At 32.6% G+C, this 57671-nt stretch carries 45 protein-coding genes (2 of these 45 cut by a window edge); 8 read left to right on the forward strand and 37 right to left on the reverse strand.

Annotated features, from left to right (window positions below):
* The 9 genes from flgK to BN4220_RS00360 form a co-directional block, all read right to left on the reverse strand.
* Nucleotides 1-354: the start of a flagellar hook-associated protein FlgK gene (flgK, locus tag BN4220_RS00320; protein ID WP_066711959.1), read on the reverse strand. Its footprint begins 1512 nt before the window's first position; the window shows 354 of its 1866 coding nt (coding positions 1-354); its start codon is at nt 352-354; its stop codon lies off the left edge, out of view.
* Nucleotides 355-376: 22 nt separating this feature from the next.
* Nucleotides 377-892, reverse strand: coding sequence for a flagellar protein FlgN (locus tag BN4220_RS00325; protein WP_066711962.1), 516 nt, complete (start codon nt 890-892; stop codon nt 377-379).
* A gap of 38 nt (nt 893-930) precedes the next feature.
* Complete coding sequence (flgM, locus tag BN4220_RS00330) at nt 931-1209, reverse strand: flagellar biosynthesis anti-sigma factor FlgM (protein ID WP_066711964.1); 279 nt, start codon at nt 1207-1209, stop codon at nt 931-933.
* Nucleotides 1210-1668: 459 nt separating this feature from the next.
* Complete coding sequence (locus tag BN4220_RS00335; RefSeq protein ID WP_066711966.1) at nt 1669-2925, reverse strand: diaminopimelate decarboxylase; 1257 nt, start codon at nt 2923-2925, stop codon at nt 1669-1671.
* Nucleotides 2926-3220: 295 nt separating this feature from the next.
* Complete coding sequence (locus tag BN4220_RS00340) at nt 3221-4396, reverse strand: CDP-glycerol glycerophosphotransferase family protein (protein WP_242867718.1); 1176 nt, start codon at nt 4394-4396, stop codon at nt 3221-3223.
* A gap of 30 nt (nt 4397-4426) precedes the next feature.
* Complete coding sequence (tagD, locus tag BN4220_RS00345) at nt 4427-4813, reverse strand: glycerol-3-phosphate cytidylyltransferase (RefSeq protein ID WP_066711968.1); 387 nt, start codon at nt 4811-4813, stop codon at nt 4427-4429.
* An 83-nt stretch (nt 4814-4896) separates the two neighbouring features.
* Complete coding sequence (locus BN4220_RS00350) at nt 4897-5841, reverse strand: glycosyltransferase family 2 protein (RefSeq protein WP_066711970.1); 945 nt, start codon at nt 5839-5841, stop codon at nt 4897-4899.
* Nucleotides 5842-5933: 92 nt separating this feature from the next.
* Nucleotides 5934-7037 (reverse strand): polysaccharide pyruvyl transferase family protein, encoded by a 1104-nt coding sequence (locus tag BN4220_RS00355; RefSeq protein ID WP_066711972.1) that lies wholly within the window; start codon nt 7035-7037, stop codon nt 5934-5936.
* Nucleotides 7038-9974: a bifunctional glycosyltransferase/CDP-glycerol:glycerophosphate glycerophosphotransferase gene (locus BN4220_RS00360; protein ID WP_066711974.1), complete on the reverse strand. Its 2937-nt coding sequence runs from the start codon at nt 9972-9974 to the stop codon at nt 7038-7040.
* A gap of 540 nt (nt 9975-10514) precedes the next feature.
* On the opposite strand from BN4220_RS00360, the gene BN4220_RS00365 reads away from it, so the two are divergent.
* Entirely contained in the window at nt 10515-12446 is a 1932-nt protein-coding gene (locus BN4220_RS00365; protein ID WP_066711976.1) for a DNA gyrase/topoisomerase IV subunit B, read from the forward strand.
* A gap of 24 nt (nt 12447-12470) precedes the next feature.
* Nucleotides 12471-14717 (forward strand): DNA gyrase/topoisomerase IV subunit A, encoded by a 2247-nt coding sequence (locus BN4220_RS00370; RefSeq protein WP_066711979.1) that lies wholly within the window; start codon nt 12471-12473, stop codon nt 14715-14717.
* Between the two features lie 187 nt (nt 14718-14904).
* Here BN4220_RS00370 and BN4220_RS20380 read toward each other — a convergent pair whose 3' ends face one another.
* Nucleotides 14905-16188, reverse strand: coding sequence for a response regulator transcription factor (locus BN4220_RS20380; protein WP_066711981.1), 1284 nt, complete (start codon nt 16186-16188; stop codon nt 14905-14907).
* Nucleotides 16189-16674: 486 nt separating this feature from the next.
* Between BN4220_RS20380 and BN4220_RS00380 the strand changes: the two genes are divergently transcribed.
* A complete protein-coding gene (locus BN4220_RS00380; protein WP_066711983.1) occupies nt 16675-17559 on the forward strand; it encodes a GNAT family N-acetyltransferase in 885 nt (294 codons plus the stop codon).
* Between the two features lie 76 nt (nt 17560-17635).
* On the opposite strand, the gene BN4220_RS00385 is transcribed toward BN4220_RS00380, so the two are convergent.
* From BN4220_RS00385 to BN4220_RS00440, 12 genes are all read right to left on the reverse strand, one after another.
* On the reverse strand, nt 17636-22024 hold the full coding sequence (locus BN4220_RS00385) for a DUF5057 domain-containing protein (RefSeq protein ID WP_066711985.1): 4389 nt from the start codon (nt 22022-22024) through the stop codon (nt 17636-17638).
* A 70-nt stretch (nt 22025-22094) separates the two neighbouring features.
* Complete coding sequence (locus tag BN4220_RS00390; protein WP_066711986.1) at nt 22095-22598, reverse strand: PulJ/GspJ family protein; 504 nt, start codon at nt 22596-22598, stop codon at nt 22095-22097.
* 179 nt (nt 22599-22777) lie between these two features.
* Nucleotides 22778-23275 carry a prepilin-type N-terminal cleavage/methylation domain-containing protein gene (locus BN4220_RS00395; protein ID WP_066711988.1) on the reverse strand — a complete coding sequence of 166 codons (498 nt, stop codon included), beginning with the start codon at nt 23273-23275 and terminating at the stop codon, nt 22778-22780.
* Nucleotides 23276-23297: 22 nt separating this feature from the next.
* A complete protein-coding gene (locus BN4220_RS00400; RefSeq protein WP_066711990.1) occupies nt 23298-25529 on the reverse strand; it encodes a hypothetical protein in 2232 nt (743 codons plus the stop codon).
* 3 nt (nt 25530-25532) lie between these two features.
* Entirely contained in the window at nt 25533-26609 is a 1077-nt protein-coding gene (locus BN4220_RS00405) for a type IV pilus modification PilV family protein (protein WP_066711992.1), read from the reverse strand.
* Between the two features lie 49 nt (nt 26610-26658).
* A complete protein-coding gene (locus BN4220_RS00410; RefSeq protein WP_066711994.1) occupies nt 26659-27348 on the reverse strand; it encodes a hypothetical protein in 690 nt (229 codons plus the stop codon).
* A complete protein-coding gene (gene pilM, locus BN4220_RS00415) occupies nt 27332-28981 on the reverse strand; it encodes a pilus assembly protein PilM (RefSeq protein ID WP_066711996.1) in 1650 nt (549 codons plus the stop codon). Before pilM ends, BN4220_RS00410 begins: the two co-directional genes overlap by 17 nt.
* A 46-nt stretch (nt 28982-29027) precedes the next feature.
* Entirely contained in the window at nt 29028-29687 is a 660-nt protein-coding gene (locus BN4220_RS00420) for a prepilin peptidase (RefSeq protein ID WP_148401668.1), read from the reverse strand.
* A gap of 68 nt (nt 29688-29755) precedes the next feature.
* Nucleotides 29756-30199 carry a prepilin-type N-terminal cleavage/methylation domain-containing protein gene (locus tag BN4220_RS00425; protein WP_066711998.1) on the reverse strand — a complete coding sequence of 148 codons (444 nt, stop codon included), beginning with the start codon at nt 30197-30199 and terminating at the stop codon, nt 29756-29758.
* Nucleotides 30200-30310: 111 nt separating this feature from the next.
* Entirely contained in the window at nt 30311-31525 is a 1215-nt protein-coding gene (locus BN4220_RS00430; RefSeq protein WP_066712000.1) for a type II secretion system F family protein, read from the reverse strand.
* A 69-nt stretch (nt 31526-31594) separates the two neighbouring features.
* Nucleotides 31595-32650, reverse strand: coding sequence for a type IV pilus twitching motility protein PilT (locus tag BN4220_RS00435; protein ID WP_066712777.1), 1056 nt, complete (start codon nt 32648-32650; stop codon nt 31595-31597).
* A gap of 22 nt (nt 32651-32672) precedes the next feature.
* Nucleotides 32673-34370: a GspE/PulE family protein gene (locus tag BN4220_RS00440; protein WP_066712003.1), complete on the reverse strand. Its 1698-nt coding sequence runs from the start codon at nt 34368-34370 to the stop codon at nt 32673-32675.
* Nucleotides 34371-35122: 752 nt separating this feature from the next.
* Here BN4220_RS00440 and BN4220_RS00445 point away from each other — a divergent pair.
* Entirely contained in the window at nt 35123-36856 is a 1734-nt protein-coding gene (locus BN4220_RS00445; RefSeq protein ID WP_066712005.1) for an ABC transporter ATP-binding protein, read from the forward strand.
* On the forward strand, nt 36849-38690 hold the full coding sequence (locus tag BN4220_RS00450) for an ABC transporter ATP-binding protein (protein ID WP_066712006.1): 1842 nt from the start codon (nt 36849-36851) through the stop codon (nt 38688-38690). Before BN4220_RS00445 ends, BN4220_RS00450 begins: the two co-directional genes overlap by 8 nt.
* A gap of 189 nt (nt 38691-38879) precedes the next feature.
* Here BN4220_RS00450 and BN4220_RS00455 read toward each other — a convergent pair whose 3' ends face one another.
* On the reverse strand, nt 38880-39803 hold the full coding sequence (locus BN4220_RS00455; protein WP_066712007.1) for a nucleoside hydrolase: 924 nt from the start codon (nt 39801-39803) through the stop codon (nt 38880-38882).
* Between the two features lie 143 nt (nt 39804-39946).
* Nucleotides 39947-40348: a VOC family protein gene (locus BN4220_RS00460; protein ID WP_066712008.1), complete on the reverse strand. Its 402-nt coding sequence runs from the start codon at nt 40346-40348 to the stop codon at nt 39947-39949.
* 135 nt (nt 40349-40483) lie between these two features.
* On the opposite strand from BN4220_RS00460, the gene BN4220_RS00465 reads away from it, so the two are divergent.
* Nucleotides 40484-41182, forward strand: a complete 699-nt coding sequence (locus tag BN4220_RS00465) for a helix-turn-helix domain-containing protein (protein WP_066712009.1) — start codon at nt 40484-40486, stop codon at nt 41180-41182.
* The gene (locus tag BN4220_RS00470; protein ID WP_066712010.1) at nt 41179-42144 is read left to right on the forward strand and encodes an IS3 family transposase; all 966 of its coding nucleotides are present in this window, start codon (nt 41179-41181) and stop codon (nt 42142-42144) included. Before BN4220_RS00465 ends, BN4220_RS00470 begins: the two co-directional genes overlap by 4 nt.
* Before the next feature lie 110 nt (nt 42145-42254).
* On the opposite strand, the gene BN4220_RS00475 is transcribed toward BN4220_RS00470, so the two are convergent.
* The 8 genes from BN4220_RS00475 to BN4220_RS00510 form a co-directional block, all read right to left on the reverse strand.
* The gene (locus tag BN4220_RS00475) at nt 42255-43187 is read right to left on the reverse strand and encodes a sensor histidine kinase (RefSeq protein ID WP_066712012.1); all 933 of its coding nucleotides are present in this window, start codon (nt 43185-43187) and stop codon (nt 42255-42257) included.
* Nucleotides 43188-43202: 15 nt separating this feature from the next.
* Complete coding sequence (locus BN4220_RS00480; protein ID WP_066712014.1) at nt 43203-43976, reverse strand: ABC transporter permease; 774 nt, start codon at nt 43974-43976, stop codon at nt 43203-43205.
* Nucleotides 43970-44932 carry an ABC transporter ATP-binding protein gene (locus BN4220_RS00485; RefSeq protein WP_347477040.1) on the reverse strand — a complete coding sequence of 321 codons (963 nt, stop codon included), beginning with the start codon at nt 44930-44932 and terminating at the stop codon, nt 43970-43972. Before BN4220_RS00485 ends, BN4220_RS00480 begins: the two co-directional genes overlap by 7 nt.
* A gap of 60 nt (nt 44933-44992) precedes the next feature.
* On the reverse strand, nt 44993-45679 hold the full coding sequence (locus BN4220_RS00490) for a response regulator transcription factor (protein WP_066712016.1): 687 nt from the start codon (nt 45677-45679) through the stop codon (nt 44993-44995).
* Nucleotides 45680-45822: 143 nt separating this feature from the next.
* The gene (locus BN4220_RS00495) at nt 45823-46593 is read right to left on the reverse strand and encodes a hypothetical protein (protein WP_066712018.1); all 771 of its coding nucleotides are present in this window, start codon (nt 46591-46593) and stop codon (nt 45823-45825) included.
* Nucleotides 46583-47437, reverse strand: a complete 855-nt coding sequence (locus BN4220_RS00500) for a hypothetical protein (RefSeq protein ID WP_066712020.1) — start codon at nt 47435-47437, stop codon at nt 46583-46585. The genes BN4220_RS00495 and BN4220_RS00500 overlap by 11 nt, the downstream gene beginning before the upstream one ends.
* Before the next feature lie 2 nt (nt 47438-47439).
* Complete coding sequence (locus BN4220_RS00505; protein ID WP_066712023.1) at nt 47440-49341, reverse strand: hypothetical protein; 1902 nt, start codon at nt 49339-49341, stop codon at nt 47440-47442.
* A gap of 73 nt (nt 49342-49414) precedes the next feature.
* Complete coding sequence (locus BN4220_RS00510; protein WP_066712025.1) at nt 49415-50407, reverse strand: Fic family protein; 993 nt, start codon at nt 50405-50407, stop codon at nt 49415-49417.
* 316 nt (nt 50408-50723) lie between these two features.
* On the opposite strand from BN4220_RS00510, the gene BN4220_RS00515 reads away from it, so the two are divergent.
* Complete coding sequence (locus BN4220_RS00515; RefSeq protein WP_066712027.1) at nt 50724-51038, forward strand: DUF6442 family protein; 315 nt, start codon at nt 50724-50726, stop codon at nt 51036-51038.
* A gap of 85 nt (nt 51039-51123) precedes the next feature.
* Here BN4220_RS00515 and BN4220_RS00520 read toward each other — a convergent pair whose 3' ends face one another.
* The 5 genes from BN4220_RS00520 to BN4220_RS00540 all read right to left on the reverse strand — a co-directional run.
* Nucleotides 51124-51483: a nucleotide pyrophosphohydrolase gene (locus BN4220_RS00520; protein WP_066712029.1), complete on the reverse strand. Its 360-nt coding sequence runs from the start codon at nt 51481-51483 to the stop codon at nt 51124-51126.
* The gene (locus tag BN4220_RS00525; RefSeq protein ID WP_066712031.1) at nt 51476-53350 is read right to left on the reverse strand and encodes a DUF2075 domain-containing protein; all 1875 of its coding nucleotides are present in this window, start codon (nt 53348-53350) and stop codon (nt 51476-51478) included. The genes BN4220_RS00520 and BN4220_RS00525 overlap by 8 nt, the downstream gene beginning before the upstream one ends.
* Before the next feature lie 169 nt (nt 53351-53519).
* Complete coding sequence (locus BN4220_RS00530) at nt 53520-54893, reverse strand: hypothetical protein (protein WP_066712033.1); 1374 nt, start codon at nt 54891-54893, stop codon at nt 53520-53522.
* 1 nt (nt 54894) lies between these two features.
* Entirely contained in the window at nt 54895-56988 is a 2094-nt protein-coding gene (locus BN4220_RS00535) for an ATP-binding protein (protein WP_066712035.1), read from the reverse strand.
* A gap of 2 nt (nt 56989-56990) precedes the next feature.
* On the reverse strand, nt 56991-57671 hold the 3' portion of the coding sequence (locus tag BN4220_RS00540; RefSeq protein WP_066712037.1) for a DNA cytosine methyltransferase. Its footprint extends 588 nt past the window's final position; the window shows 681 of its 1269 coding nt (coding positions 589-1269); its start codon lies off the right edge, out of view — the gene reads right to left on this strand; it ends in the stop codon at nt 56991-56993.

A 57671-nucleotide genomic window follows, 5' to 3' on the forward strand; every position in this document is an offset into this window, starting at 1 on the left:
AAGTGAATTCTGAAAAGCTACACCCTCTAATTCTCCAAATAAATCTTCAATTTCACTGGCCGCTTCATATTGGGAATCATAAAAGCCTTGTCTACCAAGCTCTGTACGATATGACTGGTCAAGAAATAAATCTCTGACTTGCATTACAATGGCGGTACTAACTCCACGCCCTGTTTGCATTGCAGAAAAATAAGATTGCCCTACTGTATTATAAGTATTTGATTTTAATAATGTTTGTTGCCTAACATATCCTTTTGTCTCTACGTTGGCTAGGTTATGTCCTGTTGTATTTAGTGCATTTTGACTCACTTGAAGTCCCGATGCACCTACATATAAACTACTCATCAAGCCCATGGATTCTCACCTCATTTACCATCTACTGTTTCGCATCAAACATCCCTGTCTGCGAAATTGGCATCCCAGCTTGGGCTGCTCCCTTTGTATAGTTATTCGTCCCTGGTGACATCCTTGTACTTTGAATCAAATTCATATTGAATTCTATCATCTCTAGGGATTGTTCTATTAACGATTTATTTCGATCATTGATATCAACCAACCGATTTATGGTTGCTTTTAAAGAATCATGAAGAAGGGATAATTCTCTTTGCTCTTTTGGTTGTTTCTCAAAGAGCTCTATCATTGTTTTTAAATCCAATGAACCTGGTTTTTTATTCAAAACAGTTTCAATATTTGCAATGACCTCCGCTCGCTTACGTTCTAGTGGAGTTAGTTTTTCAATCATTAACTGCTCTAATTCTACAATCTCCTGTAAGGCACCGAGGTCATTTTGAATAATAATCTTTGTTTTTTCCTCTGAAATAGGAAGCAATTCTTTATAGATTTCTTCCTCTGTTTTAAGTGTACTTATTAATTCCTCTATCAGACTTGCCAATTACGGTCCTCCTATCTTTTTTTGCGTTCCTAGAAGGTCTATATCGATTGGTCAAAATAGCTATCAATCAGTTTATCTGCTAATTCTTCTGCACTTACATTATAAGTTCCAGATGCAATTTTAGCTTTAATCGCGTTAACCTTATCTTCCCTAATATCTGGTGTTGCTGTAACTGCTTGTTTTGCTATTTGAAAATCTTTTCCAATCTGTGAAATTTCAACACAATCTGGATTGCTCACATTATTTGTTTTCTTTATCTTGTTAGTGCTATTTGCCTGATACAATTTGCTGATTTTATTAAATGCATCAATTCGCATAATCTTCACCACCTAATTTATTTATCATGATTCACCCTTCCATGGAAAGAATCATTATTTTACCTTATTTATCGGATATTTTTACGTTTACTTTATAGCAATTCTTATTTTTCTTAAAAAATGCTCACCCTTCTTGTTGACATTTTATCTCAAATATCAACAACAAAGGTAAGCATCTTAGGTTTTCTTCTGTATTTCTATATATTTTTATTTGTTACATCATGAACCAAAAGCGTTCATGTTCTTGTTGCTCCAATCGGTATTTGCAAGCGAGCTTGCAATATCTCACTCCGCTTTCAGTATATCATGAACAAAAGCGGTTCATGATCTTGTTGCTCCGATCGGCATTCGCAAGCGAGCTTGCAATACCTCACTACGCTTTCAGTATATCATGAACAAAAAGCGCTTCATGATCTTGTTGCTCCGATCGGCATTCGCAAGCGAGCTTGCAATACCTCACTACGCTTTCAGTATATCGCAAAAATCAAAGGTTCTAAAATAATCCTCTGGTGTTTCTGCGCGACGTATCATTTGAACGGATCCATCTTCTTTTAGAAGTAATTCCGCTGATCTTAACTTACCATTGTAGTTGTAACCCATGGCAAAACCATGTGCACCAGTATCATGAATTACTAAATAATCGCCTTTATCAATCTTAGGTAAATAACGATCAATTGCGAATTTATCATTATTTTCACATAGGGAGCCAACTACATCGTACATATGATCTTCTGGCTGTCCTTCTTTGCCTAAAACTGTGATATGATGGTAAGCTCCATACATTGCTGGTCTCATAAGATTTACAGCACATGCATCTACACCGATATATTCTTTATAAGTATGCTTCTCATGAATCGCTTTTGTAATCAAATGTCCATAAGGAGCTAACATAAATCTACCTAACTCTGTAAAGATAGCAACATCGCCAAGGCCTGCTGGAACAAGAATTTCTTCAAATGCTTTTCTAACACCTTCGCCAATTACCATAATGTCATTTGCAGTTTGCTCTGGACGATAAGGGATTCCCACACCACCAGAAAGATTTATAAATGTAATATTTACATCTGTTTTCTCTTTCACTTCCACTGCTAATTCAAATAAAGTTCTCGCAAGTGTTGGATAGTAATCGTTTGTTACTGTATTACTAACCAAGAAAGAATGGATACCAAAATTCTTTGCGCCAAGCTTCTTTAATTTAATAAATCCTTCGATTAATTGTTCTTTTGTAAACCCATATTTTGCATCCCCTGGGTTGTCCATAATTCCATTGCTAACTTCATACACTCCACCTGGATTATAACGACAGCAAATAGTTTCAGGAACTCCACATTCATTTTCAATGAAGTCAATATGAGTAAAATCATCTAAATTAATAATAGCTCCAAGTTCTTTTGCCTTAGAAAATTCGCCAGCTGGAGTATTATTTGAAGAAAACATAATGTTTTTACCAGTAATATCTACTGCCTCAGACATCATTAATTCTGTCATAGATGAGCAGTCAGTACCACAACCTTCTTCTTTTAAAATTTGTAAAATAAAAGGATTTGGAGTTGCTTTTACAGCAAAATATTCTTTAAAACCTTTATTCCATGCAAATGCTTCTTTTAATTTTCTAGCATTTTCACGAATCCCTTTTTCATCATAAATATGAAAAGGAGTTGGATATGTTTTTACGATTTCTTGTATTTGTTCAAGTGTTACAAATGGTTTTTTCATATTTCCTCTCATTCCGCCGCTCATAGCGGCACTAAATTAATGGAAGAAACCGCATAGCGGGTTCTTTTAGAGTGACAATGAAATCCTCTCACTCTTTTCCTCATTTCTGCGCTTCTATTTGTGCATATCAAGTCTGTGGTCATAGCGCAGACACAAACCTGTAAATAAAAGACTTAAAACTCTTTCATTTATTTCTTTATGCCCAATTTGAAATATTCATTTGTTACTATTTTTGAATAAATATAACCTAATTTTTTTATGTTGTCAATCGGTTCTTCCGATAATTTTTTCCATTTTAAAGAGAGCAAATCAGCTTAATTACTTGCTCTGCAGCATTTCCACTTTCATACGAATGATATTTTTTATCAAAAAGCTCATACTTATCTTTATAAGAATTAGGCTCATAATTTATCACTTGTGTAATAAACTCCTCTGTGCTTGTAAAAATAGGACCAGGAGCTTCTTTCTCAAAATCAAAATAAAATCCTCGTAAGGTATTCTTATATTGTTCCAAATCATACGCATAAAAGAGCATCGGACGTTTTAATAAACTATAGTCAAACATAACAGAAGAATAATCAGTAATTAACATATCCGATACTAAGTATAAATCTGCTATATCATAGCTGTTGTCAAACACTCGGTAAAACCCATCATAAATACTCCAATCAATACATTCTTTCACCATATAATGATACTTCACGATCATAATATAATCGCTAGAAAGAGCATCCTTTACCTTTTTAAAGTCTAATGGACTTACAAATTTATAACTGGATTTATCATAATATGCATCATCTCTCCAAGTTGGTGCATATAAAAGTACCTTTTTATCCAGTGGAATTCCTAGTTTCTTCTTTAATTCCACAATACATTTTGGGTTGTTTTTACGAAATAATACATCATTTCTAGGATAGCCAATTTCAAGCATCGTTCCGTGAAAGTCAAATGCTCTTTTAAATATCTGTGAAGAAAATTCGTTTTGTGCAATTAAATAATCCCAAGTCTTTGAACTTCTTCTGAAATTTTCCTGATATTCTTCTAATGTTCCCTCATCTGCCATAGACAAAGAATCCATATCAAGAGCTAATTTCTTTAATGGTGTACCATGCCAGGTCTGTAGAAAGGTTACACCCTTACGTTTTATTATATAATTAGGAAATCTTGCGTCACTAATCCAAATGCCAGCAACCGCCATTAGATAATAATAGAAAAAACGGCTATTTCGTACCGTTTTTCCGTTACCAGGTATCGTTTGATGAGGATTATCTAAAATATAATAACAACGAAACCTTTGATCTAATTTTTTTGCAACCATTTCTTCATAAATACTTTTAGGATTTCCTGTATAATTACGCCCTACATTGCTTTGAAATACAATTACATTCTTTCGAATGGGTAGAACTTTAGCCATAAAACGGTATTGAACAAGTATAAGTTTTTTAAGTATCTGTTTTATTTTAATTTTCACTACACTCCTCCTAGTCAATACCAATTAAAATTACTTGTGTAAATCTGTTTTAATCTTAGTCGTTGAAATTCCTTCTGTTCTTGGTAAGTAAACAACTTCACAATAATCCTTTAAAAAGTCAAACTGTCCTTTCCAGTCATCTCCCATAACAAAAACATCAATGTTATTGTCTACAACGTCACTTATCTTTTGTTCCCAGTTATATTCAGGAATTACTTCATCAACATAGCGAATTGCTTCTAATATGGTCTTTCTATCTTCATAGCTATGATATGCTGTCTTGTGCTTTACAGCATTAAACTCATCGGTTGATAGTACAACAACTAAATAATCTCCATACTCTTTCGCTCTTCTTAATAAATTCACATGTCCTACGTGTAATAAATCATAGGTACCATAAGTAATTACTTTTTTCATAATTCCTCTCATTCCGCCACTCACCGTAGCTAAAACCTAAATTCTAATGCAAACGTAAATTATAAGATCATAGAACGCTTACTTTATTCCTCGTCCTCTGTTTCAATAATACTCGCTAAATAAATTGGTCGATTCTTAACCTCTATGTAGGTCTTACCTAAGTATTGACCTATAATTCCCATACAGAATAATTGGACACCACTTACAAATAAAACGATACATGCTAGCGATGGCCATCCGCTTGTAGGATCTCCCCACACTAAAGTCTTAATAATAATATAGATGATTGCTACAAACGAAATCGCACAAAATATCAAACCTAAAACAGACGACATTGCAAGAGGTGCTGTAGAAAAGCCTATGATTCCTTCTAAAGAATATAATAGCAGTTTAAAAAAAGACCATTTCGTTTCCCCTGCTGCCCTCTCAACATTATGATAGTCAATCCATTTGGTGTTAAAACCTATCCATCCAAAAATCCCTTTGGTAAATCGGTTTCTCTCGCTCATCTGTAAAATAGCATTTACCATTTGCCTAGTCATCAAACGATAATCCACAGAGCCTTCCACGATTTCTATCTTGCTAAGTTTTGTGAGTACTTTATAAAATTTTCTTGAAAAAAAGGAACGTAGTTTTGGTTCTCCTTCTCTTGTTACTCGTTTTGCAGCAACACTATCGTAACCTTCATCCACGATTCCGTGATACATCTGTATTAGCATTTCTGGAGGATGTTGTAAATCAGCATCTAAAATAGCTACATAATCTCCATTTGCATGCTCAAGACCTGCATACATTGCAGCTTCTTTACCAAAGTTTCTTGAGAATGAAATAATCTTAACACGTTTGTCCTTGCTTCGGAAACTTTTTAGAATCTCTAAGGTTTTGTCTGCAGAACCATCATTTACAAAAAGAAATTCCATTCTAACATCATTTTTTAATAAATCTGCGATACGAATAATCTCCTGATAAAACAAAGGTAAAACTTTTTCTTCATTATAGCAAGGGACAATTGCTGTTAATAGTTTCATTGTTACCTCCATGCGCCTATTCCCCTTGAATATGGCATATATGCGTAGGTTGAAAATATACATCTTCAACCCAACGCTCTAATACCGCTTAACTATTTTTTATTAAGAGCATTTTTTAAGAACTCATAGGAACCTTGTTGTAATTCCTTAATTCTACTTCTTAATTTCTCTTTATCTTCAATCTCAAATTTTTTCATATCATGAAATTCACTTGGATCATATAAAATATGTGATTCTAATCCAACTGTTTTAAGCAAGTCGCTTGTTCTACTACCTGTGCTTGTATGAAGCATTGAAATAAATGGTTTTTCATAGATTAATGAAAATACCGTAGCATGGAATGAATTTGTTAGAACATACTCCGCATTTTCGATCTCACCTAAAAACTCTCCTGCTTCATCTGTATAATAGGAAGCAAGTTCGTTACGGAAAATTCCAAGTGGCTTTCTTTGTATAATTGGAATACCTGTAGCAACCGATAACTTATTTGCAAAGCGAATCAAGTCTTTGTTTGCTTCCATCATATATACCAAGATATAACGTTCTTTAATCTTTCCAGGTACTTTTAATTCTTCATAATCCTTACGATCCAGTAATAGAGTTGGATCTAAAACAACGTTTACTGGTTTGTCTGTTAGTGCTGTAATTGCAGGTTTCGCACTTGGCTCTCTTACAGATATGGAAGTGTAAGTCTTAAGACTTTCTCTAAATTGATCCCTATACTGAGGTAAAATGTACTCTCTACCAACACTAGCAGCATAAGAAATCTTTAATTTTCCTTCCTCTGCGAAATCAAGCATATATGCAGGATCAAAACCATTGGTATGATCACTATTCCAAACCTGGTCACTTCCTGTGATATAAGCATCCAGATTTAAATTTGCCTTCTTTAACTCTTCATAATCTGTAAAATCACCAATTAAATTAAAGTTATCACGTATAAAATTATTGTACTTGTGGTATTTATAAACTTGGTCCTTTACACGATTACGATACTTTTTCTTAAGAATATATTTTGCTTTTTTCTTAAATGTATTTTGTTTTGGTGGTACATAAAGGCGATCAATGGATTCCGGATGATAATGGATAATTCCTGGTTCCGTTCCAAGATTTTTTAACACCCTTTGAAGTGCCCATGCTTGTAAGCTAGCACCATAGTTATGTGCATTATGAAATGTTACTACGCCTACCTTCATCTATTCAACCTCCTTAAGCACTTCTTCAAAATCAAACGTTGGATTTTTCTCTGCGATTAATTTAACACTACCATTTTTAAACGCATCAATGGATACTTTCTTCGCTTGATTTGTTCCAACTACCACATCAAAGCTATCAATACGATTCATATAATAATCGATATGCTTTTTGTACTTCTTATTCTCACTGTATTTCTTCCCATCAAATGCCTTAAAGTTGTAGATTCTCTTAGCATCAAATGCTTTGCACATATGGAAAATAATCTTATCGGTGGTACTAAAATAAATCACAGAATCAAAATGAATATTTCCAAAGTATTTATCCTTTTCACGTTTTGCTAATTCATCAATCAGGCGCTCTGATGTCTTTCCAGAGAATCCAAATTTAAAATTCCAAATACATGCTAAACGATCTTTAACTGTATAATTTACATCAAACACCAATGGAATGTAGTTAATTTCAGTCTTTAACTGAGATAACATTGAAGTTGCCTTCTTTACTGTACTTGTCTTCATACATAAATAATAGTTATGTTTTGAAGTATCAAGGGCATTTAAACGTTCAATTAATCGTTCTGTTGTATCATTCTTCTTCATACCGCTAATAAAGATAAGAACATTTTTCTTCTTCTCTTTTTTCACTGGTTCAATAGAGAAGGATACTTTTTGGTTAAAGAATAATGCTTCACAAACTTCTTTTGCTGTATCTTTCGAATCGTATTTACAAAATTCTTCATTGAATTTTGGATACGTACTATCTTTTTGAATTGCTTTCGCTAATTGTTTTACTGTATCCGCTTTCGGGAACTCAACCGCATTAAGGTCAAGATACATACCACGCTCATTTAAGTATTCTTTACGGTCATACGTAAATAATACAATTGGCTTTTTAGATACCGCATAATCAAACATAATACTAGAGTAATCTGTAATTAATAAATCCGTCGCATTTAAGAAGTCATAAGTTTCATATTCTTCAGGAAATGGATAAATATGCTCAAAATCATCATAATTCATTGCTGATTTTACAAATGGATGAAGTTTTACATATAATACCTGATCATCCTTTAAATAAGAATCCAATTCGTAGAAATAATTGTATAATATGGAGATCTGCTTCTTATTTTCCTTCTTATCAAGACGTCCTCTCCAAGTTGGCATATATGCCATTACTCTCATGCCTTCAAGCCCTAATTCTTCACGGATTTGATTGTATCTATCTTTTAAGAAAAATGCTGAGTTTCTTGGATATCCAGAAAGCATTATCTTGCCATTATAAATAGGCTCTAACATATAGTCTTTGATAAAAATGTCTCTAGAGAACTCATTTTGATATAATAAATAATCTGCAATCATAAAGTTTCTCTGAACATTTCCAAGTCCATATTCACGCATTGGAACAATTCTTCCCATGGCTTTTAATGGTGTTCCATGCCATGTATTTAAATATACCTGATCTGGCTTCTTTATAAAATAAGGTGGAAAACTAGTATCTGTTATTAAATACTTTGCAGTAGCAAGGGTCATTAAATACTCTTTGCTATCTGTTATTACAATATCTACATAATTAATGCCGTAACGTTCAAATAATTTTTCATACGTTGGAACAAGAGACTGTTTTAATGTAAGCTTAATATGAAATTTACGATACTTCTCTTCTTTCATAACGAGTAACATACGAAAGATATTGCCAGCAACATCATCCCCATGTTTCGATGCAAAAAGTACTTCATTTTCATTAACTTTAAGTTTCTCGTAATATCTAGTGTATTTTACGTCTTTTGGCTGCTTAATAAGCTTTCTACCTGGAATTTTAGATTTCAAGTACTTTTTCTTATTCTTTGCTTTTAAGAATTTCTTAAATTTCGCCTTAAATTTATGAATTAAATTCTTTACCTTACGTCCAATTTTCACTAGAATAATCGGCATATATTCACGGATTGTAGCGACACGAAGCATTTTAGCACGGCTTGTATACTTCTTCATCTTAGCTTTTGATGCTTTGGAAGCTGTATATTTTAAATAGCGATTGTTTCTCCAATTTGGGAAGTTCTTCTCTAAAAATTCCATGGATCTGTTAATCATCTCTTTTTTAATCGCTAATTTGCCTTTATTTGCAGTATCGAAAATTGCATTGTAGCGTATTAAAAGATGTCTTGCGCAAATGTATTCTATTTCTTCAAAAAATTCTTCAAATACTCCTTGCTTTTTAAGGCCCTCTACCACTAGCTCTAATGCTTTTACAATATCTAATGTTCCTTCACTAAAGCTACTTAAGAAACTTCCAGCAGATGCTCGACGGTAATTATAGAGTCGATCTTCTATAACACCTATGCTTTTTGCTTCACAGACAACTTGAAATACAACAGCCAAGTCTTCAAAACGCATATTTTCAGGAAATTGATGTGACTCAAATAAATTTCTGCGATATAACTTGTCCCATGGAAACGGTGAAATATGTGTTAATTCAAACTTTGTTTCATGTAAGTTAAAATTTCTACCTATCGCAATGTCATACGCTTTCCCTTTTTTTCTTGTGATTAAACCAGTTGTCTCGTTTTGATAAATATCATAATATTTACAAATAACGATGTCATTATTGTCTCTACTTGCTTTTTCATATAACTTTTCACACATATCTGGCTCAATATAGTCATCACTATCTACGAATAAGAGGTATTCCCCATGGGATCTAGCGATACCATAATTTCTCGCATGGCTAACACCACGATTTTCTGTTGAATAAACAGTGATTAGCTTTGGAAATTTCGCTTCGTATTCTTTTAAGATGTCAAGACTCCCATCTTTACTTCCATCATTAACGATGACGACTTCTATATCTTTTAATGTCTGATTTACAACACTGTCCAAACAGGTACGCAAATATTTTTCTACGTTATACACTGGTATGACAATACTTATTTTGCAATCTGCCACTTAATTACCCTCCTGCAACAAATCCTAGTGTTTTACACTATCATTAACTTTATTTACAACTACATGAAATCTCGTTTTGACGAGTTATCTCATTTTATGACATATTGCCTTTATTATACTTCGAATACTATTGATTATCAATAGCAAATCTAAGCAAGGCTTGATAAACTCATGATTTTTCGATTCCTTTCGTTCCGTTTCAATTAAAGTATTTTCTATATTATTAACAATTTTTTCAATTTCTTTCAAGGTGTTTATTCTATTGTAATTACAAAAACATTTCTTTTCTTAAATTTAGCAACTATTAGCTCTCATAAGTACTGCATATTCAATGGTAATAGCGTTTTTCTTGATAAAAAAAGAAAAGCTATGGTATAATGTTCAAAGTAAGTAGAAATATTTGTATAAAGGTTTTGATTTCACTGTCAAAACCTTTTTCATCTTTTAGCGAAAGATTATGGATATATCAGCTAAACTTGTAAGTTTTTATCTTTAAGAAGAAAACGTTTAAAGACATTTTATATAGAAAGGAACGTAGCTATGGAACAATATAATGGGAGTCAAATTGTGGTACTCGAAGGACTAGAAGCAGTTCGTAAACGTCCAGGTATGTACATCGGTAGTACTGGTACAAGGGGGCTTCATCACTTAATATGGGAAATTCTTGATAATGGTATTGATGAACATCTTGCTGGATATTGTAATCAAATCGATATCACGCTACAAAAAGACGGTGGTATTTCAATCGCAGATCATGGCCGTGGTGTCCCAATCGATATTCATCCAACGAAAAAAATTCCTACTGCACGTGTTGTTTATACGATTTTACATGCGGGTGGTAAATTTGGAGGCTCAGTTTATAAAGTATCTGGAGGTCTTCATGGCGTAGGTGCTTCCGTTGTAAATGCACTTTCAACTAGAATGATCGTTGAAATCAGAAGAGATGGTAAAGTATATCGCGATGAATATGTAAATGGTGGTCATCCTATTGTAGAACTAGAAGATGGCTTATTGCCGGTTGTGGGTAAATGTAATAAATCAGATACTGGTACAAAAGTAACCTTCTATCCTGATGATACAATCTTTGAAACCGTTGAATTTAAAGCCGATACCATTAATAAAAAATTAAAAGAAGTTGCATTTTTAAATAAAGGTTTAACCATTCATTTTATTGATCAGATCAGTGGAACTGAAAAAACATATTGCGAAGAATATGGAATTAAGAGTTTTGTTAGTTATATTAACCGAGAATCAAATCCACTTCACGAAGAACCTATTTATATAGAAGGAAAAAGTGGTGATATTGAAGTAGAAGTTGCCTTTCAATATACAGACAGTTATTCTGAACAAATCAATGCCTACTGTAATCGTATCAACGTAGTTGATGGTGGTACTTTAGTAACTGGCTTTAAAACAGCTCTTACCAGAGTAATGAATCAATATGCAAGAGAACTTGGTATTTTAAAAGAAAAAGATGAAAACTTTGATGGTAAAGATATTCGTAATGGTCTTGTTGCCATTATCTCTATTAAGCATCCAGACCCACAGTTTGAAGGTCAAACAAAGACCAAGCTTGGAAATACCGATGCGAAAAGTGCTGTTGATGATGTATTTTCTAGTGAAGTCACTATCTTTTTTGACAAGAATGTTGAAATTTTAAGAACAATACTTGATAACTCATTAAAATCTTATACTGCAAGAAAAGCAAGTGATAAAGCTCGTACTGCTGTTTTAAAACAATTAAATGATGTAGATACCAAAAGTAAGTTAGCTTCTTGCTCCTCCAAAAAGCCAGAAGAATGTGAAGTTTATATTGTCGAAGGTGATTCCGCGGGTGGAACTGTAAAAACAGCAAGAAACCGTAGAACACAAGCGGTACTTCCTTTACGAGGTAAAATATTAAATGTTGAAAAAGCAACTTTAGAAAAGATTTTAGTAAATAATGAAATCAAATCTATGATTGCTTCTTTTGGTTGTGGTATTGGTGAAGATTTTGATATCACGAAACTTCGCTACGATAAGATCATTATCCTAACCGATGCGGATGTTGATGGAGCCCATATTAGTACTTTACTTTTAACATTCTTTTATCGCTTTATGCCTGAACTTATTATGGCAGGTAAAGTATATCGTGGTCTTCCACCTCTATACCGTGTGGAATTTGAAGATAGTAGTGCAGCAAAGAAGAAAAAGAAGTCCGAATACATCTTCAACGATTTTGAACTTGAGAAATTTAGAAAGAATAAAAAATATAAAATTTTAAATATTCAGCGTTACAAAGGTCTTGGTGAAATGGATGCAGATCAACTTTGGGAAACAACCCTAGATCCTGAGACAAGAGTCCTTGCCCAAGTAACAATTTCTGATACCGTTGACGCAGACGAGACAACATCTATGCTTATGAGCAGCAATGTTCCTCCTCGTCGCGCATTTATTATGGATGAAGCAAAATATGCTCGTGTAGATATATAATCAAAAAGAAAGGTACCATGTGTAATGAAAAAAGATGAGAACATAATACAACTGGATTTTTCCGAGGAAATGAAAAACTCATATCGTGATTATGCGATGAGTGTTATTATTTCAAGAGCGTTACCAGATGTACGTGACGGATTAAAACCAGTACAAAGAAGAATTTTATACTCTATGATAGAGTTAGGATTAGATCCTAAAAAACCACATAGAAAAAGTGCTCGTATTGTCGGTGATGCAATGGGTAAATATCACCCTCATGGAGATAGCTCCATTTATGATGCACTTGTTCATATGACTGAAAATTACTCTTTACAGATTCCACTTGTTGATGGGCACGGAAACTTTGGATCCATTGATGGCGATGGAGCTGCAGCAATGCGTTACACAGAGGCTAGACTCTCAGATGGTGCCATGACTTTACTTGATCATTTAGAAAAAGGCTTGGTTGAATTTGTACCAAATTTCGATGGAAGTGAACAAGAACCTGCTGTTTTACCAGCGATGCTACCTAACCTTTTAATTAATGGTACCACTGGTATTGCTGTTGGTATGGCTACGAATATTCCTCCTCACAATCCTGGTGAGGTTATTGATGGTATTATTGCTTATATTGATAAGCCTAACATAGATATCGAAGGTTTGATGAAATACATCCCTGGTCCTGATTTTCCAACTGGTGGAACCATTATCAATAGTGAAGTGATTCCATCGATTTATGAAACTGGAGAGGGTCGTCTTAAAGTTCGTGCAAAGACAGAAATTGAAAACAGCGAAAATGGTAGAAAAAATATCGTTGTTACTGAAATTCCATATACCATTGCAGGTAATAAAACAAAGCTCGTGGAAAGTTTAGTCTCTCTTATGAAGGACAAAGTTTTCGACGAAATCTTTGATGTTCGTGATGAATCCTCCAAAGAAGGTATTCGTGTTGTAATTGAAGTTAAAAAAGACCGTGATATTGATAACTTACTAAATGGTCTTTATAAAAAGACTGCTCTTGAAGATACCTATGGTGTTAACTTATTAGCAGTAAAGGAACAACAACCAATTACCTTTAACTTAAAATCTTTAATTGAAGAGTTCGTTCATTTCCAAGAAGAACTATATACAAAGGAATATGAACATTTACTAGATAAAGCTGAAAAGCGTTTAGAAATCGTTGATGGTTTAATTCGTGCTACCGATGTAATTGACTTAATCATTGAAATTCTTCGTGGTAGTTCCTCAATTAAACAAGCAAAAGAATGCTTAATTCATGGTGACGTTACAGAAATTAAGTTTAAAACCGAAGCTTCTAAAAAACATGCTGCAAAATTAGACTTCACAGAACGACAAGCAGATGCTATTTTAGCAATGCCACTTAGCAAATTAATCGGTCTTGAAATCCTTAGACTACATGAAGAGAATAAAAACTTGTTAGAAAATATCGAATCCTACAAGAATGTTCTTGGTAATGAAAAAGAGCTATTTAAAGTAATTAAATCTCATTTAAGAGATTATAAAAAGCAATTTAACACTCCTAGACGCACGATTCTTGCAAATATGACAGTGGCTGATTATGTAGAAGAATTTAAAGTGGAAGATATTTATGTATTAATCGACAAGTTTGGTTACACAAAATCCATTGATTCTGCAAGTCTTTCTAGGGTATCCGAAGATAGTCTAAAAGAATATGTTAATGTCATAAAAATGAAAAACACCGATCGACTTTGCCTCTTTACTGCTCAAGGGAATATGCATCAAGTAAAGGCAGAAAAGATACCAAAATGTAAGATTAAAGACAAAGGAACCTTGATACAAAACTTATGCAAGGTAGATAAAGAAGATATTTTATTATATATTTCCTTTGAAGAACTTTTTGAATCACAATTACTTTTCACAACAAAATATGGATACATTAAGCAAGTTTCAGGAATTGAATTTGAAACCAATCGAACTACTATATTAGCAACCAAATTAGATGAGGATGATTTACTCGTTGGTGTTAATATTTTATCAGCTCACGAGGTTTCCTCTGGAGATTTAAAAGTTATTTTATTAACAGAAAATGGCTTATCCTTAGGATTCCCTCTCTCTGAAGTCACAGAACTTAAAAAGACCAGCCGAGGTGTAAAAGCAATCGCACTGGAAAAACAAGATACTGTCGCCTATGCAACCGCTGTAAAACCAGACACTGAATTCTTTGAATATAAAGGAAAACAATTGCAGGCGAAGAAAGTCCGTAATCGTAAACGAGGACAAAAAGGACAAAAAGCAACGTTATCATAAACATGGACAAAAAACGCAAAAGACAACGTTATCATAAACATAGACAATAAACGCAAAAGACAACGTTATCATAAACATGGACAATAAGGTTTAACAGCAACATTATCACAAAAGTATTATTTAAATTTATAGCAGCGGTGAAAAATTTAATCTTCATCGCTGCTACTTTTTTAACTTTCGAAATCTATTACTCCGATAAATAAATTTTAGCCAATTCAACTCTTGAACTAATCCCTAATTTTTTATATCCATTGGATATAATTCGCTTCACCGTGCCTTCGGTGATATTTAATTTAGATGAAATATATTTATTGGTATAGCCATCCGCTACATAGGCTAGTATTTCTCTTTCACGTTTTGTTAATTTAAGCAATAAATCGCTCCCAATCTTCGGTAGCTGATGTTCTGGATCAATGGTTAATAATATTCCACTAACTACATTATCTATTACTGTTGGGATTATCTGAACAAAGTACTTTGCACTTATTTCTCTCGATTCTTTTGTCTGTATGTAACCCCTAACTGCATTTCTTGATAATATACATTGCTTAAAAAGAGATGACTTTATAATATCCTCTTCCATCTTGACTTCTCTATTTATAATTTCATCAAAACATTCATTTGATAATATTATTTCAAAGGATTTAATGCTGGTAATTTCCATGAAACAAATTCCAACTAATCTCGTATTAAAATACTGAATTAACTCAGTACTAAATCGCTCTAATCTATCGTTTATATTTAAAGTTATCGGGGTATCTGATTTTTTTGATATAATCAATACTTTCGTACTATCGACATGTACGATAGGAACTAACGTTACTAATACAAAATATTTCGCTCCAGGTATTTTCACTACATCCGTATATTGAATTGTTTGATTTAATCGAATGCATTCGTCTATCACTCTAGTCGTCTTAAAATTAAGTTCAGCAAATGGATATTCATCCAAATACCCCTCATACATCCACGAATGTACTGCCATTTGTAAATATTCTTCACTAAATGATTCTATCTTATATCGATTATCATTTGTTAATGAAACTAAAAGTGATGGATAACTTAAATCCGTTAAATTTTTCTTAGTTAAAACACTAAGATCATAAACTTTTCTTCCGATACATAAAATTTTATTTTTTCTAAGTTGGTGTATTACATTCCAATAGGCGCACCCATATACATCTTCAAACTCACGATTCGTTACCAATGGTTTGTTTTGATTTTCAAAGAAAACTTCCATGGAGTTTGCTATGCCTTGAATCGTCTGCCCCGGCAATAATGCATTCACTGGCTTTTCGTAATCACTTTCTTTTAGACTAAAAAGTTTTAAATATGTTTCATTTGCTTTTTCTATTACAACTTCATGGTCCTCTGTAATTCTATAAATACAAAGAGAATACTCGCTATTATTCCATAATATTTGAAACTCTTCTAAGCTGAAATCCATACCTACAAAACTATTATCACTCATAAAGACACTCCCATTATTTAAATATCTAATTAAGATTAAATATCTAAAATCCTATTGTACATAATATTTTTTCTTCAAATGAAAGAAAAAATCTACTATAAGGTGTTATAAATCTATTAAACAATTATAATAGTGGTACCTTTATCAATTTATATTGTCTACATTTCCACCTAGTTCGTCCCCTATTTTTCCCCTTAGTTATTACTTTCATAGATTATTATGCTTAAATATTGAGATATAACTATATCCACGTAGTTATTTTTACCTATTATAAATGGATTTACCATTATTTACAAGTATAAAAGTACTATTTCTTAATTTTATTTTACATTGTTAACTTTTTCTTTCATTCTTAATATAAACATGCGCTTGTTCTTTTATTAAATAAATTTTAGGTTGTTATATTATTAATTCACACCTAAAATAGATATATATAAAGTAGTGGTTAATTACTGATTTTACTTCATAGTTAGGAGATGTGCATGCATGAATAATAGTACGAACTACAGATTTGTAACAAATTATAGAGATAATAGTAATTTAAGAAATAGCTTGAATCATTTAACAGAAAAAACCTACGGGTTTAATTTTGAAACTTGGTACAATGCTGGTTTTTGGGGAGAAGGATACATCCCGTATTCACTATGCGATGGCGATAAGATCATTGCAAATGTTTCTGTTAATCTTATGGATTTTGATTATAACGGAACCGAAAAGAAATATATTCAAATAGGAACAGTCATGACCGATAAGAGCTATCGTAATCAAGGTCTAAGCCGATTTCTTATAAATAAAATAATGGAGGATTGGAAGGATAAAGCCGATGGTATCTATTTATTTGCAAATGATAGCGTCCTTGAGTTTTATCCAAAGTTCGGTTTTGTTCCAAGCAAAGAATTTCAATATTATAAAGAGATAAGCCAAAATGGCCATGAACTTAGTGCGAAACGAATTGATTTAACCAATGATTGCAATCAAAATAAATTCGTTTCATTGGTTAAAAACAGTATAAGTAATGGTTCCTTTGTTATGAAAAACAAACTTGGTCTACTTATGTTTTATGTCACTTCTTTTATGAAGGACTGCATTTACTATATTAAAGAGCAAGATGTTTACGTTATAGCAGAAATTGATGGGCAATCACTGTTTATCCATGATATTATCGCAGATCACATAATTGATTTAGACAGTGTGTTCCAAGCATTTGGTTCAGAAATCATAAAAGTCACCTTAGGATTCACACCTTTATGTACTGACGGTTATATGCAAATAGAAGTTAATGAAGAGGATACTACTTTATTTGTTTACGGTGAAGACCTAAACGATTTTTCAGCAAAAAGAATTATGTTTCCAACGTTAACACATGCGTAGAAATCTGAAATGCTATTGGTACTAGTAATGAGGCTGTTTTCTACAGCCTCATTACTACTTTTATATCTGAGTCTATTTAATCTAGGTCAAATAAAATTCTGTTTTGTATTATTGCATTCGTTGAACCTGTTAGATTATGTTGATTTGTCACACGAATCATAATCTTATCCGTTCCGTTAACTGCAAATGCTTCAAGTGGAAATTCAAAATAATACTCTACATCGCTTCGAATCACATACCCTGATTCTTTTCCAGTTTCATTGTAGGAGCTTACTAGACTTCCATCCATTTTTTTGATAGCAGGATTTAGTAAGATCATGTTGCCATCATTATCATAGCTGTACACTCTTACAATTAATTCATCGGTAAATAAGTTTCTGTCCTCCGCTATAAATTTGATTTTTTTAGTTGCACCTACAGTTTTTGCATATCCTTCAGAATCCTCATATAGAAGATAGCCAAGTGAATTGTTTTTAATGGCTTCTTCATTTGTAATTGCCACATTAGGTGAGCTTACTCCTGCATTATAAGAGGCAATTATAGTGTTGATAAATAACTTAACTTCATTTTCACATTTCCACGTTTCGGACGTTCTATCTCCAGCATCTATTAATTGATCCATAGACGAATGACCTACTCCTGTGTACATAATGTTACCTTTGCTATAAATATAATAATTGTTACGAACATCGTTTGGCGAAACACTGTAAGGGCCAACTTCTTTTGAATGGGTATCAATTTCTTCTTTGGAACGTTCCGGATTAAAAAGATTCCCCTCCTTATCGGACAAACTATACCACACAACTATTTCAGGGTCTTCCATATTCAATTGATAATACTGGGTATGTGTTTCTGAAATGTATAAATTATTAATAATTTTATACGGATAATTGGTTATCTGTCCTTCATTCACTTTTGTTGCATATCTCGTAAAATATTGATCAATGTTAGTACCTAATTTTATCTCATTACCATATGCAAATGGAGGATAGGCTTTATTTGCCTCATGGATATTTACCCATGGATTGTTACTTGGATTCCCAAAAGCAACTAGGTTCCCATAAGTATAACCTTGAATTTCAGGATATGTTGTTTGATAATTCGTCAAAGCTCCGCTCTTATAAATCTCCTTCACAACTTTACTTGGCATAGTCGCGGTATCATATGGAGTAGTATCACCAACCTCTCTCATAACACCAAAGCGATCTAATCCCACTAGATTCCGTAAAAACTGATTAAAACCATATCCCCAATTAATTAATGTTTTCCCTGTCTTTGTATTATCATAATACTCTCCGTCAACTTTTATATTAACAAAGGATGTTGTATCATGAGTAAACATTACACTCTTACCGCTATCTATAAAAGCCTGTACATTAAACAAAGCACCGTTATCATTGCTAATATCAGAATAGCTGTCACCAAATCCAAATATCAACATGTCATATGCTTTTTTCATACCTTTATCCACAAAATACAGTTTATCTGTCACATCTGGTTGATTTTTATCATATGCATTCCCAGTACCTTTATAAAGATTTAAAAATTCTTCTACACTTATTGTCTTGATTTGGACATTAAAATCATCCAGATTTTTTGTAAACTCATAAAATAAGCTAGTTTTCCCTCTTGGTGGATTCATCAACTCCTCCAAGTTAAGTGTAGAATTATTTGAAGTTATTTGTAATATATTGATTCTTGTTTTCTTACTTTCCTCTGCTGAACTATTTGGCGTTTTAAAAGCAGCATATCCTATTTTTTCAGCCCTAATATTTGCATTTTTTTGATCTGTAATTACTAATTTCCATGGAATAACCCCTACATATTTTTCAGATAACCTCTTACTTATATTTATAAAACTACCTGAAGAAGCTACTCCTGACAGAATTTTTTCTTTCTCGATAAATCTTCCGTCTGCGTTACTATCTACATAGATACTCCAATTGTATTTGTCCGTACTTTTCCCAGAGGTAGACTGAATTTGAAATACATATTTTAATGTTCTATCTTCTATCAAAGAACTCAAATCATCAACTTGATACTCTTTTGGTGATTCAGTCATATTTATTAGTACTTTTTCTTTATTGATTAATTCTAATAATCTCTTTTGTGTTAAAGATTGTGTTGATACATTTAAAATATGTTCTTTATTTACCAATTCATTTTTTATTTTATTACTAACAATAAAGCTGAATAAATTCGAAGAATCATCTATTATACTAGTATTACAATCATATAGTTGTCCTTCTAATAATACCGGATACCCTCCTAATATATATTCCTCTAGCTCCTGCTTCTTTAACTTAGTAATGTCATTTCCTGAAAATCGATAAAAGTCGGCTACATTTTTTATATATGAAAACTGAACATTGTTATACCCCTTAAAAATATTCTTTGTACTATATGTATCGTCTCCAAAATTAATAGAATCCATCGCTTTAATAACACTGGTGCCTTCTTTTAATACCCCATGCAAATTATCAAAACCAAGAATACGATCGCCCATATGACTATATACTAATCCATCCATAAGTGGGTCATTATATATGGTTTTACCGGATGCATCTACATTCATTTTTCCAGTATTCGTTCCTATATAAATTAAATCGTATGTAGAATTTAAATCTTCCACCTTACCAATAAATTCTGCAGTGGTTTGTCTAACTATCTTGATATTACCTGAAAATGCAGGTATTAATCGTTGCAACTGTATTTCTGTTAAATTAAATTCATTACATGGTTCTATATCCAACACTGTAATAGAGTCCTTTTGATTATTTCTCTTAGCGTTTAAAATATATTCTACTGCTTCACATGGACTTGCATTTTTTTTAGTAACAGCAGTATCTTTATTCTTTAAATAATCAAAGAATTCCTTGTTATAACCAACCTTTTTTTCACTTTCAGAAGAACTCACTTCCTTTAATGCCCCATCGATATGAATAAATCGCTGCACAATATTAGAGGTTCCATTATAAGAATATATATTTCGTATCACAGCATCATGGATATCTCCCCAACCTAAAATAATATTTGAATCCATCAGGTACTTTCTATAATCCGGATTTAATTGTGAAATATATTCAGGGAATTTTCCATTTGGAAACGGAGGTAAAAATGTATTGAAACTCCAATATACTTTAGCGTCACTATCCCTTTGAATATCAAAGCTTCCTGTTGTCTTTCCATACACGGTAGTCATTGATACGGAAGATGTCTCTTCCCCACCAAAAGTATTAAAATATAGGTTATAAATTTCTACTGGATTTCTCTGTCGCAATAACAATAATAGTTTATACATATTATTAAGATAACCAGTACTTGTTTCAGTTCCTATTAGACATGGTACAACTTTTTTAATTTCAATTTTTGGTTGATCAAAACAAGTAATATCATAAACAAGTGGAGCCTTGTCTGCTACCACTCCAACTTTCATAAACAACTCCATGGAAGTTTGCCAGTCTAAATCATTCTTATCAAAGCCTTCCTTGGTTCGTTCTTGCAAACTAGATATCCCCGATTTATCTCTTCCATACAGTTCCCACATTTCTATTACGCTATCTTTACCAGCTTGTGCACTAGGACTAATACTAATTAAATCTGCATTTCCAATTAAATCAATTTCTCCCTCACTATTCGCACCTACATATACCTTATTGTTTTTTCCATGATCTGATAGGTCATAATACTTCGAAAACTTCTCTACATTTTTCCTTAGCTCCTCCGGAGTAATCGTAACAACTCTAACATAATAACTATCTAATTCTGCTTCAGATATATGTAATACATCACGCTTAAATATCTCCTTATTTTCAAACAACCAGTCCCCTATATTCTCATAGCAGGAAACATCTAATGTGTAATTTTTCATCCATACTTGATCAGATGTATAATCGGTAGTTTTATCTCCACTATTTAGGGCACTTACCCAGTTATAATTTCCTGTACCATACTTTTTTTTGACAAAGGTAATTATAGAACCTGAGGTATCTTTATCGTACAATCCGCTTAAGTCATCTACTTTTTGAAAATACCCTTCTTGATTTTCTAACTTATAACTCTTCCATTCCCAAGCATACACATTATCAACTGCTTCTAAGACATCTTTTTTTATTTTCTTTACTTTAAATGCCCCCTGTGCAAATCCATTAAAAACCCCATAAAGTTGCTTTTCATAAGTTGAAACAGAAGGATCAACTGGTTCCTGTCCACCAACTAGGTACCCAATCTGCCCCATCCCCCGATAAGATACGATTTCTAAAATAATAAATGGATTCTCTTTCGTTCCAGTCTTTTCAATGGGATTAAAATCATAGAATTTCAAATATTCGTTATTTGATTCTGCCACTGTAAGAGTCTCTTCAATCTTTACTTTGCTCATTAGAACTGGTAACAACATTATTACAAGAATTGCTATGGTTACTTTAAACATTCCCTTTATTAGAATTTTTAACTTACTCTCCATCTGCCCATTCCTTTCCTAATGATTTACCTATGAAATTCCTTTGCAACAAAAGCTTTTTTCAAAGAGATTTCTAAGAAACTGAGACCTTTTTTATTTTATTTCTAATGGTGACATATTGCTCCTTTATGGAATAGTTCGTATTATTCTTTTTTAAGTTAATTGAAATCTGTATCGTTTTATTTAAATCATTTTCACCTGTATCTACAATTTCCAAACTTGTCACATACTGACCAAATAACTTTTTATCTCCCGATGAAAGTTCATCTGTCTTTACTTTCTCATAAAGTAATTGGTTGTTTGACGTCTCTAATGTGATAAAGTACTTAGCATCGTTATGATAAATAATCAGCATATCGTCTTGGTATTTCACATTATATGCCTCAATAATCAAATCGCTTAGTTGATTTATTATTGTTTGAGCCTCCACTTGCAAGGTTACTTCCTCTTGGGCTTTACGGTAATTTCTCGATCCGTAACCAATAAACGTAACGATTGAAATACTTAATAGCGACATAATAGCGATTCCAATCATTAACTCTACTAGAGTAAATCCTTTATTATCTATTTTTTTCACCGTAAACCTCCAAAACCTAATGTGTGACTATAAATTTAATCCCTCACCAAGATTATAACTATTTTTAAATACAGCAACGGTATACTCCATCACCTTTACAATACTCTTGTTTTTAAGATAAATTACTCTAGTTACTCACTTAATCCTACTCAAATACTTTATCTACTCAAATGCTTTACCTACTCAATATAATGCCGCCCCGTTTCCTTCACACAATAAAGAATTACCTCTTTACTTGACCCTATAAATTTTATGTACTCAAAATCAGAGCCAAACGCCCCTGAACTTTTCATAAAGAATAAACTAATATGTTCCGTGTCCCTTAACTTCTTCTCTAATTCATCAGTCTTTTTATAGGTAATTTCAATCCCTCTTCCTAGCTTTGTCCCTGTCCCCTCATTTAATTCCGCTCTACTATAATCGTTGTTTGTACTTATTTTAAAATACGTAATTCCATTCATATTATAAATATATAAATACTGCTTCTCATCCTTGCTCATGGTTTCTATCCGGACTTTTTCCATTGTATGATTCAGTAGATTTGCAGATTTAAAAGGATCCCCATACCGAAACGTAGAAACTAAATACAGTATTCCAGAAGATAAAATGGCTATAATACTGATTACAATAATAATTTCAATCAATGTAAATCCATTCTCTTTTCTTGACTTATTCATTTACAAAAACCTTCCTAGTGTTTTACTCATTCTTTCTCCAATGATCATAATAAATGAGCTCAGATACATTAATTTGTCCATATTTACTTTTTGTAATTTCTCCTGTCTCCTTTATAAAAGTGGTATATTCTCTAAAATATTTATTAACATCAGGATTATTTATTGCAAATATCTCCTCTAGCATCCCATTGGGAGCATTTACACTTGCCCCTGATGAGAGAGAAATCTTGTTTTTTGCTATGATTAATCCTGTATATTCTCCATTTAATCGAACGGAACCAGTGGAAATCACAATGCCTTTTCGCCCTTTATTTGGTAAGTCATCCTCTTTTGGAATTTCAAATTCCTTCTCCTCATTATCTACGATATAAATAACATAGTCTGAATCTAGAACGACAGTTTTAACACCATCACTATATGATGTTTTTATTCCATCCTTCTTGATATTTTCATGATGAATGATTGAATTAAAAAGTGAATCCTTATCATAAGGCTCTCCCAGCGATATTTCTGTTAAGCTTACCTTTAATGCATCGTACTTGTCTGATAAATTGGAAGCCATTTGCACTAATGCATTTAAATTTACATTGTCTAGAGCATCTGGTACTACCGTATTTGAATGTATCATACTTTTACCAGTTTCTGAATCAAAGGTAAAAACGTTTCCTAGTGACATTCTTGTGGTTAGTGGGTTTAATTTAATACTTGTAGCAAAACGCTTTACATTACTATCAATAATTCCAACACTTGCTCCTGAATTATATACTTCATAATATTTTTGCATGTATTGATTCGCTTTTTCCTCGGACTTGAATTTCAAATAATAATATACAAAGTTCTGTTTTTCCCCAAGTTGATATACGATTTTCGTGTAACCCATTTCATCATCTATATAATCTTTTAAATTAATCTTGCTTCCTTCAACTACTTTATCAAAATCTACTTCTTTTACCTCCGATGGACGTTCGCTTATTGTCTGCATCGGAACAGGATTTTGACCACACCAAATATATTCCGATGGTACAAGATAAATAAGTTGATTCCCCTTGATTGCTAAGGACTCACCCGTCCCAACTTTCCCTTGTTCTTCCTTATAGTCATTGCCTCTTGAAGAAGGGTCTAGGTATGCTCTACCAGCGATTACAAGTTTATTCGTTTCAGATAAATCAAGGCTTGATTTGTTACCATTTATAATAATAGCGCTGTTATTACTAGCATTCTTAATACTCGTATCGATTGCTGATTTTTTATAGGTATCATAGCTATATCCATAATATTCACCTGCAATGGTAACATTGCTATTGGCTGCATTTAGCATCAGGTCATCCGCAATATAACATCTTCCATTAATCTTTATGGTAGTTGGATATTCTGTTGTATTAATCCCATCCGTCCCTATGTTTCCTGCCCATATTTTAGGATTGTCTTTAATTTCTAATGTGCTACGCTCAATTACATTAATATTTCCCCTAGTAACGATACTTGAAGCATTGCTTATACTTAAATCGGAGCCATTTTTAATTTGAATTCCATCTGCACCAGCATACATATTACCTTTCACTAAAACACTTTGAGCTGTATCCAAAGAAATCATGTTATCCGCGATTAAGCTATATTCTGAAAAGGTTGGTCTTAAACTAGCTGCAGAATAATTAAAGCTAATGTCTGGAACTTCAATGATAATATCTGAAGTGATTGTTGTTTCATACTGATTTTTATCAAGATAACTAATTGATATATTCTTTAATGTAAGATAACTAGTTTTACTTGCAATATCTATGAATAACCGGTTCTCGCCTTCTACCGTTTTTAAAGTTGCCTCTCTTTGTTTCATAAAACTTTTGATTAGGGTCAAATTATAGTTTGATAAATCACCAGATTCCGATAAATCTGCTGTTCTCTTTAGCCCTTTATTTACTCCTAACTCTTCCATCATTCCTAATATAAATGCACTTGAAAAAATCTGCTTTTTTTCATCTTCCGAGTTATCAATATATTTCTCCATTGCTTGGTTATAGGCCTTTTCTAGCTGAGATGCTACTATTTCTTCCAAACCTTTTTTCACTTCATCAAATGCAATCTCTGCACCATAAAAATTTGACTTTGATTTTCGATCCACTGACTTCATTTGAATATTATTTACTGCAACGGATAGTAAAATAGAGCATAGTATACTTACAAAGCTAATACAAACAATCACTAGTATTAAGCTTCCACCTCGATTATCAGAGATTACGTTTAACTTCTTTCTCATCTCCTATTCCTCCTTTGTGGAATGGAATTCTACTAAAAGTTCTTCCGCCTGAAACTCAGCTCCAGCTGGATAAATTTGAACCGTAACATCATAAATTCTATTTTGAGCTACATCTTTCTTTACCAGTGAATTAGAATTCACACCGTACTTCACATTACTATATAGATTCACTCCTAAAGGAAGTGCTCCGATCAAAGTTTCTGGTATGGAAGTTGTTGCATTCTTTGGTTCCTGCCTAACAACATATACGTCTACGTCTTCTGTTATCGTAACATCCTTTGTGATTGATAAATTATCGCTATAGGTTGGATAATAAAATACATACACATCTCCTAACGACGTATGAAATGTTTTATCCGTAACTGTATATGTCTCATTTTCGCATCCCTCAATTGCTGGACAAGAAAAATCAAATTCCACCTTTACTTTTACGATTCCATCAGTTTTTTTTATTTCAATCTTAATTTGCTTTGTTAACTTTTCTTGAATATCCGATGGTGCCGCTTCTGTAATTGCAAAGGTTAGGTCATCTTTATGAAGTTCTCTTTGTTCTGCAATATAATTCACATGATTCCCATATAAGGCTGCTACCGCCAAATCAGTTTCATAAGATTCAATTGCTAAAATATTTTTAGGAATATTAATATCTTCAATAATAGGCATTTGAAATGTATTATATCCAATCTTTTCACCAGATGGATTGGCTGGGTTTTCAACACGATATGACGTTGCATCCATCGTGATTAGAGAATCGTATTTTTTCCCACTATAGTGGATATCTTTCTTTTCCAAATAATAAATTTCGTTTGGGATACTTGTATGAGCAGTTGATTCATCGTATTCCGATACTATCTCTATAAATGTCTTTGCTTTTATATCTTCAAGAAGATTCTGAGCCAATAAGGTTTCTTTTTGAAAGTTATTGGATTTTGAGTTCACCTTATATACGGTCACAAATTGCTTCAATAAAGGTGTGGCAATCAATGCAAGAATTACTACGCTAATCAAGACTTCAACCAAAGAAAATCCATGATCATTTATTCCTTTGCTAAAAATCCTTTTTCCTTTTCCTTTTTGCATGGTCACACCCCCTGATTTGCAAATTTCCCCCACGTTAACTTATGAATCTTTAATCATTTACCACATCTTTAATCTCAAAAGAACCAAATATATTATCCATACCTAGATCAATCCCTGGTATGACTAATTTCTCTTCACTCTTTTCGATGCCATCTAATGCGTATACGCTTATTGTTAGAGTACCTGTTAAATTACCTGTTGTATTATCAAACGCTGCGGATATGTCTGTTATATTCATCTTTTCTTCATTATTATTAATAAACTGAATGCAGTCTTTCAGACCTTGGTAACTGGCTTGATACGTGAGAGCAATCGAGGTTGTATAACCTGTGATATCATTTACATCACTCACCGAACTTTCATTTTCTAGGCTTGCGGTATAAAACGTTGATACATCCTGAAATGTAACCGAAGATATCTTTACATTTGCGTATTCTTCTAGCTCAGTAATTAACATGAGGTTCTTTTCTTGCGTTATCCAAACAGGAAAAGCGCCTAAGATTTCATTCATCTTTCCCTCATATTCTAAGGTTTCATTCATAAATTTTTCTTCTTGATTTTTCTTTATCTGCAACTCATTTACTTTCGAAGAAAGAGTCAAGTTTTCTTTTTGAAGTTCCTCCGCTTTATCTGTAAATTTTACAAATCCAAATTGATATGCACTAAAAAGAATAAGGAGGGTAAATAATAAAAACAAAAGCTTCTTCTCATTGTCCGAGAGATTATTTGCTATTTTCATCGTTATCCTCCTTAGAAGCAGTATTGTATTTTGCAGTTACGATAAAGCGTACTGTGATTGTGCCATTTTTATCATCTTCCTCGGTTATCCCACTGGTATTAATTTGTGATATAGAGTCAAATGTTTTTAATTGCTGTAATACTTTTGCGGCGGTTTCCTTAGAATCTGCTTTCACGCTGAGGGTAATATTTGTTGAACTTACCACCAAGGTTTCTATGGAGGATTTTGAAGGGAGTTTTTGCTCTAACTCTGTAATCAGATTTCCTAGGTTTTGATTTGGGTTACTCGTTGCATCATACATTTCTTTTACTAGATTATATTGATTTTTAGCATATGCATGTTCTAAATATACCTTATTGATTATTGATAAACTTTCAATTTGCTGATTCAACTGTTTATATATTTTCTCCTCACGAATCATATTGAGGTATGAAGTTACAACCAATATTACGCTAATAATAAGAGATGCTAGCAACATAATGATTCTTGTGTTAACTCTGTTTTGCTTTTTTTCATTTATCAGATGTTCTTTTGGTAGAAAATTAATAGAACGAACTACCGCGCCAATTGGACCAATGTATTCACTTTGCTCCATCTTACTAATGCTAACGTCCTTCGGAAAAATTACGGAAGGAAGTTCTTGCAATATCTCTACCACAATTCCTGTTTCTTGGTGAAGTAACTCCCTCATTCCTCGAAATCTTGAGCCTTGTCCTGTAATGTAAATAGCTTCTATTTTTTCCGATTGATATCTTGAAGAATAGTAATCGATTACCCGAAGTATATTGTTGATTAACAAATTTAAAGAATCTGTAATATCATATCTTAAGGTTTGATTATTCATATAATCCTCATCCGGATTTATTGTTGCTGCAACTTCATCATTAAAAACATGAATTTGATTATTAATCAAATTTCGATTACTTAAAAGTTGTATTGCTTGCGTTTCATTTTCTACAACAAAAAATCTATTATGTAAGACCGCCTCAATTACCGATGCAGTACCATAGGGAACCGTTCGTTGCAATTTTAAAATCTCCCCACGTAGTACACTTATGAGTGTGGTCTGTTCATTCATTTGGATAATTAATTCAGTTTTTGTACTCTGCTGCTTTTTTAAAATTTGATAAGCACTATTTCCAATATAATCGATAGCAATAACATCAAGATCTAGCATAGCCCCAATGCTATAATAATTTTTAATTAAACTATTGGGAGCCGCAAATACCGATAATCTTAGTTTCTTACTATCGGTTGATACCATCTTCTCTAAAATACAATAAGTTAAGGTATATTCTGATATTTGCACAGGAAAATAATCAGATGCATTGGCTTCAATTACGTCTTGTATTCTTTTTTCTTTTATTAAGGGGATGGTAACTTCTTTGTTGGCTATTTTAGAAGAAGCGATTGTGAAAACAACTTTTTTACTTTTCATATTGCTTTCTTGTAACTTGGCCTTTACAACAGCAACGAATTTTTCTTTATCTCTTATATATCCATCATCAAAGGTATCCTTTGGTGTGTCAAAACTTATAAAATGATAGACATGGGCTTTCTTCTGCCGATATGCTACTTCGCATATTTTCGTTCTTTGGCTACCAACTTCAATGCTGATTACTTTGTTATACATTTGTCCCCTCCTTTGTATTATTTTTAGTTCAAAAGTAATTTTCTATTTAAAATAGGTTTAAATACCATGATATGATTTGTTCACCGTATAACATAGATAAAAATAGACCAACGGATAGGTATGGTCCGAAGGCTAACATATGATTTGCATTTGATACTTTGCATCGTATTGTGTGTATTATGGAACCTAGGATACAGCCAATTAAAAAGGCGACGAGGATATTAGGGAAACCTACGATTAGGCCACTAACTGCCATAAGTTTAATATCTCCTCCGCCGATGCCTTTGCCTTTTGTAAGTAGGTAGATGATTAGTAAGAAGGTGCTGACGCTGAAAAATCCTATTAGGTAGGATGTTATGTGGGCTGGGTCTGTTAGTATTCGTATGATTCCTAGGGCTCCGATGAAGAGGTTTATTTGTATTGGAATTTCGTATGTTTTAAGGTCTATGATGCTTAGGAGTAGTAGGGCTGTGGTGAAGAGGCAGTAGAGGATGGTTTCTGTGGTGTAACCATTTTGATGTAAAATAGACAGATAAAGTAGCGGAATAAGGAATTGTGCAAACAATGAAAAAAACTTCTTATCCAACTTATTTTCATTAAGTGACTTCTTCCCTATCTCAAAATACATTAGACCTATTATCAATACTCTCCCCTGTACCATCCCACATATAACAACCATTAATGTAAATAAAGTTGTAGAAATCATATTCTCACTCACTTCTATATAAAATCAATCAAACATAGTGTTTGATTGATTTTATATTATAATTAGATTTATGCTCCTGGTGTTGGTGTTGGAGTTGAAACTGTTTCAACATTAACACTCTTCTCTCCATCTATATTTACCTGAAATCCTGTCTTCCCTTTTACTTTTACCTGTGGCCAATCTTTAATAATAGTACTAAGTTCTGTTAGAAAATCCGCAGGTATATCTCCTCCATTTATATTTTTATCAGGTTCCTTACCATTAAATATAAACGAAATGTTTCCAGTAATACTATCATATGCTTTCTCATCTGCTAAAGCTGTCTGCACAGCCGTTCTAATAGAGTTACAGTTATTTATATCAGCAGATTCTCTAGATTTTCCAACATACTTCATCAACTGCGGTGCAAGTGCCCCAGCAAGTATAGCTATAATGGCAATAACGATAATAATCTCAACTAGCGAAAAACCTTTGTTATTCAATTTCTTAACTTTTTCATCTTTTCTTCTCATTTTCTCTCTCCTTAATAAATATTATTTATAATTATTACTGCAACGATAGTTAATAAAAAATTCAACTAACGTTTTACAGTAACGATTACCTTTCTAACAAATTAATAAATCCTACAAATTATCCAACCCACTATACATCGACATCATCGGCTGCATAATCGCCATAATCAACACCCCAACAACTAAAGCTAGTACCACAATAATCATTGGCTCCAACACCGCTGTTAACGATTCCGTCGCAATCTTAACTTCCTCATCATAATAATCCGCAAGCTTTTCCAGCATACTTTCCAGATTACCTGATTCTTCCCCAATCTTTATCATCTGACAAACCATCGGCGGAAATATCCCTGAATTTCTAATCGGTACCGATAACGGAATACCTTTTATAACCTCATCTTTTGCATCTATTAGCACTTGCTTTGCAATAACGTTGTCCATAATTTTCGCAGTAATATCCAGAGCTTCTATCATCGGAATTCCTGCCGTTATTAACGTACTTAGCGTTCTAGCTAACCTTGAAGAATTTGATTTGGTAATTATCTTTCCAAACAACGGTAGCTTTAAAGCCAAATTTCCTAGAATAAACCTCCCACTACCCGACTTCTTAAATATATGAAATCCTAATATAATCAGAGCTACAACAATAACTATAAGAAACCACTTTCCCCTAACAAAGTCACTCATTCCAATAACCATCCGTGTCATCGCCGGCAAGTCCATATTCATATCCTGAAATATCCCAACAAAATTAGGTATTACCACCAACATCATGACAAATATAACCGCAATCGCAACTATTCCCACAACAATCGGATAGATCATCGCCTTTTTCACTTGCGCCTTTAACTTTGTATCCTTCTCAAAATGTTCGGCCATACGTTCAAATACAATTTCTAAATCACCAGATGCCTCTCCTGCCTCTACCATATGTATCAACAATCCTGGGAAAATTTTTTTCTCTGCTGCCATCGCATCTGCTAACGTTTCCCCTTTTTCTACCGCAATCTGAACTCCTTTGATGGCTTTCGCTAAAACTTTATTCTCTGTCTGCTCACTTAACATATCAAGAACATTTATAATGGAAACTCCTGCTGATAAAATACTCACGAACTGTCTACAAAATACGCTTAAATCTCTTGGTTTAATGGGATTTCCAAAATTGAATTGAATATCTTTTGTTAATACATTTTGAGGTGAAATAGATATTAATAAGTGACCTTCGGCTTTTAAAGAAGCCTTTACAATATCTTCATTGATAGCCTCCATTGTCCCCTTTTTCTCTTTCCCCTGTTTATCAATGACTAGATAGGCATAACTATTCATTACCAACCTCCATGGATATATTCAATCAAAATGTCCTAAACCTTAGTCACACATGGTCTAAATTAAGCTTTAGAACAATCTTCTCTCAATTGCCGCTTGGTCTTGCGCAAAATGCATTGCCTTTTCGGAGTCTATCATTTTACTTATATACAAGTGATATATCGCTTCATCCATCGTCTGCATTCCAAACTTTTTATTGGTTTGAATAATCGATGTAATCTGGTGCGCTTTGGCTTCCCTAATTAGATTTCGGATTGCAGAATTTACATGCATTACTTCAAAAGCTGCAACTCTACCTAGTCCATCTGATGACGGAATTAACTGTTGTGAGATTACTGCCTCTAATACAGAAGCTAATTGAATTCGAATCTGCTGCTGTTGGTGCGGTGGAAATACATCTATCATACGATCCACAGTATTTGCTGCACCAATGGTATGTAAGGTCGAGAACACAAGATGCCCGGTTTCTGCTGCAGTGATTGCTATTGCTATTGTTTCCAAATCCCTCATCTCGCCTACTAAGATTACATCTGGGTCTTCCCTTAGGGCTGCTCTTAATGCATCTTGATAAGAATCGGTATCTAATCCAATCTCTCTTTGATTCACTATGGATTTTTTATGTTGATGCAAATATTCAATCGGATCTTCTAGGGTAATAATGTGTGAATTACTATTTGTATTGATCACGTCAATTAGCGATGCTAACGTGGTAGACTTACCACTTCCCGTTGGACCTGTTACCAAAACTAAGCCTCTTTTTTTCTTTGTTAATTCTAAAACAGACTCCGGAATTCCTAATGTCTTTGGATGTGGAATCACTGTACCAACCAAACGAATTGCAGCCGCATAGGAACCTCTTTGTTTAAATACATTCACCCGATATCTACCTAGATTAGGGATGGAATAGGAAAAATCAATTTCTCCGTTCTTCTCTAATTTTTGCTTCAATTGATCCGTTAACATAGGCCAAATGATACGATTCGTGTCACTTGGCAATAACTTATTTTCTCCTAGACTTACTAAAATGCCATGAACTCTACATTTCGGTGGAATTCCCACTGTAATGTGTAAGTCAGAGGCCCCTTTTCCTTTTGCTAACAATAACAATTCTTCTATGGTAAACATAGCTTCACTCCGCTTCTTATGGTTATTTATCAAAAGCTATCTTTTTCATCTCCTCCATTGAGGTGATTCCATCTAATACAAGCTTAGTAGCACTCATTTGCAACGTATTCATTCCCTCTTTTAAGGCCATTTCTCTTATTTGATTCGAACTTCCATTTCGACTGATAATTTCCTTAATACTTGATGTAATCGGCATTATCTCATAGACACCAATTCGTCCATAATAGCCAGTATTATTACAAATATGACAACCACAAGGTTCATAAATGACAATTTCATCTTCTTTGTCCACGCCTAATAAGTCCTGCTCAATCTTACTTGTCACATGTTTTATTTTACAGGTATTACATAGGCGTCTGACTAAGCGTTGTGCAATTACTCCAACGGTGGCATCGGCAATCAGATACGATTCAATTCCCATGTCTTCAAGCCTTGTAATCGTACTCGCAGCACTATTGGTGTGAACCGTACTAACAACAAGATGCCCTGTAATTGAGGCTCTGACTGCTATTTCAGCCGTTTCTAGATCACGTATTTCACCAATCATAATAATGTCTGGGTCTTGCCGTAAAATAGAACGTAATGCCGTGGAAAAAGTCACCTCAGCTTTCGGATTCACTTGAACCTGGTTAATTCCATCAATATTGGCTTCCACTGGGTCTTCCACTGTCACTATATTTACTTCCTGTGTATTTAACTCACTTAATGCAGTATATAAAGTCGTGGATTTACCACTCCCCGTAGGACCCGTAACTAAAATCATTCCATGGGGATGCTTTAAAATCGTATCGAATTTTTGCATCTCTTCATCCGTAAATCCCAGATCTTTCTTTGCCTTTGTTAAGCCTTTCTTCGAAGTAATACGCATTACTATTTTCTCGCCAAACACCGTCGGTAAAATAGAAACTCGAATATCAAACTCTTCTCTATCTACATTAATTGTGATACGTCCATCCTGCGGCTTTCTCTTCTCTGAAATGTCCATATCCCCAATGATCTTAATTCGAGCAACCATCGCTGGTAATATATTGATTTCATAATTCATGACTTCCGATAAAATACCATCGACTCGGTAACGGACCCTTATGGTCTTTTCGAATGGCTCTATATGTATATCACTGGCTCTTTGCCGGACCGCTTGTTCAATAATTGCTTTTACTAGGAAAACAATCGGAGAATTGTTAATATCATCACCAACTAAATCCTCCTCTTTCCCTTTATTCTGATTTTCCTTTTCCTTGGTATAACGTTCTGCTACTGCCTTGGCTTCTGCATTTCCATAATATTTATCAATGGCTATGGCGATTTCTTTGGGTGTCGCTACCGTAGGCTCAATTTTAAGGTTTGTGATAATTGCTAGGTCATCAATTGCAATAATATCAAGGGGGTCTGCCATAGCAACTCGAAGAACGTTGGGATTCGTTTTATGAAACTCAAATGGCATAAACATATATTTACGAAGTATTTGCTCATTTACTAACTTTAAAATCTCTGAATCAATCACAATGCCAGCTAATTGGATTCGCTCAACCTTTAATTGTTTTTCCAAAACTTTTGCAATGGTTATTTCATCGATAAGGCCTAAATCTACTAGGGTTTCACCAAGTTTTAGCTTCCTTTTTTTTTGCTCTTTAAGTGCATATTGTAATTGTTCCTCTGTAATTAGTCTTTCTTCAACAAGCATGTCTCCCATACGTTTTCTATTACTATTAAAGTCCATGCTATACTCCATTCTATTTTCTTTATGTATGATGATTTGAACTACGAATTATATAAAATATTAAATCAAATACTATGTTATATTTTGTATGAATTATACTTTTTTTAACATATATGTAGAAAATAAATGCAACTAACGTAAGTTTTCCACTTATTTTAGTTGCTATAAAACTAGCTTAGAATTAATATCTTTCTCTGAACTCATACCTATCTTTAGTCTAAATCTATTTACTATCTACTTATATGCACCTTATGATGTTCAAAAACCTATTTATATAATAGGACTTTAGTTTCTAGACTAGTAAATTTTTACTATTTTCATTATAACTCTTTTCTAAATTTTGTCAATCCGTTTCTAATTATAGAATATATTAAGTTATTGGTTTCTCTTTTGAATTATTTTGTAAAATTCTATATCTCAGATATACTCTTATTCTACATTTTTATTTAAATTTTAGATGATAATTTCAAAAGCTGCTTTTGTAACTGAAAGAGTCAATCCCATAAAGAAAGATCCATCCCACAAAGATAAATCCATCCTACAAAGATAAATCCATCTCTTACACAAACATGCCAAAATCCATAAAATTAGCGCTATTGATTGATTTTTCAAACCACAAGAACTATAATAAACTTAATGTAAGCGCTTACAATGCTCTTATTTCATATAATACAATTAAAATCTACACTATTTTGTCCGTATTAAATCATAACATAATACGCTCAACAGCATGACATGAATGGAGACAGATTATGCTTAGACAATTTTTTAAGTACACGAAAAACTACAAAAAAGAGTGGTGTATCGGATATATTTGCTGTGTTTTAGAATCCGTTTTTGAAATAATGATACCTACCCTTATGTCAAAAATCATTGATATTGGAGTTGGCAACAAAGACTATCAGTACATATTTAAAATAGGATTTATTATTTTATTATTATCCATATTTTCTTTCATTTTCGGTAGAGGCTGCAGCAACAACTTTTCGAAGTTTGGTAACGGTTTTGCCGCTGAAATTCGAGATGCTGAATATGTGAAAATTCAGTCCTTTGCATTCTCTAATATGGATCATTTTACAACCCCATCCCTAATTACTAGATTAACTTCTGATGTAACTGTCGTTCAAAACGCTATTACACCTGGTGTTCGTTCCATTTTTAGAGCTCCTATTATGCTAATCTCAGGAGTTATTATGGCTACTTTAATGAGTAAAGAATTGGCGATCGTATTCTTTGTGGCGGTTCCAATTTTATTTGTATTACTCTACCTAATCGTTAAAAGCCTACCTCCTATTTATCATAAAATGCAAAGAACCCTTGATGTTTTAAATCGCGTCACTCAAGAGAATTTAACAGCAATACGAGTTGTAAAAGCTTATGCTAGAGAAGATTATGAAGCAGCGAAGTTTGAAGCCGTTAACCAGGACCTTAAAGAAGTTTCAACCTTAGCTTATAGTATTTCCATGCTGAATTCTCCAGCAATGCAACTTGTTATGTATGGAACAATAATTTCCCTTGTTTGGTTTGGTGGAAACCTTGTTATTTCAGAACACTTAATGGTAGGACAGTTAACTGGATTTTTAAGCTATGTACTTCAAATACTTAATTCCTTAATGATGATTTCTGCCGTATTTATAAATCTTACAAAGGCAATGGAATCCTTTCATCGTATTAGCGAAGTTTTAAATGAAGAAGTAGAACTACTAGATGAAGGTGACCCTAACAATCATATTAATAAGGGCTCTGTAAGAATGGAGAATGTCTTCTTTAAATATAGCAAGGACGCAAAAGAATATGTTCTTGAAGATATTAACTTTTCCATCCGTGCAGGTGAAACAATAGGTATACTTGGTGGAACTGGTGCTTCAAAAACATCGTTGGTTCAATTGATTCCAAGGCTTTATGATGCAACAAAAGGTACTATTTATATCGATGATATCCCTGTAAAAGATTATACTTTAGATCATTTAAGAGATTGTGTTGGAATGGTGCTTCAAAAGAACTCCTTATTTAGCGGGACAATTGCTGAGAACCTAAGATGGGGAAATGAAACTGCAACCCTTGATGAACTGAAACGAGTATGCGATATTGCTTGTGCCAGCGAATTTATAGAACAAAAAGATGACGGATATGAATCCTATGTAGATGAAGGTGGTAACAACTTTTCCGGTGGACAAAAGCAAAGACTTTGTATTGCGCGAACCTTACTTAAAAATCCTAAGATTTTAATTTTTGATGATTCCACCTCTGCCCTTGATATGAATACAGAGAAAACACTTTATGAGAATTTAAAAACTTATTATCCTGACATAACCAAGATTATCATTGCACAACGTATCTCATCTGTCTCTCATGCAGATAAAATAATCATTTTAAATGATGGTATGATTGATGAGATTGGTAGTCCAGAGGAGTTGCTTTCTCATAATAAAATATATCAGGAAATCTACTATTCACAACAAAAAGGAGGTGTCTTAAATGACTAAATCTCCGAAGGAAAAAAACATGTTTGTAATCTTAAAAAGACTAGGAAAATATTTGAAGCCAAATAAATATTTCTTATTTCTCGTCGTTATTTTATCAGGGATTAGTGGTCTTGTTGGCGTCATTGGCTCTTACCTTTTACGACCTATTATAAATAATTACATTATTCCTGGTGATGTAAAAGGATTACTTTCTGCTGTAATTGTGCTGATTATATTATATTTATCAGGTACAGTTGCTACCTTATTTTGTAATCAAATCATGGTGAGAATTACGCAAAAGGTTATATTTGAACTTAGAAAAGATTTATATCATCACGTGGACTTACTTCCACTCTCCTATTTTGATGGGAATAGTGATGGTAACTTAATGAGCCATTTTACAAATGATATTGATACCATTGAAAATGCTCTAAATACATGTTTTACTCTGATGGCTCAAAGCTTTATTACCGTTGTAGGTTCGGCCATTATGATGTTTGTATTAAATGTTCCTTTAACATTTTTCACCCTTATTTGTATTGCGGTTATTGTAGGTATTGTTAATTATAATGGTAAAATATCAAGAATTTACTCCAATAAAAGACAAAAATCCACTGGTAATCTCAATGGTTTTATCCGAGAAATGATTGAAGGTCAAAAAGTTGAAAAGGTATTTCGACATGAAGCAAAAAACCTAAAAGCCTTTCGAGTTCATAACGAGGAGTTAAGAGTAGCTTCTACAAAAGCTTTTACTTATTCTAGTATTATGACACCAATGGTTGTTAGTATTGGATTTATAAATTATACGTTTACTGCTTGTGTTGGTGGTGTTATGGTTTTACAAAACTTATTAGATCTTGGTACACTTGCTTCTTATTTGGTATTTGTAAGACAATTTTCAGCGCCAGTGAATCAGTTTACGCAGCAAATTAATCTTTTCCTTGCAGGTATTTCAGGTGCAGAGCGTATATTTAATCTTTTTGATATGGAGCGCGAGGTAGATGAGGGCACTGTAACACTTTGCAATGCAACCCTTGATTCAAATGGTGACCTTGTAAAATCAGATGAGTATACGGGTAGTTTTGGATGGAATGTCCCTGGAAACAATAAGTTGATACCAGTTAAAGGAGACGTTCGATTCTATGATGTGGAATTTTCCTATGATTCCAATAAGAAGATTTTAAATAAGATAAACCTTTATGCAAAACCTGGACAAAAAATTGCTTTTGTTGGTTCTACCGGAGCTGGTAAAACCACGATCATTAATTTAATCAATCGGTTTTATGATATTCAGGGTGGTCAAATCACCTATGATGGAATCGATATTAAGGATATTAAGAAAGAAGATTTGCGAAAATCTTTGTCATTGGTTTTACAAGATACCCATCTATTTACGGGAACAATTACGGATAATATCCGATATGGTAATTTAAATGCTACGGATGAGGAGGTTATAGAGGCAGCTAAGCTATCCAATGCACATTCCTTTATTCGAAGACTTCCTATGGGATATGATACAATGTTAAAAAATGATGGCGATAATTTATCCCTCGGGCAAAGACAGTTACTTGCCATTGCTAGAGCTGCTATTGCCAATCCACCTGTTCTTATTCTTGATGAGGCGACTAGTTCTATTGATACACGTACAGAAAAGTTAGTGGAAAAAGGAATGGACGCTATTATGGAAAATAAGACGGTATTTGTAATTGCTCATAGACTTTCTACGGTTCGTGATGCCAATGTTATTCTAGTTTTAGATCATGGTGAGATTGTAGAAAGAGGAAATCATGAAGAATTGCTTGCTTTAAAAGGTAGATATTATGATTTATATACTGGGGCGAAGCAGTTGGCGTAGATGCGTATGTCTGTAAATTGGAACTAAAAAATTATAAAAAACCCTTTTGTGGTCAAATCATTTATACATGAAAACCTCCAAACCGATGTAAGTTAGATACATACAGTTTGGAGGTTGTTTTATGCTTATCTAAGATTATCCACAATCGGAACTAAATATTTCTACCTTATCCCCAGATTACTTCTTTCATCAACAGGTCTTATTCTTATTTGCAAATAAAGCTAATTTCGCATACATGTCCTCTAAAATAAGTCTTGAATCTATGCTATTATATACTCTGATTGGTCTGTTAAGATTGGTTTGTACATATGTTTGATCTTCTGTTATTAATGGTGCACAAACCCAATCAAAACAAAATCTATGTTCATATAGAATCAAACCCACAGCCGGTGAATCACCTAGTACCCATGTTTCGCCCGTCCGAAATTTATTTTTTCTTGCTGCCTCCTCAAAACTATGTTCAACTAACTGATCAAATAAATACTCACCTATTTTTCCACATGGTTGTACCTTTAACTCAAGCTCAGCCAAACTTACAGGCATCATCTCATATACATTTTTGGGAACTTGCCAAACCTCCATGTCTGATGAAAATACAACATTAGCAGCATGTACATCATTCCCTAAATTAAATTCAGGACCTCCATTTGGGTATTTTCCTCCCCCAATCCAGATAATGATTACCTTTTTTGCTATCCTTGGTTCCATTAAATAAGCACTTGCAATATCAGTAAGAGGTCCCATAAATGTTATATATAAGGGTCTATCATCATCCTTCATAGCTTCCTCTATAATAAGTCTAGCTCCTGGAGAATCGATTGGCGTTGTCTTGTTTTCTAATGGTCTTGGTGCCCCCTTATACAAAAGATTCTCTTTACTTATATTCATTTTATCTAAAATAATTTCTAATTCTTCATAGCTTTTTTCCATGCTATCTGAAAATCTTTTTGTTCCAAAATGAGCCGCAATAATTCCAACGTTCTCTATTTTAGGACTTAATAGGGTATGAACTACTGCAAATTGATCATCACCTTCATTTTTTGCATCGGTATTCGTAATTACCCTTACGATTTTTTCTGTTGGAACTTTGAATTTATAATCTGTGTACCTCATATTACACCTCCTGTGTATTTTAATCTTATCAATAGCATTATGATTTACTTTTATCTGCCGATAGGATATCCTGTACTATTATATAAACTACTCATTCGGCCCCCCATTTTTCACTTGATAGTTTAAATCCATCTACACTATTCTTACTCTGAACCTTTCGCAACTCCAATCACATTCCCTGCTTCATCCGTAACATATTTCCCTTTGGTCATATCAAGAATAACATATTTATTCTCCCATTTATCACGAATAACCGCACACCTTCCAATTGGAACATCAAATGGACCATATTCTACTTTCCCACCTGCATCGATGATTTTACCAATGGAATCATCCACTGAATCCACTTTAATATCGACAAACATTTGCTTTCTCTCGTTCTGTAAAACAATTTCGGTTATGTCATTTTCCATACCTAAACCGACCATAGTTTCCTTTCGCCATAAAAGTTTCAACCCCATACAATCGCAATAATACTCAATTCCTTCGTCTAAATCAGAAACATATAATTCAATACAATCGATATTTTTAAATATTTCCGCCATAATACCCCCTGAAATTATTAATAAAATTCTATACAAATTATACCATTCCTAATAAAAAAGCGGTAGATATCTTTGATATGATCCTCCTTAAGTAGACAAGGTAAATAACCAAAATCTACTTAAGGAGGATTTTTCATGTCCAGAAAAGCTAAATACTCCCCTGAAACTAAAGCGAGTGCTTGTGAAGATTATTTATCTGGAAATTTATCAATGCGAGAAATTTGTGCAAAATATGATATTCCTTTTAACGAAAAGAAAAGGAATTGTTCTGTTCATAAATGGTTACATTTTTATAACTATTCAGGTATTGAGGTGTTTCAAAATCCAATAGGGAATAAAGCTTATACAAAAGAGTTTAAAACTGAAATGGTCGAACGATATCTGCGTGGAGAAGGATCTTTAGAAGAACTTGCAGCTAAATATAATATTTTGTCTGATTCGACACTAAAACAGTGGATTATGAAGTATAATGCCAATAGAGAACTTAAGGATTACGATCCGAAACGGGAGGTCTATATGGCAGAGGCAAGGCGAAAAACAACTATTCAGGAACGCAAAGAAATCGTTACATACTGCATTGAACACAATCGTGATTATAAGGACACAGCAGCACTTTACGATGTTTCTTACAGTCAGGTGTATTCCTGGGTGAAAAAATATGATGCCACAGGTGAAGAAGGTCTTACTGACAAACGTGGTCGACATAAGACAGATGATGAAGTTGATGAATTAGAACGATTACGAAGAGAGAATCTTCGGCTAAAGCGTCAGCTTGAAGAAAAAGATATGGTGGTAGAACTGTTAAAAAAAGTGAAAGAATTCGAAGGGATGTGAGACTCGGAAAGCAACGCCATGAATCAAAGTATCTTGTTATTGAATACTTCCATACGAACAAGGGTTGGAGTGTCAACTGGATGTGTGCACAGCTTGGAATCGCCAGAGCTGCGTTCTACAAATGGAAACATAGAATTGTACCAGAACAAGAAAAAACTAATATCGAAATCGCAGAATTAATCAAAGAGTATGATGAAAGATTTTCTCATATCTTAGGGTACCGAAGAATGACGGATTGGATCAATCATTTCAATCATACTCATTATTCAAGGAAACAAATTCATCGTATTATGAAAAAACTTGGAATCCATTCTGTTATTCGTAAAAAGAAGAAAAAATACAATTCTTCCAAGCCAGAAGAAACAGCAGAAAATAAGTTAGCAAGAGACTTTTATGCAACAGAGCCTAATCAAAAGTGGGCTACTGATGTAACGGAGTTTAAGATTCCTGAAACCAATAAGAAACTATATCTTAGTGCGATCATAGATCTCTATGATCGTTATCCTGTTGCATTTGTTATAAGCGGCAGAAACAACAATCAACTGGTATTCAAAACCTTTGATAAAGCAATTGATGCTAATTCAACTGCAAAGCCTATTTTTCATAGCGACCGAGGCTTTCAGTATACAAATAAGGTGTTCCAGAGAAAACTTCAAGATAGCGAAATGATTCAATCAATGTCCAGAGTTGGCCATTGTATTGATAATGGACCAACGGAAGGTTTTTGGGGAATCATTAAATCAGAAATGTATCAAATGTACGAGATAACAGATGAGTTATCATTACGTCATGCAATCAAAGATTATATCCGATTCTATCGAGATGAGCGACCTCAAAGCAGATATGATTGTAAAACACCTGCTGAGGTAAGGGCTGAAGCGTTAGCTTCCGCAACTCCAACAACATATCCGATTGCAAAGAATAAAAGAATTGAGAAATATAAATCAAAGTGGTGCGCATAAAAAATCAGCCATACGAAAATCGTATGACTGATTTATGAGCATTACTTTAGATATTTGGCCTGTCTACTTGACAGGGAGCATATCACTTTAAACTATCTACCACCTTTTTGTTAAATATTCTCTATATTCACTAGCTTAATTTTCAAACGTAACCACTTCTCATCCTTTAATTCAGCTTCTAACATTCCATGCATTTTCTCCACTAAATGCTTTGCGATTGTTAATCCAAGCCCAGAAGCCCCATCACTTCTAGCATTATCTCTCATATAAAAACGTTCAAATATGCTATTCAAATCATCTTCTGAGAAATCTGTAACGTTATTTTCAAATGAAACTGTTACCTCATCCTTACTTTGTTCTATTCCTATCTTTAATCTGCTTTCTGCATATCTGCAAGCGTTTTGGAGAAGGTTTAAAAATACTCTCTCCATCGCATTACTGTTTGCTTCAACAAGAATTGGATGTTCCGGGATAACTAAATCAATTTCAAGATTTTTAACCGACAATTCCTGATAATAATCAATTACTGTTTCTCGCAAAAGTCTGGCGATATCGATTTGTTCCATTTCTAGTACATAATCCTCTGAGGTAAGTCTTGAAAAATCATAGAACTGCGATATTAACCGCTGTAGTAAATATGCCTTCCTTTGTATAATTGCCAAGGCTTCTTTATCCTCTTGCTCTAAGCCTGACTGATCCAAAATTTTTAAATACCCAAGAATGGAAGTTAAGGGAGTTCTTAAGTCATGACTTATATTTTCAATCTGTTTTTGAAACTCCTTTTCTCTTTTTTCATAAATGATTCGTTCAGAACGGATAGCTTTTAAAGAATCATTTATCGTAGCAAGTAAGTTTTCTAGCTCTTTATTTGGTTCTTCTTGTTTTATTATCTGGTTTTCATCTATGTTTTTAATAATACTTTTTAGGTCTTTATCTGCCTTTTTAATTGCTCTACATAACAGCCGATAGCGTGCATAGAAATAAGCTGTTAATAAAATAAATACGACTAGCATAACAATTACTATATACAACATATCTCTCATACACCTCCTAGTATTTTAGACTTCTTTTTTTCTGGTTAATCCTAGTCCTAAAATAGTAAAAACCGCAATGCCAATTACTCCAGTTACAATACACTTCATTAAGCCAAAGGATGTATTCCATAAACATTGATATCCACTCATGTTTGCTCTTACTTCATATTTCAAATAATTCCATGGAAGCCATTGTGCTATTTTATTTAGTATGTCTATCTTAAGTCCTGCATAAAAGCATATCTGTGGAATATAATCTATAACTAAAAGCCATACAACAGCCGCTAGTATTTCTTTATCAAAGAATTGAAATAATGCAACAGCAAGAATCACAGATGCAAAAGCAAATGGTAGAACAGCTAAAACTCCACTTATCAATTCCTGAATTGGAACATTCACTGGCCCACTTAAGAAAAGGCAAGCACTTCCTATATATGCAATAAAGATAATTATCATACTAAAGAAAGCAACAATACAGCTTACAATACATTTTCCTATAAATATATGTTCTCTAGTAATACCATAAGCAATGGTATTTTTTAATGTCCCATGCTTTTTTTCACCAGAAAAAAGCGTAGCAACCACCAATGCACCAGCAACGAATAGCCAAGTCATCCCGCCAATAATTGCATTTAAGGAAAAACTTACTGTACCATATGGAAAGTTGTCTATATTCGCATTTGACACAAAAAGAACCACATTCATGAGTACAAATAATATCGATATAGTTCCTGTAAAAAGGTATATATCTTTGGTATGCAATACCCTATAGAATTCACTTTTTATATAATTTAACATGGTGTTTTACCTCCATTTTTCAAATTCATATAATACTCCTCTAGTGTTACCTGGCGCATTTCCAGACGTAAAATTCCTATTCCATTTTCACTAGCTAACTGACTATAACTGTCAATTTTCTTTTCTGGCTTTAATATATGAATGATATTATTAGGTAAAACCTGATATTCTTCATGATGAAATGATTTCTCCAGTAGTACCGTATATTGCTCTGCATCTGATACCATAATTTCAATATAACTGGCACACTTTTCACGCAATTTCTCTGCTGTAATTTGTTCTATGAGACAACCATTATTCAAGAAACCATAGACTGTCGCAAGTTGCTCTAACTCCGATAAAATGTGGCTTGATAGGATAATTGTCATATTCTTTTCATAGTTTAATTTACGTAAGAGATTTCGCATTTCAATAATTCCACTAGGATCCAAACCATTGATAGGTTCATCTAAAATTAATAGTTCTGGTTCCCCTATAATAGCAATTGCTAGACCAAGACGCTGTTTCATCCCCATGGAAAGCTCTTTACAGTATTTTTTTCTTTTGTCTGCAAGTCCTACCATCTCCAAAACTTCATCAACAGACTTCTTCCCTGGTATTCCTTTTTGCAATCGATAATATTCCAGATTCTTTTCTACTGTCATCTGAGGATAGAATCCTGGAGTTTCAATTATTGCTCCTGTACGTTTTCTTTGCTTTTCTATTTCTTTTGGCAAATGTGATCCAAACAATTTAAGTTCCCCTTCACTTAGAAATATTTGCCCAGTTAATAGTTTTAAAAAAGTAGTCTTTCCAGCTCCGTTATCACCAATCAATCCATAGATATCTCCACGTCTAACATTTAAATCAACTTTATTTAACGCTGTAAAATTTCCATATCTTTTGGTAAGTTTTTGGGCCTCTATGATGTTCTTCGTCATTTTACTTTCATCCTTTCTTGAGGTTTCCTTCTGCATCTATATTACTTCTTTGCTCATAAATAAGTACTCAAGAAACTATAAAGAAATCATAAAGAATTATGCCATTTTAAATCCAATTCCCCAAACAGTTTTTATGTATTCTGTTTCAGAATCCATTGCGGCTATTTTTTTTCGTATATTACTTACATGGACATTCACGGTATTATCCTCTCCGTAATATCCATTTTGCCAGATCTCCTCATAAAGAAATTCTCTCGAAAAAACTTTTTCAGGCTGTTTCATTAAGATAAGTAAAATGTCATATTCATGCCTTGTCAATGTAATTTCCTGCTGATTCACTGTTACAATTCTAGAGATAGGGTTTAATGCCAAGTTCTTATAATGGTAACTTTCTTGTGATAATTCATCTCCTGTTGTATGGTAACGACGCAGTACTGCCATAACCCGTACTAACACTTCCTCTGGTTCAAAAGGTTTTGTAATATAATCGTCAGCACCCATCGTCATGGTGAATACTTTATTCTCTAAGGCTGTTTTTGCAGATATAACAATGATTGGTATATTTTGATGTAATTCTTCACGTACATATTTAATTACTTCTTCACCTGTTACTCCGGGGAGCATTAAATCTAGAAGAATTAGATTTGGAACTTCTTTTTCAAGACGAAGCTGTGCTTCTGTACCAGAAAAAGCGGGTGTTACTTCATATCCCGCTTTTTTTAGTATTCTGGATAATAAATGATTGATATCGGTGTCATCTTCTATTATCAAAATTTTTTGCATACAAAACCTCCAATGTTAAAAGCTAGGTTGATATATTGAATCGGATATTTAAGCTGATTCATATTTTCATAGCTATTTCTAATTATTTTTATTCACTCCCCATAACCAGTCCAAACTTAGACCATATCAAACTATGTATCAGGCTACTCTGTTTCTCCCCACTCATCTACCTCTTCATCTATATTATCACCACCAGTATAATAATAAGATAAATATTCCATGAAGTATTTTTCTAACTCATCTTTCTCTAACATCGGTGATAATATAATGGGATAACTTTTATTAAATTCAAATATTACCCTTCGACCATATCGTTCATCATTACCTAAGTCAGTTCTACCTTTAATTTTTGCTTTTAGTATCTTGCTTAAATTGTTTTTCTCGATTATGTCTAATATATTAATAAGGAAATTTCCATTTCTAAATATTTCATATTTAATTATGTAGTTAAATATATCTAAATTATTAACTATTAAACTGTAATACTTCTCCTTGTTATCGCTGTTAGAATCATTAATATATTGCGCAGCTAAAATACTCTTATAAATGTAATTTTCCCAATCGAATTTTTTAATCACTATATTTCTGAATATATCTTCACTATCTTTTATTTGAGGATACTTGTTTAACAAATATTCTCTTTTATACAAACATAAATAAGAATGCCAAAATAACTCATCTAAATATATCTCTCTATTTAATGTTATGAACTTTTCTCCCATAACTTTTATTAATTCAATAAATTCATCATCATTTTTATTGGCTTTACCAAAATAAATGGGGAAGTCAGGCATATCATCTACATATACACTTTCAGTTGAGAAGTAATTCTTTTCCCACAATTTATCTTCAAGAAAATCTTGGTAAAATAATGGTTCTTTCTTATATCCATCTTTTAATAATTTAATTTCCATTATATATTCCTCTAATTGTATCTACATATTTCTTTAAAATATTATCTGATATTAAATAAATAATTTCATCGATATTATCCAATGTAACTTCATCAATGCTCTTTGATATCATTAATCTGTACAGCTTTTGATCCAAAGCATTATTAAGCTCAGAAATTTCTTCTAACTTTATACCTTCTTCTATATTTTTTGCATAATTCGCCAAAAAACGAAACAATGCTTTTTGTAGCCCTAAGTAGATATATGGATTATTTAAATTTCTACTTTGTGGTAAATCTTGAAATTGCATTGTATCTTTTTTATAAACTATAATTATTGTTTCATCGCTCAATCTTATCTCAATATCTGATTTTATAGTATTGTCTACCTTTTTCTCAAAAATATCATATGGTTTCTTTTGACTTCCATCAAAGGTTACTAGATTAGAAAATCCCAAAGCCATCCCTTTATCTACAATAATCTTATCCTTATATTCATCATAAAAGTAATTTAAGTCATAATTATTTTCAAAATTAATATTATCGGTTGCTTGTATCATTAATTGCAACACTGTTCTATTATTTAAAGATAATTTTGATTTTAATACTTTAACTTCTATATTAGTATCCTGCTGGATTATATGATACTGATTATCTTTTGATTTAATTATTAATAAAAGCCTAGCGCTTTTCGCTCGGATTAATTTCAATAAGAACTTTGAGCTTATATGACAATCAATTTTGAATATATAAGAATCTGTATTTTCTTGTAAAGAAACATCAAATTCAAATTCCGCATTTTTATAGTCATCTGAGTTATTCATTAATATTGGATATGGGAAATTAGCTTTTTTTGAATATATCATGACTATACCTCCACACTATAAATAAATTTTAATGAATTGTTAAACTTATGACTAGTTTTTAATTCTAGTTGTATTAGACTGTTTTTAATAGATATGTCTCTAATTATATTTCTATCGACTTTACATTGCTTACCCGTATTCTTATCAATAATTAATGGATAATTCGTATTAATGCTAAACTCGTTATCATATTCTTTTCCTACTCCATCAATTAAAGAGATCGACATATCACAGACCTTTTCGCCATCATATTTATAATGCTGTGATAAGTCTAAAAATAGTAATTCCTTACCTTCTAGCACAATTCTTTTTACACTTTCTGGTATCATAGTAAATCGAACTCTAACCTTTTCTTCGCCTTCTCCATCTTTTTTCTTAGCTTTTCTCAAGATAGATTTAATTTTAGATAATTCCTTATCTAATTTATTTTCTTTCTTTTTGTTTTTAGCACTTTGTGTCTTAACTTTTACAAGCACTCTTTCACTTTTTTCATTTCCCTTTGTTAATTTAACTGTTGATATATCTTTAGAGATTTCTTTCTTAAAATTATTTTCAATCTCAAATAACAAATCTGAAGTATCAATTTTCCCATCGGATGGATTACTTTCTTCAATTGCAGCGGCTATATACATTCCAATAGACTTAGAAATATTATTTATAAATCTTACTGCATTTCTTTGCTTCTCTACGATTTTTATATGTTCAGAAGACAATGCTGTATGAGATTCATTTTCTAGAGATTTCAAAAATTTATCTTCTTGATCTGATTTCGGAATTAATATAGCATTAAAGGAAGCATTCGCATAATTCTTAATTTTTTTATCTTCAATTTTCATTCCAATTCGTCTTATAATTGCTACACGACCTTTTTTTATATTTTTATTGAATTGAAAATACATCAAAAAGCTATATTTATTAATCTTGTCTTCAATCGTTATATCAAAAGGCTTAAAATTTAAATAAGTATCTATATATAAAGGAGTAAAACTATCATCGCCTCTGTTATCATCAAACCTTGCATAGTAATCTTCGTCTTTAATTATATCTAGTATGGTACTACTATTAATCACAGTATCATTTACTTTAACAATCAATTGATTTCTGAGAATAGCTATAAAAAAGTTATCACAAACGCTTCTTACTATAACTTTCATATCATTATACTGTTCTCTGAAAAATGGTATAATAATTTTTAATCCTCTTGTCTCTTTTTTAAATACAGTATCAAATTTGTTTTCGTACGGATAAAATACTCCTTTTCCATCTTCATCTGTAAAATATCCCGTCGCTCTATAGCATTGATTATTAAAAGAATGTTCAATAAGCTGTACTGTCCCACCTAAATGTTGGTTATTCTCTTCATCGCAATTACCAAAAAACATTAAATATAGGTCAGAAGCTGCATTTGAGGCAATCTTCCCAACTCCATAGGATCCACCCCGCATACTTTCATCTTCCTCATTTGAATCAAAAGAATGTACACCTTTTTGATATGCATAAATACCCCAAGTATCATTTTCAGAGAAATTCTGACCATTTCTCGCACCTGACAGCCCTTTTGTATTACGATCTTCAAAAGAGATATAAGCTACTTTTTTTTGTTTAAGTTTTTCCCGCATATGCAGAATGGTTTCTTTTGTATATGAGTTTCTCCCTTGTAAGCTATAGATTCTTTCTCTAATTTCCTCAATGCCTGGTATTTTATCGGTTTCTATCTCACCGATTTCAATGTTAACTTCAACTGGATTAGTAGATTCTTTTAGTTTTCCATCCATGGAATTTTGTATATTTTCTCTAATCAGTCCATCAACGCCTAAATTATAAAACTTTTCCAAAATGTTATTAAATAATGGCTCCTCTATGGCCGCTATTTTAGCGAATTTCCACTTTTGTTCATTACTCATTTTTTCATCCCCTATCGTAACTTACTATTTTCATATGAAAATGATTCTTCATCAGTATATTGAAATGAATTTATCACTTACCAATTTTACGGTACTTTTGTTTACTACTATTTGGTTTATCTGGTATCGTCATTTCTATATATCCCAGTCTCAATGCAGGTAACAAATAACTTTCTCTAAAAGATGGTCTGTGTTTTAATGCTAATAACTTCATTAATTCCTTAGTTGAATACTCTTTATCTTTCATGATTTGAACTAAACGTCTAACTTGATCGGTTTCTTGTACCGTTACTTGTTCGGTGCTTACAATTTCATATAAAACATCATGTATAGCTGTTAACATAAACTCAATAAATTTGCCCGAATTCGTACTATGATCGCATTCTTCTAGCACTCTATAGTATTCTTCCTGCCGTTTTCTAATCAATGTTTCTATGGGTAGCCAGCCAAATAATGATTTCCATTTATACAGAATCAAAGTCTGCCACATTCGTCCCATTCTACCATTTCCATCTGCAAATGGATGAATAAACTCAAATTCATAGTGAAACACACAACTTTTTATTAATGGATGAGCATCTGCTTGCTTGGCCCAGTTTACCAAGTCTTTTATCAAATATGGTACCTGACCCGCTGGAGGTGCCGTATGAACCAATCGATCCCCTGAAAAAATATCAACTCCACCACTGCGAAACGTCCCCGCTTCCTTAGAAAGCTCATTCATTAATACCTTATGTGCTAATAACATATCATTTATAGAAAATGGATTAAACTCCAAAAGTCTATTATATGCTTCAAAAACATTCCTTACTTCGCAGATTTCGTCTGGGGTACCAAAAATTCTTTTCCCATTTATAATGTCTGTTACCTGATCTTGTGATAAAGAATTATTTTCAATTGCCAGTGATGCATGAATTGTACGGATACGATTATCCCTTCGAAGTCTCGGATTATTGCTCATATTATCATTTATGTTTATCTTGGTTATAATTTCAGTAATAGCAGAAATTAAATTAACTGCCTTATCTGTTATCGTATACGGTGGAACATAACCTTTTTCGCTCATATTTCCCTCACTTCTTTATTAAATTTAGTACCCATTAAATTAATAGATTAACAATATTCACCACTTGTACCCAATTATACCGTACAAGAATATACAATGCTACTACTATTTACGTTCATCGTTGTCTTTCTGATCAATCACCTTCCGCCAAGTGACTCTTCCTTCTTGCTATTTAGCTTCAATATCAATTAATAATTGTCAGTAATATAAACAATAACATAGCAAAACAGAAGTGATAAATCAGAATTCATATATATTGGCATATAACACTTTGCGTTGAATAAATATTTAATAAAGGCGTCAGGGGGTTAAATTGATGAATAATGAAGATTTTATTAAAAGAAGTAGCGAATCAAAAGAAAATGATCTCGTAGAATATAATCAAAAAAATAGGCATACACTTGCCATTAAAGTTTGTTATGTTGTTTTATTTATAGAAATGATATGTCTGTTCTTTACAAAAGAACATAATTATGGAATATATGCGTTGTTTTTTGCTTTTAGCAGTGCTGATGGATTTGAAGAATATCAAATAAAAAAGAATAAATTCTATCTCTTAGCAAGCCTAATTTGCTTATTAACTGCAGCATTGGCATTATTCAATTTTATTATTGAATTAGTAGGCGCTTGAATGCCTACTAATTCAAGTCTTTCTCTCATTTGAGAATGCGGAGCCCTATCTATATTTATATTTATATTTATATTTATATTCATATTTATATTTCATTATATTTAATATTCTTGCCCTTAACTTTATCTGCAGGATACTTTCTCGCGTTCTTTTCAATTTTCATTTCTAAAGCATCTTTTAAATCAATGTGATTCATTTGAGCAAATCTTAATACAAAGAAAAACACATCTGCTAATTCTTCTTCAACATGCTCTCTCTTTTCCTTATTGCTCATTATTTCATCAATATCATCCATACTCTTAAATCTAAATATATCAAGTAATTCATTAGCCTCCGTTGATATACCAATAGCTAGATCTTTTGGATTATGGAATTGATCCCAATCTCTTTCTTCACAAAATGCTTTCACTTTATTTATTAATTCATTTACTGTAAAATCATTCATTCTCTTTTAAGCACTCCTTTAAATAGTCTGAAAGTCCCTTATCGACACAATACACGTAGCATCCCTTCATACCTCTTGTCATAAGAGTACGATAGGTATTCTTAATAATTTCATCAGCAATTTCGTTTGCCTTGTCAGGATCTTTTTTATAAATTGTTTTGATGCCTTTTAATGATTGATCTGTTTTTGCTCTCTTGGTAAAGTCGGTTACAATTTTACCATTTTCATATCTCATATCTTCACCGATGATTACACCTACATAATCAAATTCTAGACCTTGAGATGTGTGAATGCATCCAGCTTCATTTACGGATGTTTCATCGATAGCAAAGGTACTTGAATTACCTAAATTCCAACTGATTGCAAAATCATCTATCTTTATATCGTGGACACTAGAATCATTCTTTCCTTCTTTGATCCAGTTCCAACAGTAACCGGCTAAAATTCTTGACCGATTGCTATTCTTATTTCGTTCAATAATAAGATGTTGTACTTCCTTAGGTGAATCCATTATCTTGATATCATAATCAATATCCTTCATGTCATGATTTGCTGTTGGTCTTATCTCTAATATATCATCAAGCCATGCCAAATAGCCATCGGACCCGTTACATCGAAATTGAGATACTAACTCTTGGTAATATATAGTAGCTCCAAGTTCTGTAGCCCAATGTTCTATTTCCTTAATACTTCCAATGTCATTTATCGTTACACGCTGACTTTCATCGATGAAAAATACACTGCATTTTGAAGCATTTATAATTTCCTTAATCTGATTTTCTCCTAAATTCTGAAACATTCCGGATTTTTCGTTTAATCTATGCGCCTCATCAACTAGAATTGTATCTACACTGTTGTTAAGCGCCTCCGTATATATTCCAGATCCTTTGAACATATTGTCCACACTGCTTTTCTTAATATCACCTTTCAGCTTTTCTTTATAAACATTTCTTGGAGCGCTATTTTTTGAAACATACTGACAAAACTGTTCTTCACATGTTAGATTAGCTAACAGATTAATTGCTACAACCGTCTTTCCGGTACCAGGACCACCTTTGACTATTACAACTCTTTTTCTTCCGTCTTTTTGAGACTTCCTTGCTACCGATAGTATTTCCTCATATACTACTTTCTGCTCATCAATCATTATAAATTCTCTGTTTCCTTTCAACATTCTTGTGATAGAATCTTGAAGGCTTTTTGATGGCTTAATTTTACCATGCTCAATATTATATAGTAATTCTTTATTATCACCTTTAACAACACATCTTTTTATAAATTGTCTTAGCTTGTCCACCTGTCCCCTAGTAAATGCGGGTGCATCTTCTAAATAGACTGTATACTGTTCTTCGTCTAGTGGGTCATTTTCAGCTCTTCTATAGTTATGTAAATAGGAACATGGCGAAAGAATAATATTATCATTTTGAACCGTTTGATTATAGTCTTTTATGAGCATTGCATATGACCATGCTTGGTATGATGGGTGCACAACCTGCCTTATCGCATTGCCGGTGTAAGTTTCTACTAAGGCGTCTTTTCCCTTAATTGCGTTTATGTTATCCCACTGCTTTAACTCAATTATTACAACATTTCCTGTATTTTCTTTATCATACCCTGAAATGAGAAAATCAACACGCTTTGACGTCTGTGGTATGTTATATTCGATTGCTATACCTGCATTCGATGGAATTTCACTGTCATTTAGTACTTTGTACATATATTCTAGAGAGTTTTCCCACGACCTAAATTCATTTCTTGCAGAACGTCTATTCATTTTATGGTATATATTTTCTTCAATTTCAAATGCGATTGTATCTGCTTCTACGCTTTTTAGAAAATCAGTTTTAATTCCATCGTATACTAGCATATCGTTCCTTCTTTCGTTAAAAGCTTTTATTAATTCTCGTTTTATTAAATTAAAATAAGTATAATTTTGAAATTTATTCTTACAAAAAATTGTAGGATTTTGTTCTTTTTAAAACTTATATTTAAAACTTTGAATCTTGCCCTAGCAAGATAAAGGATTCGTATGTATTTTATAAATTATTAATTCCAATTCTTGAGATAGATTCAGCACTATTTTTCCGAATTTCATTTAAAATATCACTATTTAATCTTGCAATATATTCATGCGTTTCATGAAATTTTTTATGCTCAATGGTTACATACTTCGTATTAAAAATTAATACACAAATCTTATCATCAATATACAACTCGGGTGTAACATATACATGATTATAACCAGTTTTATCTTTTATCTTTTTTGTATAGCCAACGTCTAGCCATATATCTTTATTTGATTTAATATCTTTTACTTTTTCAAAACTAATCATATAGCCATATGCCATTCTAAGCATATGATTTTTATTTTGAGCATAATCACATTGCGGCGTTATGTCAATTTCAATTGGTCTCATTTTGTACTCGACTTTGCTTTCACCAAAATTCATCATGTCAATTTCTAGCTTTTTTTTGAAAGTGTTTTCATGTAAAGTTGCTATATTAAGCAGAACATCCGAATCTTGGATAAAATAAAATTTTCCTGGCAAATGATCCTCTTTATTACCACTTAAATTAACATTCATTAATGTGTTGAATCTAGCTCTAGTTTGAATATTAATCCCTTGCCTTATTGTACTCACTTGGTCTTCTTTTGAAAAATCTAACTTCCAAAACATCTTCATCTCATCTAAAAGTTCTTTGGAATTAACCAGCTCATAATATTGACTAACGAATAGTTCTCCTAAAATATTTAAAACGCTTTGCGTAGCTTCTTCTCCTCGTCTAAGTTCTGAATTTTCCAAAAAAGCAATTTGAGCTAAAATTTTCTCCATAGTATTATTATCAACTAACTTATTTTGATAACGTATTAATTTTCGCACTAGTTCACCTGATGATTTCATTGATTCATTTTCCCATCTCATAAGAAAATTGACCATATATTGGGGTTTAAGCTCTTCAAATAAAGTTTCTTCCAATCTTTCAATAGGATTTGACAAAAAATCTTTCTTATCTATTCCACAGACATACATTGGCAATGTTGTTTCATCTTCTGATAGCATCTTTAATAAATATTCACTAACTTTATCTTTTAGTGCTATTTCATTAGTCCATAAAACAATAGAATACGGTCCATTCTTTGTAGGTACTATTTTTTCAACAGTCGAGGCAAGTGTTGAGCATATAGTTGTTTCGTCTTGAACACCTTCATCTAATCTAATATCTAAAAAAACCAATCGTATATCATTTAGTTTTCTTATTTTATCTGTGATAATAGATCTTTCATAGTCATAAAAAATGTATGGAGCACCTTCGCTAGCTAGCAATTCAGTTAATGTAACTACTTCTTCATAATTATTATCTACAATAGCAATTTTACCAAATAGCGGTAGCATCTTTTGTAACCTCATCTTAACCCTCCCTAAAAATTAATGCAACAACAGCGCCACTTGCAAAATCATCCGGCAAATCTATATCATCATTATCTGGAAAAGCTATTTTTCCACCCATTGTTTCCATTATTGCACTAGCCAAATGTAAACCTAAACCCATACCATCATCTTTTTTAGTTACAAACGGCAAGATCAATTTATCCTTTGGTATTGCAAATCCTTTTCCATTATCTGCAATGATTAGCATTCTATATCCAGGCTCTGATTTTTCAATTGAGAAATATATTTTCTTTTTTTCAGTTCCATACTTCTCTAACCAATATATAGAATTATCTAAAATATTCATAATTGCACTTCTTACCAAACTACCTGCACATTTAATTTCAGTTTCATCATTAAAAATATTATTTATTATTTGTAAATCATGTGCCTTTATTCTATACTTAAATGTATTTATTGAAGCATCTACTAATCTTTGTATAGTTGTACTCTGCATTTTAGTATTTTTAACCAAGTCGGAATAACTGCTTATTCTCATTGTTAGATCTGTAACTAATCCTTTTATATGTTCAGATCCACCTTCTTGTACTACAGTTTTTTGCAATTCTATCAATATTTTATCTATCTCATGAATTACCATGCTCATATTAAGTCCCATACTAGAGCTTTTTAAATAAACTTGTGAAATTTCCAAATATTCTTTTTCAATATTTTTTAAAGAACTAATTATCTCCTTTTTTATTAACGGCTCTTTGACTTTTTTATCAACTGTTGTTATAAGTGTTTTGACTGAATCTACAACTGGATTTTTAAAACTTCCTGAATAATATTTTCTTAACTCAGCCTTATCTAACATCCTATCATTTTCAACACATGAAATTGCATATAATACAGCATTTACAAAGCACTTATATGCTGCATTTTCAATAAATCCTTCTCTACTTGTTTTTTCAATTAAATCTGAGCTTGCAAGCCTGTCTAAATATACCGCCCCAACTACTATTCTGCTACTTAATGTTTTAGCTGGATTGTTGATCCTACGAGCACCAAGGCCTAACCAGTCATTACCTTCTTCACCATATTCATATAGTCTTACATTGTCCCTATATATAGCAATTCCACCATTGTTTTTTAAGTAATCTTTAATCAATTTTTTATCTGCAGGAAACCCGAGGTTAAGAATATAAGAATCTAAATCAAAAATAAGTAACTCAATATCTATTTTACCAATTTTAAATGCACCTAAATCTATTCTCTCCTCTTTCTTCTTATCATTAAGATTAATGATAGGTTTTGAGGAATAATCATTACTTACTCTATGTTTTACTTTTCCCAATATATCCCATGGTAAAAACTCATATTTATACTCAATTATTTCACTATTTTCTAATGAAACATGAGCCTTGTATAGTGCCTTATTTTTCAATTCATCAAAGCTCATTAGCTTTTCTTTCCAATCATCATGATTAGTATTCACAACTACTGTAAATGAGTCATCTGATTTAAATGGTGAGTTTAAAGCCATAATGCTTTTATATACATTTCTAAACTCGCCTCGAGTCCATCTGTGCTTGATATTAGTAATTTCTAGTCTTGTTCCTGTTTTATTATCAGTAAAAACTACTGGTTCTCTTTCATAAACATTCACTTCTATTTCATCAAGATACTTTTCATTATCAAATTCGTTCCAATTTACTTCTAGAAAAACTTCACTTGAATTTTCACTTCTAGTTATTAAGCATATATGATTTCCTAATTTATGAGCACCAAATCGGCCTATTCCCTTCTCACCTAGTGGTATTCTTACCATATCTTTATACTTAATTTTTGAATTTCCAGCAGCATCAACTAACTTTTTCTTGTTCAATGTTGCAGGTTCCATCCAATGGTTAACAACAATATCCTTTGTCATTCCAATTCCATCATCAAGTATAATAATTTTACCAGCATTCAAATCCTCCAAATTTGATAATTCAACTTTTACATTTCTAGCAAACGCATCATAACTATTTTTTATAAGTTCAAGAATTGCAACACTTTCGTTTTTTATTAATTGTTCACCAAGTTCAAGCATTAATCTTGCACGTGGTTTAAAGTACACTCTGTTATCCATACCTACTCCTTTCTAGGTTCTGCCATCAATAACATCTTTTTTATAGTTTCAGCTATTCCTTTTGCCATCAATGGTGGAACTGCATTTCCTATTTGAACAAATTTAGCAGTCCTTGGCCCTTCGAAATAATAATTGTCTGGAAATGATTGAATTCTTGCTGCCTCTCTAACTGAAAGTGAACGACATTGATTAACATCTGGATGTATATAATAATGTCCATCTTTAGATATATGTGCTAGCATTGTATGTGAATACCCCATATCACCTTCAACCACCTTAAATCTATCTAGAAATGATGTTGTATTTTTATGAAATCTTAGATCTTGTGGTAAATCATTATAGTTTAGTCGTTTATGCCCATCATTCCACATTTCAATTGCCATACGATAAATTTTTCTATCTTGCTCTCTCAATTTTCTTGTTTGATGGTCTGTCAGAATATCATTTTCATTTCTTATTCCAAATCTACTCAAATAGTCATTTATTGGTCCAAACAAATAATTATTATTTGTCTCCCCCGGTTGAAGTGGTGGTAAATCTGAAAACAAATCGTTAACCACTGCATTATATCTTCTTTTTACGAACTTTGGATAATATAAATTTAAATCTTTTCGCCAACCTATTATTATTATTCTCTTTCTTCGTTGTAATACTCCAAAATCATTTGCATTAATTTCTTTAGA

It is taken from the genome of Clostridium sp. Marseille-P299, from assembly GCF_900078195.1.
Taxonomy (GTDB): Bacteria; Bacillota; Clostridia; order Lachnospirales; family Lachnospiraceae; genus Lachnoclostridium.

Coding starts and splice junctions, on each gene's coding strand:
- flgM (WP_066711964.1), bottom strand. CDS start 1,209: ATGCGAATTGATGCATTTAATAAAATCAGCAAATTGTATCAGGCAAAT.
- BN4220_RS00335 (WP_066711966.1), bottom strand. CDS start 2,925: ATGAAAAAACCATTTGTAACACTTGAACAAATACAAGAAATCGTAAAA.
- tagD (WP_066711968.1), bottom strand. CDS start 4,813: ATGAAAAAAGTAATTACTTATGGTACCTATGATTTATTACACGTAGGA.
- BN4220_RS00350 (WP_066711970.1), bottom strand. CDS start 5,841: ATGAAACTATTAACAGCAATTGTCCCTTGCTATAATGAAGAAAAAGTT.
- BN4220_RS00355 (WP_066711972.1), bottom strand. CDS start 7,037: ATGAAGGTAGGCGTAGTAACATTTCATAATGCACATAACTATGGTGCT.
- BN4220_RS00365 (WP_066711976.1), top strand. CDS start 10,515: ATGGAACAATATAATGGGAGTCAAATTGTGGTACTCGAAGGACTAGAA.
- BN4220_RS00370 (WP_066711979.1), top strand. CDS start 12,471: ATGAAAAAAGATGAGAACATAATACAACTGGATTTTTCCGAGGAAATG.
- BN4220_RS20380 (WP_066711981.1), bottom strand. CDS start 16,188: ATGAGTGATAATAGTTTTGTAGGTATGGATTTCAGCTTAGAAGAGTTT.
- BN4220_RS00380 (WP_066711983.1), top strand. CDS start 16,675: ATGAATAATAGTACGAACTACAGATTTGTAACAAATTATAGAGATAAT.
- BN4220_RS00385 (WP_066711985.1), bottom strand. CDS start 22,024: ATGGAGAGTAAGTTAAAAATTCTAATAAAGGGAATGTTTAAAGTAACC.
- BN4220_RS00395 (WP_066711988.1), bottom strand. CDS start 23,275: ATGAATAAGTCAAGAAAAGAGAATGGATTTACATTGATTGAAATTATT.
- BN4220_RS00400 (WP_066711990.1), bottom strand. CDS start 25,529: ATGAGAAAGAAGTTAAACGTAATCTCTGATAATCGAGGTGGAAGCTTA.
- BN4220_RS00405 (WP_066711992.1), bottom strand. CDS start 26,609: ATGCAAAAAGGAAAAGGAAAAAGGATTTTTAGCAAAGGAATAAATGAT.
- BN4220_RS00410 (WP_066711994.1), bottom strand. CDS start 27,348: ATGAAAATAGCAAATAATCTCTCGGACAATGAGAAGAAGCTTTTGTTT.
- pilM (WP_066711996.1), bottom strand. CDS start 28,981: ATGTATAACAAAGTAATCAGCATTGAAGTTGGTAGCCAAAGAACGAAA.
- BN4220_RS00420 (WP_148401668.1), bottom strand. CDS start 29,687: ATGATTTCTACAACTTTATTTACATTAATGGTTGTTATATGTGGGATG.
- BN4220_RS00425 (WP_066711998.1), bottom strand. CDS start 30,199: ATGAGAAGAAAAGATGAAAAAGTTAAGAAATTGAATAACAAAGGTTTT.
- BN4220_RS00430 (WP_066712000.1), bottom strand. CDS start 31,525: ATGAATAGTTATGCCTATCTAGTCATTGATAAACAGGGGAAAGAGAAA.
- BN4220_RS00435 (WP_066712777.1), bottom strand. CDS start 32,650: ATGTTTACCATAGAAGAATTGTTATTGTTAGCAAAAGGAAAAGGGGCC.
- BN4220_RS00440 (WP_066712003.1), bottom strand. CDS start 34,370: ATGGACTTTAATAGTAATAGAAAACGTATGGGAGACATGCTTGTTGAA.
- BN4220_RS00445 (WP_066712005.1), top strand. CDS start 35,123: ATGCTTAGACAATTTTTTAAGTACACGAAAAACTACAAAAAAGAGTGG.
- BN4220_RS00450 (WP_066712006.1), top strand. CDS start 36,849: ATGACTAAATCTCCGAAGGAAAAAAACATGTTTGTAATCTTAAAAAGA.
- BN4220_RS00455 (WP_066712007.1), bottom strand. CDS start 39,803: ATGAGGTACACAGATTATAAATTCAAAGTTCCAACAGAAAAAATCGTA.
- BN4220_RS00460 (WP_066712008.1), bottom strand. CDS start 40,348: ATGGCGGAAATATTTAAAAATATCGATTGTATTGAATTATATGTTTCT.
- BN4220_RS00465 (WP_066712009.1), top strand. CDS start 40,484: ATGTCCAGAAAAGCTAAATACTCCCCTGAAACTAAAGCGAGTGCTTGT.
- BN4220_RS00475 (WP_066712012.1), bottom strand. CDS start 43,187: ATGAGAGATATGTTGTATATAGTAATTGTTATGCTAGTCGTATTTATT.
- BN4220_RS00480 (WP_066712014.1), bottom strand. CDS start 43,976: ATGTTAAATTATATAAAAAGTGAATTCTATAGGGTATTGCATACCAAA.
- BN4220_RS00485 (WP_347477040.1), bottom strand. CDS start 44,932: ATGCAGAAGGAAACCTCAAGAAAGGATGAAAGTAAAATGACGAAGAAC.
- BN4220_RS00490 (WP_066712016.1), bottom strand. CDS start 45,679: ATGCAAAAAATTTTGATAATAGAAGATGACACCGATATCAATCATTTA.
- BN4220_RS00495 (WP_066712018.1), bottom strand. CDS start 46,593: ATGGAAATTAAATTATTAAAAGATGGATATAAGAAAGAACCATTATTT.
- BN4220_RS00500 (WP_066712020.1), bottom strand. CDS start 47,437: ATGATATATTCAAAAAAAGCTAATTTCCCATATCCAATATTAATGAAT.
- BN4220_RS00505 (WP_066712023.1), bottom strand. CDS start 49,341: ATGAGTAATGAACAAAAGTGGAAATTCGCTAAAATAGCGGCCATAGAG.
- BN4220_RS00510 (WP_066712025.1), bottom strand. CDS start 50,407: ATGAGCGAAAAAGGTTATGTTCCACCGTATACGATAACAGATAAGGCA.
- BN4220_RS00515 (WP_066712027.1), top strand. CDS start 50,724: ATGAATAATGAAGATTTTATTAAAAGAAGTAGCGAATCAAAAGAAAAT.
- BN4220_RS00520 (WP_066712029.1), bottom strand. CDS start 51,483: ATGAATGATTTTACAGTAAATGAATTAATAAATAAAGTGAAAGCATTT.
- BN4220_RS00525 (WP_066712031.1), bottom strand. CDS start 53,350: ATGCTAGTATACGATGGAATTAAAACTGATTTTCTAAAAAGCGTAGAA.
- BN4220_RS00530 (WP_066712033.1), bottom strand. CDS start 54,893: ATGAGGTTACAAAAGATGCTACCGCTATTTGGTAAAATTGCTATTGTA.
- BN4220_RS00535 (WP_066712035.1), bottom strand. CDS start 56,988: ATGGATAACAGAGTGTACTTTAAACCACGTGCAAGATTAATGCTTGAA.